General features: G+C 60.3%; 47 protein-coding genes (2 of these 47 cut by a window edge). 23 read left to right on the forward strand and 24 right to left on the reverse strand.

Going from position 1 to position 57,671, the window contains the following annotated elements; genetic code table 11:
* Positions 1–317, forward strand: the 3' portion of a protein-coding gene (locus DBR46_RS19495; RefSeq protein ID WP_124527485.1) for a phospholipase. It extends 841 nt beyond the left edge of the window; the window shows 317 of its 1,158 coding nt (coding positions 842–1,158); its start codon lies off the left edge, out of view; it ends in the stop codon at positions 315–317.
* A gap of 156 nt (positions 318–473) precedes the next feature.
* Here DBR46_RS19495 and DBR46_RS19500 read toward each other — a convergent pair whose 3' ends face one another.
* From DBR46_RS19500 to rplM, 8 genes are all read right to left on the reverse strand, one after another.
* Positions 474–1,223: a FadR/GntR family transcriptional regulator gene (locus DBR46_RS19500; RefSeq protein WP_017734515.1), complete on the reverse strand. Its 750-nt coding sequence runs from the start codon at positions 1,221–1,223 to the stop codon at positions 474–476.
* 158 nt (positions 1,224–1,381) lie between these two features.
* A complete protein-coding gene (locus DBR46_RS19505) occupies positions 1,382–1,798 on the reverse strand; it encodes a ClpXP protease specificity-enhancing factor (protein ID WP_124527486.1) in 417 nt (138 codons plus the stop codon).
* 17 nt (positions 1,799–1,815) lie between these two features.
* Positions 1,816–2,433, reverse strand: a complete 618-nt coding sequence (locus tag DBR46_RS19510) for a glutathione S-transferase N-terminal domain-containing protein (protein ID WP_084376331.1) — start codon at positions 2,431–2,433, stop codon at positions 1,816–1,818.
* A gap of 149 nt (positions 2,434–2,582) precedes the next feature.
* Positions 2,583–3,365: a cytochrome c1 gene (locus DBR46_RS19515; protein ID WP_017734512.1), complete on the reverse strand. Its 783-nt coding sequence runs from the start codon at positions 3,363–3,365 to the stop codon at positions 2,583–2,585.
* Positions 3,365–4,576, reverse strand: a complete 1,212-nt coding sequence (locus DBR46_RS19520; protein WP_017734511.1) for a cytochrome bc complex cytochrome b subunit — start codon at positions 4,574–4,576, stop codon at positions 3,365–3,367. The genes DBR46_RS19515 and DBR46_RS19520 overlap by 1 nt, the downstream gene beginning before the upstream one ends.
* Positions 4,576–5,169: a ubiquinol-cytochrome c reductase iron-sulfur subunit gene (gene petA, locus DBR46_RS19525; RefSeq protein WP_124527487.1), complete on the reverse strand. Its 594-nt coding sequence runs from the start codon at positions 5,167–5,169 to the stop codon at positions 4,576–4,578. Before petA ends, DBR46_RS19520 begins: the two co-directional genes overlap by 1 nt.
* A gap of 266 nt (positions 5,170–5,435) precedes the next feature.
* Positions 5,436–5,828, reverse strand: a complete 393-nt coding sequence (rpsI, locus tag DBR46_RS19530; protein ID WP_003216038.1) for a 30S ribosomal protein S9 — start codon at positions 5,826–5,828, stop codon at positions 5,436–5,438.
* 14 nt (positions 5,829–5,842) lie between these two features.
* The gene (rplM, locus tag DBR46_RS19535; RefSeq protein ID WP_003171742.1) at positions 5,843–6,271 is read right to left on the reverse strand and encodes a 50S ribosomal protein L13; all 429 of its coding nucleotides are present in this window, start codon (positions 6,269–6,271) and stop codon (positions 5,843–5,845) included.
* Between the two features lie 248 nt (positions 6,272–6,519).
* Between rplM and DBR46_RS19540 the strand changes: the two genes are divergently transcribed.
* Entirely contained in the window at positions 6,520–7,560 is a 1,041-nt protein-coding gene (locus DBR46_RS19540) for an NADP(H)-dependent aldo-keto reductase (RefSeq protein ID WP_017734509.1), read from the forward strand.
* Between the two features lie 114 nt (positions 7,561–7,674).
* Here DBR46_RS19540 and DBR46_RS19545 read toward each other — a convergent pair whose 3' ends face one another.
* The gene (locus DBR46_RS19545) at positions 7,675–8,811 is read right to left on the reverse strand and encodes an acyl-CoA dehydrogenase family protein (RefSeq protein ID WP_124527488.1); all 1,137 of its coding nucleotides are present in this window, start codon (positions 8,809–8,811) and stop codon (positions 7,675–7,677) included.
* Between the two features lie 220 nt (positions 8,812–9,031).
* Between DBR46_RS19545 and DBR46_RS19550 the strand changes: the two genes are divergently transcribed.
* A complete protein-coding gene (locus DBR46_RS19550) occupies positions 9,032–9,952 on the forward strand; it encodes a GlxA family transcriptional regulator (protein WP_177325302.1) in 921 nt (306 codons plus the stop codon).
* A gap of 141 nt (positions 9,953–10,093) precedes the next feature.
* Here DBR46_RS19550 and zapE read toward each other — a convergent pair whose 3' ends face one another.
* From zapE to DBR46_RS19565, 3 genes are all read right to left on the reverse strand, one after another.
* Positions 10,094–11,188: a cell division protein ZapE gene (zapE, locus tag DBR46_RS19555; RefSeq protein ID WP_026136490.1), complete on the reverse strand. Its 1,095-nt coding sequence runs from the start codon at positions 11,186–11,188 to the stop codon at positions 10,094–10,096.
* A 79-nt stretch (positions 11,189–11,267) separates the two neighbouring features.
* Positions 11,268–12,623 (reverse strand): tryptophan--tRNA ligase, encoded by a 1,356-nt coding sequence (locus tag DBR46_RS19560; protein WP_124527489.1) that lies wholly within the window; start codon positions 12,621–12,623, stop codon positions 11,268–11,270.
* A gap of 24 nt (positions 12,624–12,647) precedes the next feature.
* Positions 12,648–13,277, reverse strand: coding sequence for an alpha/beta hydrolase (locus DBR46_RS19565; protein WP_124527490.1), 630 nt, complete (start codon positions 13,275–13,277; stop codon positions 12,648–12,650).
* Between the two features lie 147 nt (positions 13,278–13,424).
* Here DBR46_RS19565 and DBR46_RS19570 point away from each other — a divergent pair, with 147 nt between their 5' ends.
* Positions 13,425–13,862 (forward strand): YhcB family protein, encoded by a 438-nt coding sequence (locus tag DBR46_RS19570; protein WP_003171734.1) that lies wholly within the window; start codon positions 13,425–13,427, stop codon positions 13,860–13,862.
* Positions 13,863–14,051: 189 nt separating this feature from the next.
* Here DBR46_RS19570 and DBR46_RS19575 read toward each other — a convergent pair whose 3' ends face one another.
* Positions 14,052–15,776: an ABC transporter ATP-binding protein/permease gene (locus DBR46_RS19575; RefSeq protein WP_124527491.1), complete on the reverse strand. Its 1,725-nt coding sequence runs from the start codon at positions 15,774–15,776 to the stop codon at positions 14,052–14,054.
* A 183-nt stretch (positions 15,777–15,959) separates the two neighbouring features.
* Between DBR46_RS19575 and DBR46_RS19580 the strand changes: the two genes are divergently transcribed.
* Positions 15,960–18,647 (forward strand): DUF6543 domain-containing protein, encoded by a 2,688-nt coding sequence (locus DBR46_RS19580; protein WP_124527492.1) that lies wholly within the window; start codon positions 15,960–15,962, stop codon positions 18,645–18,647.
* 59 nt (positions 18,648–18,706) lie between these two features.
* On the opposite strand, the gene DBR46_RS19585 is transcribed toward DBR46_RS19580, so the two are convergent.
* Together DBR46_RS19585 and DBR46_RS19590 are read right to left on the reverse strand one after the other, a co-directional pair.
* Complete coding sequence (locus DBR46_RS19585) at positions 18,707–19,267, reverse strand: response regulator transcription factor (protein ID WP_003171731.1); 561 nt, start codon at positions 19,265–19,267, stop codon at positions 18,707–18,709.
* Positions 19,260–20,522, reverse strand: coding sequence for an ATP-binding protein (locus DBR46_RS19590; protein WP_124527493.1), 1,263 nt, complete (start codon positions 20,520–20,522; stop codon positions 19,260–19,262). The genes DBR46_RS19585 and DBR46_RS19590 overlap by 8 nt, the downstream gene beginning before the upstream one ends.
* 205 nt (positions 20,523–20,727) lie before the next feature.
* Here DBR46_RS19590 and DBR46_RS19595 point away from each other — a divergent pair, with 205 nt between their 5' ends.
* The 11 genes from DBR46_RS19595 (at position 20,728) to DBR46_RS19645 (ending at position 37,693) form a co-directional block, all read left to right on the forward strand.
* Positions 20,728–21,438, forward strand: a complete 711-nt coding sequence (locus DBR46_RS19595; protein ID WP_124527494.1) for an SIMPL domain-containing protein — start codon at positions 20,728–20,730, stop codon at positions 21,436–21,438.
* A 181-nt stretch (positions 21,439–21,619) separates the two neighbouring features.
* Positions 21,620–24,955 (forward strand): DUF6543 domain-containing protein, encoded by a 3,336-nt coding sequence (locus DBR46_RS19600; protein ID WP_124527495.1) that lies wholly within the window; start codon positions 21,620–21,622, stop codon positions 24,953–24,955.
* Between the two features lie 117 nt (positions 24,956–25,072).
* Entirely contained in the window at positions 25,073–26,674 is a 1,602-nt protein-coding gene (locus DBR46_RS19605) for an ABC transporter substrate-binding protein (RefSeq protein WP_124527496.1), read from the forward strand.
* A gap of 258 nt (positions 26,675–26,932) precedes the next feature.
* On the forward strand, positions 26,933–28,561 hold the full coding sequence (locus tag DBR46_RS19610) for an ABC transporter substrate-binding protein (RefSeq protein ID WP_124527497.1): 1,629 nt from the start codon (positions 26,933–26,935) through the stop codon (positions 28,559–28,561).
* A gap of 303 nt (positions 28,562–28,864) precedes the next feature.
* The gene (locus DBR46_RS19615) at positions 28,865–30,469 is read left to right on the forward strand and encodes an ABC transporter substrate-binding protein (protein WP_124527498.1); all 1,605 of its coding nucleotides are present in this window, start codon (positions 28,865–28,867) and stop codon (positions 30,467–30,469) included.
* Between the two features lie 170 nt (positions 30,470–30,639).
* Complete coding sequence (locus tag DBR46_RS19620) at positions 30,640–32,055, forward strand: OprD family outer membrane porin (RefSeq protein WP_124527499.1); 1,416 nt, start codon at positions 30,640–30,642, stop codon at positions 32,053–32,055.
* 80 nt (positions 32,056–32,135) lie between these two features.
* Positions 32,136–33,734, forward strand: a complete 1,599-nt coding sequence (locus tag DBR46_RS19625; RefSeq protein ID WP_124527500.1) for an ABC transporter substrate-binding protein — start codon at positions 32,136–32,138, stop codon at positions 33,732–33,734.
* A gap of 76 nt (positions 33,735–33,810) precedes the next feature.
* The gene (locus DBR46_RS19630; RefSeq protein WP_003171721.1) at positions 33,811–34,821 is read left to right on the forward strand and encodes an ABC transporter permease subunit; all 1,011 of its coding nucleotides are present in this window, start codon (positions 33,811–33,813) and stop codon (positions 34,819–34,821) included.
* A gap of 10 nt (positions 34,822–34,831) precedes the next feature.
* Complete coding sequence (locus tag DBR46_RS19635; protein ID WP_026137147.1) at positions 34,832–35,743, forward strand: ABC transporter permease subunit; 912 nt, start codon at positions 34,832–34,834, stop codon at positions 35,741–35,743.
* Positions 35,744–35,753: 10 nt separating this feature from the next.
* A complete protein-coding gene (locus tag DBR46_RS19640) occupies positions 35,754–36,722 on the forward strand; it encodes an ABC transporter ATP-binding protein (RefSeq protein ID WP_017739469.1) in 969 nt (322 codons plus the stop codon).
* Entirely contained in the window at positions 36,722–37,693 is a 972-nt protein-coding gene (locus tag DBR46_RS19645) for a peptide ABC transporter ATP-binding protein (protein WP_017138288.1), read from the forward strand. The genes DBR46_RS19640 and DBR46_RS19645 overlap by 1 nt, the downstream gene beginning before the upstream one ends.
* A 113-nt stretch (positions 37,694–37,806) precedes the next feature.
* On the opposite strand, the gene DBR46_RS19650 is transcribed toward DBR46_RS19645, so the two are convergent.
* The 3 genes from DBR46_RS19650 to DBR46_RS19665 form a co-directional block, all read right to left on the reverse strand.
* On the reverse strand, positions 37,807–38,052 hold the full coding sequence (locus DBR46_RS19650) for a hypothetical protein (protein ID WP_124527501.1): 246 nt from the start codon (positions 38,050–38,052) through the stop codon (positions 37,807–37,809).
* 97 nt (positions 38,053–38,149) lie between these two features.
* The gene (locus DBR46_RS19655; RefSeq protein ID WP_124527544.1) at positions 38,150–38,395 is read right to left on the reverse strand and encodes a hypothetical protein; all 246 of its coding nucleotides are present in this window, start codon (positions 38,393–38,395) and stop codon (positions 38,150–38,152) included.
* A 256-nt stretch (positions 38,396–38,651) separates the two neighbouring features.
* The gene (locus DBR46_RS19665; protein ID WP_124527502.1) at positions 38,652–40,235 is read right to left on the reverse strand and encodes a peptide chain release factor 3; all 1,584 of its coding nucleotides are present in this window, start codon (positions 40,233–40,235) and stop codon (positions 38,652–38,654) included.
* 332 nt (positions 40,236–40,567) lie between these two features.
* Between DBR46_RS19665 and DBR46_RS19670 the strand changes: the two genes are divergently transcribed.
* The 5 genes from DBR46_RS19670 to DBR46_RS19690 all read left to right on the forward strand — a co-directional run bounded on the left by DBR46_RS19670 (position 40,568) and on the right by DBR46_RS19690 (position 45,674).
* On the forward strand, positions 40,568–41,284 hold the full coding sequence (locus DBR46_RS19670) for an ABC transporter permease (RefSeq protein WP_124527503.1): 717 nt from the start codon (positions 40,568–40,570) through the stop codon (positions 41,282–41,284).
* Between the two features lie 20 nt (positions 41,285–41,304).
* Entirely contained in the window at positions 41,305–42,201 is an 897-nt protein-coding gene (locus DBR46_RS19675; protein ID WP_124527504.1) for a glycine betaine ABC transporter substrate-binding protein, read from the forward strand.
* 11 nt (positions 42,202–42,212) lie between these two features.
* Positions 42,213–42,866, forward strand: coding sequence for an ABC transporter permease (locus DBR46_RS19680; protein WP_124527505.1), 654 nt, complete (start codon positions 42,213–42,215; stop codon positions 42,864–42,866).
* Positions 42,863–44,020 (forward strand): betaine/proline/choline family ABC transporter ATP-binding protein, encoded by a 1,158-nt coding sequence (locus tag DBR46_RS19685; protein WP_124527506.1) that lies wholly within the window; start codon positions 42,863–42,865, stop codon positions 44,018–44,020. Before DBR46_RS19680 ends, DBR46_RS19685 begins: the two co-directional genes overlap by 4 nt.
* Positions 44,021–44,510: 490 nt before the next feature.
* Positions 44,511–45,674, forward strand: a complete 1,164-nt coding sequence (locus DBR46_RS19690) for a type III PLP-dependent enzyme (RefSeq protein WP_010213203.1) — start codon at positions 44,511–44,513, stop codon at positions 45,672–45,674.
* Positions 45,675–45,796: 122 nt separating this feature from the next.
* Here DBR46_RS19690 and DBR46_RS19695 read toward each other — a convergent pair whose 3' ends face one another.
* Both DBR46_RS19695 and DBR46_RS19700 read right to left on the reverse strand, forming a co-directional pair.
* Positions 45,797–46,549, reverse strand: a complete 753-nt coding sequence (locus DBR46_RS19695; protein ID WP_124527507.1) for a tetratricopeptide repeat protein — start codon at positions 46,547–46,549, stop codon at positions 45,797–45,799.
* 1 nt (position 46,550) lies between these two features.
* On the reverse strand, positions 46,551–47,231 hold the full coding sequence (locus DBR46_RS19700) for a Fe2+-dependent dioxygenase (RefSeq protein WP_017737742.1): 681 nt from the start codon (positions 47,229–47,231) through the stop codon (positions 46,551–46,553).
* Between the two features lie 205 nt (positions 47,232–47,436).
* Between DBR46_RS19700 and DBR46_RS19705 the strand changes: the two genes are divergently transcribed.
* Both DBR46_RS19705 and DBR46_RS19710 read left to right on the forward strand, forming a co-directional pair.
* Complete coding sequence (locus tag DBR46_RS19705; RefSeq protein ID WP_124527508.1) at positions 47,437–49,737, forward strand: TonB-dependent siderophore receptor; 2,301 nt, start codon at positions 47,437–47,439, stop codon at positions 49,735–49,737.
* A gap of 134 nt (positions 49,738–49,871) precedes the next feature.
* Positions 49,872–52,397 (forward strand): sulfite reductase flavoprotein subunit alpha, encoded by a 2,526-nt coding sequence (locus DBR46_RS19710; RefSeq protein ID WP_124527509.1) that lies wholly within the window; start codon positions 49,872–49,874, stop codon positions 52,395–52,397.
* 135 nt (positions 52,398–52,532) lie between these two features.
* Here the strand turns inward: DBR46_RS19710 and DBR46_RS19715 are convergent, their stop codons facing one another.
* From DBR46_RS19715 to ptsP, 4 genes are all read right to left on the reverse strand, one after another.
* A complete protein-coding gene (locus tag DBR46_RS19715) occupies positions 52,533–54,074 on the reverse strand; it encodes an alkaline phosphatase (protein WP_124527510.1) in 1,542 nt (513 codons plus the stop codon).
* 188 nt (positions 54,075–54,262) lie between these two features.
* Positions 54,263–55,975: a PTS fructose-like transporter subunit IIB gene (locus tag DBR46_RS19720; protein ID WP_124527511.1), complete on the reverse strand. Its 1,713-nt coding sequence runs from the start codon at positions 55,973–55,975 to the stop codon at positions 54,263–54,265.
* An 11-nt stretch (positions 55,976–55,986) separates the two neighbouring features.
* The gene (gene pfkB, locus DBR46_RS19725; RefSeq protein ID WP_124527512.1) at positions 55,987–56,907 is read right to left on the reverse strand and encodes a 1-phosphofructokinase; all 921 of its coding nucleotides are present in this window, start codon (positions 56,905–56,907) and stop codon (positions 55,987–55,989) included.
* A protein-coding gene (gene ptsP / locus DBR46_RS19730; RefSeq protein ID WP_124527513.1) for a phosphoenolpyruvate--protein phosphotransferase crosses the window boundary here: on the reverse strand, positions 56,908–57,671 show its 3' portion. Its footprint extends 2,095 nt past the window's final position; only the last 764 of its 2,859 coding nucleotides appear in the window; its start codon lies off the right edge, out of view; its stop codon occupies positions 56,908–56,910.

The raw sequence follows: 57,671 nt of genomic DNA on the forward strand, positions 1-57,671 counted from the left end.
TCGATGCCATTGATGCGGATAATCGGGTACAGGTCAAACGTGCGGTGCAGGCTTCGGCGGATGAAATCTTCGACACCTTTATCAGCGGCGTGGCGCCCTCCCCGGCCAACTTCAAGGCACCGCTGCATGTGCCGGACTTGAACGCCGCGCAAAACCCGGCGAACAACTTTTCGCCGCTGTTCAAGATGGACGGAGACAAGGTGCTGCGGCGCAAGGAAGTGAATGACTTGAACGACAAGCGCTGGACGGATGATTGGTGGGGGTGGAGTACGTATCTGTTGCTCAAGGACTACAAGCCGAATCAGCCAGCTGCTTAAACGCAGATCAAATGTGGGAGCTGGCTTGCCTGCGATGGCGGCGGGTCAGCTCAATAGTTGCTGGCTGATACACCGCCATCGCAGGCAAGCCAGCTCCCACAGTTGACCGTATTCCACCCAGCTTGAATTGGGGCTCACACACTCAATTACTGAACCTCAGTTGCGCTGCGATTCTGCTTCTTCATGGGCATGGCGCAGCCGCTCACGGCTATTCGTCAGGTGCAGGCGCATGGCCGCTCGCGCCGCATCCGAATCCTTACGGGCAATCGCCTCGTAAATCTCTTCGTGCTCACGGCTCAAACGCCCCATGTAGTGCTGCTGGTCATCATGGGCCAGGCGCGCGGAATTCAAGCGCGTACGCGGAATGATGCTGGTGCCCAGGTGGGTCATGATGTCGGTGAAGTAGCGGTTGCCAGTGGACAGGGCAATTTCCAGGTGGAAGGCAAAGTCGGACGCCACCGCATCGCCGGCATGCGCTGCGCTTTCATTCAGGGCGTCGAGGGCGGCGCGCATGGTCGCCAGTTGTTCGTCGGTGCGGCGCAATGCAGCCAAGCCAGCGGACTCGACTTCCAGGCTGATCCGCAACTCCAGGATTGCCAGCACATCACGCAGGGTCACCACCGTGGCCGGGTCGATACGGAAGCCGCTCGGGCTTGGCGTATCCAGCACAAAGGTGCCGATGCCGTGACGGGTCTCCACCTGCCCCGCCGCCTGCAAGCGCGAGATGGCCTCACGTACGACGGTGCGGCTAACCCCGTGGGCTTCCATGATCGCCGACTCGGTGGGCAGCTTGTCACCGCGCTTGAGTTCGCCGTCGCGGATTTGCTCGGACAACACCGTGACCAATTCCTGGGCAAGGCTGCGGCGCTTGCGGGGAAGACGAGGGGCGGTGTTGGTGTTTTCCATGATGAATCATCTTTCTCGGCGAACTTGAGCAGGCATCATAGCCCATGGCGGTTGTACGATCACCGTCCGTACACGACTTTCATCCATATCCTGGGCGCAAAAAAATGCCCCGGCACAAGCCGAGGCATTTTTCAGGCGTGCCCGAGGGCGACCGCCGTTTACTTCACCACTTTCAGGCTCGGCCGGCCGCTTGGACGCGGTGGCTCGGCATCCGGTGGCAGATCACCGTCGTCATCGCCTTCGATCGATTCATCGCCGTCGAACGGCGACTCCAGATCAAACACCATGCCTTGGCCGTTCTCCCGGGCGTAGATCCCGAGAATGGCGCCAATCGGCACGAACAGCGTATGCGGCACACCGCCGAAACGCCCTTCGAAGCTCACCGCTTCGTTGTCCATGTGCAGGTGGCGCACGGCACTGGGCGATACGTTCAGCACAATCTGCCCGTCACTGGCAAAACCCTGCGGTACCTGAACCGCAGGAAATTCGGAATTGACCAGCATGTGCGGGGTGCAATCGTTGTCCACAATCCACTCATAGAGCGCGCGGACCAGGTAAGGTCGACTGGAGTTCATCAGCGGCTCCTTAAGCCTTAGCGCATATCGCGTTCGACACCAGACAGACTCGCCTGGAAAGCCTCACGCGCAAACTGGCGCTCCATGTAATCAAGCAGCGGCTTGGCTGGCCGCGGCAGTTCAATACCGAGAATCGGCAAGCGCCAGAGTATCGGTAATAGGCAGCAATCCACCAAGCTTTGTTCCTCGCTGAGGAAAAAAGGTTTATCGGCGAACAGCGGCGAAACGCCAGTCAGGCTCTCGCGCAATTCCTTGCGCGCCTGCACCCGAGCGGCTTCTTTGGAACGCGAATCCAGAATCACATCCACCAGCCCGCACCAGTCACGCTGGATCCGATGGATCAGCAGGCGGCTGTTGGCACGTGCCACCGGGTACACCGGCAGCAAAGGTGGATGCGGGTAACGCTCATCCAGGTATTCCATCACCACGGTCGACTCCCACAACGCCAGGTCACGATCGACCAGGGTGGGCAAGCTGCCGTAGGGGTTCACTTCGATCAGTTTCGGCGGCTGACGGCCCGCCTCCACACTGATGATCTCGGCGCTGACACCCTTCTCTGCGAGCACGATACGTACTCGGTGGGAATAGTGGTCGGCGGGGTCGGAGTAACAGGCCAACCGATTGGTCACGCCCATGGCGGTCCTCCTCGCTTGTTGAAATTATCGAAAGCTCAAAAACGAGCGCGCCCAGGGAGCATCTCTGTAACAACCGGTTCAAACAGGCTGCTACGTATTCAGAGATGCCGCTGGGCGCGCAAGATTAACAGCAATTGCTTACGGTTGGATCAATGCACATCCTTCCAGTATTCACGTTTGAGCAGATAGGCGAATACGAAGAAGAAAGCCAGGTACAGCAAGACGTAGGTACCGATGCGCTGGTGCTGCAGTTTGACCGGGTTGGCCGAGTAGGCCAGGAAGGTCACGAGATTTTTTACTTTCTCGTCGAACTGCTCTTCGTTCAGCGCGCCGGTCTTGGGCACGATGGTCAGTTGATCGCACGCTTCGTGAGTCAAAGGCGTACCGGTCAACGGGTCATATTGCTTCTTGCCGTCTTCGACGACCTGAACCTGCTTGCATCCTACCACTTGGCGACCCTGCAGGCCGACCAGAACGTTAGGCATGCCGACGTTCGGGAAGACCTTGTTGTTCACGCCATAAGGGCGCGCCGGGTCTTCGTAGAAGGATTTCAGGTAACCGTACAGCCAGTCGGTACCACGTACGCGTGCTACCAGGGTCAGGTCGGGCGGTGCAGCACCGAACCAGGCCTTGGCGTCGGCAGGCTTCATGCCGATGTTCATGTGGTCGCCGATCTTGGCGCCGGTGAACACCAGTTTCTCCAGCATCACTTCGTGTGGGATACCGAGGTCATCGGCAACCCGCTCATAACGCTGGAACTTGGCGCTGTGACAGCCCATGCAGTAGTTGGCGAAGGTCCGCGCGCCGTCTTGCAGGGCGGCTTTATCCGACACGTCGATATCGACTTTTTCCAGCTCCGGGCCGCCGTGCTCGGCAGCGAAGGACAGCAGCGGCAGGGCCGCAAGCATCAATGCAACGAATAATTTTTTCATCAGCCAGTCACCCTTTCCGGTACCGGTTTGGTCTTCTCAAGCCGGGTGTAGAACGGCATCAGAATGAAGTAGGCGAAATACAGGAAGGTGCACACCTGCGACAGCAACGTACGCTCAGGGGTTGGCGCCAATACGCCCAACACGCCCAGGATCACGAAGGCAATGCAGAACACCCACAGCCAGATCTTGCTCAGCCAGCCCTTGTAGCGCATGGACTTGACCGGGCTACGGTCGAGCCAAGGCAACACGAACAGCACCGCGATGGCCGCGCCCATGGCGATCACGCCCATGAGCTTGTCGGGGATCGCGCGCAAGATCGCGTAGAACGGCGTGAAGTACCAGACCGGGGCAATGTGCTCAGGTGTCTTGAAGGCGTTGGCCTGTTCGAAGTTAGGTTTCTCCAGGAAATAACCACCCATCTCCGGGAAAAAGAACACGATCGAGCAGAACACGAAGAGGAACACGACCACGCCGACAATGTCCTTGACGGTGTAGTACGGGTGGAACGGAATGCCATCCAGCGGGATGCCGTTCTCGTCCTTGTGCTTCTTGATGTCCACGCCATCCGGGTTGTTGGAACCGACTTCGTGCAGCGCCAGGATGTGTAGTACCACCAGGCCGAGGATCACGATGGGCAAGGCCACCACGTGCAAGGCAAAGAAGCGGTTCAAGGTGATGCCGGAGATCAGGTAGTCACCACGGATCCACTGGGTCAGGTCGTTGCCGATCACTGGGATAGCACCGAACAGCGAGATGATCACCTGGGCGCCCCAGTACGACATCTGGCCCCACGGCAGCAGGTAACCCATGAACGCCTCAGCCATCAGCGCCAGGTAGATCAGCATGCCGAACACCCACACCAGCTCACGAGGCTTCTGGTACGAGCCGTAGAGCAGGCCACGGAACATGTGCATGTAGACGACGATAAAGAACGCCGAGGCGCCGGTGGAGTGCAGCAGGCGCAGGATCGAACCGTACTCGACGTCACGCATGATGTATTCGACGGAGGCGAACGCTTCTTCTGCCGACGGCGTGTAGCTCATCGTCAGCCAGACGCCAGTGACGATCTGGTTGACCAAGACCAGCAGTGCCAGCGAGCCGAAGAAGTAGAAGAAGTTGAAGTTTTTTGGTGCGTAATATTTGCTGAGATGGTCTTCCCACATTTTTGTCGCGGGGAAGCGCGCATCCACCCAATCCATGAACTTGCTCATCACGCGTTCTCCTTATCGAGGCCAATGACAATGAGGTCGTCAGTTTCGTAGGTATGCGGAGGCACGGGCAGGTTCAGGGGAGCAGGTTGGGACTTGTAGACGCGACCAGCGAGGTCGTAGTGCGAACCGTGGCAAGGGCAGAAATAACCACCGACCCAATCCTTGCCCAGATCGACCGGAGCAACTTCCGGGCGGAAGGTAGGCGAGCAACCCAGGTGAGTACAAAGACCGACCAGCAGCAGAATTTCTGGCTTGATCGAACGCGCTTCGTTTTTGGCGTAGGCGGGTTGGTCGGACTTCTCGGATGTCGGGTCAGACAACTGGCCCTCGATCTTCTTGAGATTCCCCAGGATTTCCTCGGTACGACGAACAATGAAGACCGGCTGGCCGCGCCACTCAGCAATCATCTGCTGGCCTGGCTCGATCTTGCTGATATTCACCTTCACCGGTGCACCTGCGGCTTTCGCCTTGGCACTGGGAAACCATGACCCCACGAACGGGACCGCAGCCCCCACCGCTCCTGCAGCACCCACCACGGATGTGGCTGCTACCAAGAAGCGACGCCGGCCTGCATTCACGCCGTCATTGCTCATTCAGTCCTCTCCCATCAGCTTTTTGGCCTGTTAAATCAGGCGTCTACTAAGTGTTGAATCTTTACTTATAAAAATTTTGCCGAATGGTAATGAAAAGCCCCACGGTTGACAAGGTAATTGCCCAGGGCTCAGCCTCCAGGCCTTGTAGTATAGGGGGTCTACGGATGTGGCAAGTTGTCACGCACAAATTTGTGCATAAATCGCAGGCAATAAAAAACGCCCAGCTCCGTGAGGAGGCTGGGCGTTTTTGTGGAACGTAAAGCGAATTAACGCTTCGAGTACTGCGGACGCTTACGCGCTTTACGCAGACCGACTTTCTTACGTTCAACTTCACGGGCATCGCGAGTCACGAAGCCAGCTTTGCGCAGAGCGCCACGCAGGGTTTCGTCGTACTGCATCAGAGCGCGAGTGATACCGTGGCGGATTGCGCCAGCTTGACCACTTACACCGCCACCGATAACGGTGACGTAGATGTCGAACTTCTCAACGGTCTCGGTCAGTTCCAGCGGCTGACGAACTACCATGCGGGCAGTTTCGCGACCGAAGAAGTTTTCCAGAGTGCGGTTGTTGATCGAGATGTTACCAGTGCCCGGACGCAGGAAAACGCGTGCGGTTGCGGTTTTGCGACGGCCAGTGCCGTAATTTTGAGTCGCCGACATAATGAACTATTCCGTTAAAACTTCAGTTCTTGGGGCTGCTGAGCAGCATGAGGGTGTACAGCGCCCGCATAGACTTTCAGCTTGCGAAACATATCGCGACCCAGTGGGCCCTTAGGCAGCATACCTTTGACCGCGATTTCGATCGGGGCTTCAGGCTTCTTGGAGATCAGGCCTTCGAAGTTCGAAGACTTGATACCGCCTGGGAAACCGGAGTGACGGTAGTACATTTTGTCTTGCGCTTTGTTGCCGGTAACACGTACCTGCTCAGCGTTGATGATCACGATGTAGTCACCGGTGTCAACGTGAGGGGTGTACTCAGGCTTGTGCTTGCCACGCAGACGGCTGGCGACTTCAGTGGCCAGACGACCCAGGGTCTGACCAGCGGCGTCGACGACAAACCAGTCGCGCTGAACTGTTTCCGGTTTTGCAGTAAAAGTTGTCATTCTTTAATAGCCTCAGGGGCCGCCCTGTAAATTAGACGGCGGATCTTACTGAATAGTGCGTACTTTGACAAGTCAAAGGCAGCCGGATACAGACGCTATCGGGGGCTCGGGTCGGCGCGTCCGTTCAACGGCAAGATTCTTCGGCAGGCGGCGCATCACTTCCACTGCAGAAAGAGGTGGGCAATTATGCAGATTGCGAAAAAAAATTCAACCTGCTTTTATGATTGTTTTCCCTGAAGGAGTACCCGATGGATTATCGACAGCTGGGCCGTACGGATCTGAACGTGAGCGCGATAGCCTTGGGCACCATGACCTGGGGCGAGCAGAACAGCGAGGCAGAGGCCTTCGCACAGATTGAGCGGGCCAAAGCCGCGGGGATCAACTTCCTCGACACGGCGGAAATGTACCCGGTGCCGCCCAAGGCCGACACCTATGCCACCACCGAACGTTACATCGGTAATTACTTCAAAAGCCGTGGCGATCGCGCCGACTGGGTCCTCGCCAGCAAGATCGCCGGCCCCGGCAACACCATCGACTACATCCGCGACGGCCACCTGCGTCACAACCGCAAACACATCGGCCAAGCCCTGGATGCCAGCCTCAAGCGCCTGCAAACCGACTGGATCGACCTCTACCAACTGCACTGGCCGGAGCGCAGCACCAACTTCTTCGGCCAACTGAGCTACAAGCACAAGGACGAAGACAACCTCACCCCGCTGGAGGAAACCCTCGAAGCCCTGGACGAACAGGTGAAGGCCGGCAAGATCCGCCACATCGGCCTGTCCAACGAAACCCCTTGGGGCACCATGAAGTTCCTCGCCCTGGCCGAAGCCCGTGGCTGGCCCCGCGCAGTGTCGATCCAGAACCCCTACAACCTGCTCAACCGCAGCTTCGAAGTGGGCCTGGCGGAAATCGCGATTCGCGAACAATGCGGCCTGCTGGCCTACTCGCCCCTGGCGTTTGGCATGCTCAGTGGCAAGTACGAAGGCGGCGCACGCCCGGCCAAGGCGCGCCTGACGGAGTACAGCCGCTTCAGCCGCTACTTCAACCCGCAGTCGGAAGCGGCGTGCAGCCGTTATGTGGCGCTGGCGCGCGAGCATGGTCTGGACCCGGCGCAGATGGCGTTGGCGTTTGTGACGCAGCAGCCGTTTGTGACCAGCAATATCATTGGGGCGACGTCACTGGAGCAGCTGGATAGCAACATTGCCAGTGCCGACCTGAAACTGTCGAAAGAGGTGTTGGAGGGGATTGAGGCGATTCAGAAGGATCATCCGAACCCTGCGCCTTGATTGATCTGTAAACCGCTATCGCAGGCAAGCCAGCTCCCACATTTTGATTGGTGAACACCGTCAAATGTGGGAGCTGGCTTGCCTGCGATGAGGCCCTCAAACACACCACATCACTCAGAGCGCCCGCGCAATGATCTCCTTCATGATCTCATTGGTCCCCGCATAAATCCGCTGCACCCGCGCATCCGCCCAGGCCCGCGCAATCGGGTATTCCCACATGAAGCCGTAGCCGCCGTGCAACTGAACGCACTCATCGAGCACCTTGCATTGCAGGTCCGTGGCCCAATACTTGGCCATCGCAGCGGTAGGCACATCCAGCTTGCCTTCCAGGTGCAAGGCCATGCACTTGTCCACAAACACGCGACCGATCTGAATCTCGGTGGCCATCTCCGCCAGCTTGAACCGAGTGTTCTGGAAATCCGCAATCGCCTTGCCAAACGCCTTGCGCTCGCGGGTGTAGTCCAGGGTCCATTCCAGCGCTGCTTCGGCAGATGACACGGCACCGATGGCCACGGTCAAACGCTCCTGCGGCAGCTCCTGCATCAAGTACGCAAAGCCCGCGCCGGCCTGGCCCAACAGGTTTTCCTTGGGTACGCGCACGTCCTGGAAGAACAGCTCGGAGGTGTCCTGCGCCTTCATGCCGACCTTCTCCAGGCGCTTGCCCTTGGCGAAGCCCGGCGTGTCGGCTTCCACCAGGAACAGGCTGGTGCCCTTGGCGCCGGCCTTGGGGTCGGTCTTGGCGACGACGATCACCAGCTCGGCCAGATAACCGTTGGTGATGAAGGTCTTGGAGCCGTTGATCACGTACTCATCACCGTCCAGCACGGCGGTGGTCTTGACCCCTTGCAGGTCGGAACCGGCGCCCGGTTCGGTCATCGCAATGGCCGTGACCATCTCGCCGGAGATCAACTTGGGCAGGTACTTGTGCTTCAGCGCCTCGCTGCCGTAATGCAGGATGTACGGCGCAACGATGTCCGAATGCAGGGAAAAGCCGATGCCGGTCAAGCCCAGGCGGCTGACCTCTTCGATCACCACCGCACTGTAGAGAAAGTCCGCGCCGAGGCCGCCGTATGCCTCCGGCAGATGGGAACACAACATCCCCGCCTCCCCCGCCTTGCTCCACAAGTCGCGATCGATATAGCCCTGTTTCTCCCATTGCCCATGGAACGGCGCGGCGTGTTTTTCGAGGAAGGTGCGCACGCTCTCGCGAAAGAGTTCGTGTTCCGGGCTGTACAAGGTTCTGGGGATCATGGCTCACCTGCGGGGATTGTCGGACAAAAACAAGCCCACAGAGACTATGCCGCGAAGGCATCACAGGACACTGGACACATGCGACAAAAAATAAGACGATCCAGCCGTCTGGTGACCACTTTCCCCTATAAGAATAAATGAAATTATGTCTAACCAAATCTCCACGCCCTTGCGGCGCGTCAGCATTTTGGCCATTGATCGGGTATTCGCTTCCACCCTCATGCAAGCCAAGGATTTCTTCCACCTCGCGAGCCTGCGTTACGGCAAGCAACAAGGCCTGGGCCTGACCCCGGCGTTCGAAACGCGCCTGGTCAGCCCCGACGGGCAATCAGTGCGTAGCTTCAGCGATGTGATCATGCCGGTGGACGGCGGCCTGGAAGACGCCGATATCATCGTGCTACCGGCCTTCTGGGACGACTTCGACGCCCTCTGCACCCGCTACCCACAAGTACTGCCGTGGCTGCGCGCACAACACGCACGCGGCGCCGTGCTCTGCGGCGAAGCCACCGGGGTGTTCTGGCTGGCCGAAGCCGGCTTGCTCGATGGCAAGGAGGCGACCACCTACTGGCGCTTCTTCAACGCCTTCAGCGAACGCTTCCCGAGGGTCCAGCTCAACCAGGACAAGCACCTCACCGACGCCGACAACCTGTATTGCGCCGGCGGCACCACCTCGGCGTGCGACCTCTACATCTACCTGATCGAACGCTTCTGCGGCGCCAACATCGCCCAGGCCGTGGCCCGCGATATCCTCTACGAAGTGCAGCGCAGCTACGCGCCGGGACGCATCGGTTTTGGTGGGCAGAAGCTGCACCAGGACGTGATCATCCTGCAGATCCAGCATTGGCTCGAAGAACACTTCGCCGACAAATTCCGCTTCGAAGACGTCGCCCGCGAACATGGCATGAGCATCCGCAATTTCATGCGGCGCTTCCAGACGGCGACCGGTGACAAGCCGCTGCATTACCTGCAACGCCTGCGTATCGAGACAGCCAAGGGCCTGCTTTCGGGCAGCCGCAAGAGCATCAAGACCATCAGTTATGAGGTGGGGTATGACGATGCGAGTTTCTTTGCACGGTTGTTCAGGCAGCATACCGAGCTGTCGCCGAACCAGTATCGGCAGCAGTTCCAGCAGGCCGCCTGACCCGAGGCAAACACAAACCTAATGTGGGAGCTGGCTTGCCTGCGATAGCGGTGTACCAGCCAACAGATAAGTTGGCTGACAGACCGCTATCGCAGGCAAGCCAGCTCCCACATTTTGATCTCCATTGTGATGGAGATTGGTTTACGGCTTGTGGCCGCGTGCGAGGAACTCGTGGGACTGCATCTCCAGCAAGCGACTCAAGGTCCGCTGGAATTCGAAGGTCAATCGACCACCGGTATACAAATCCTTCAGCTCAACTTCCGCCGAGATGATCAGTTTCACGTTGCGGTCGTAGAACTCATCGACCATGTTGATAAACCGTCGCGCGATGTCGTCGGTGGTCACGCTCATCTGCTCCACACCGCTCAAGATCACCGCATGGAAGATCTTGCCCAGTTCGATGTAGTCGTTCTGGCTGCGCGGGCCGTCGCACAGGGCGCGGAAGTCGAACCATGCCACGTCATCGCACGTACGCAGCGCGATGATTTCGCGGTTCTCGATCATCAACTTGTCGTTTTCCACCGCCTGGGTGCATTCCGGCGTCAGGGCGCGGAAGCTCTTGCGCAGGCTTTCGTGCGCCGCTTCGTTCAGCGGGAAGTGGAACAGCTCCGCTTGCTCCAGGTGACGCAGGCGGTAGTCGACGCCGCTGTCGACGTTGACGATCTCGGTGTTCTGCTTGATCAGCGCGATGGCCGGCAGGAAGCGCGCGCGTTGCAGGCCGTCCTTGTACAGGCCGTCCGGCACGATGTTCGAGGTGGCGACCAGGGTCACACCGTTCTTGAACAGCTCTTCCATCAAGGTGCCGAGGATCATGGCGTCGGTGATGTCGGAGACGAAGAATTCATCAAAGCAGATCACCCGCGCTTCGTCGGAGAAGCGCTTGGCGATGATGGTCAGCGGGTTTTTCTCGCCCGGCAGGGTCTTCATCTCTTCGTGCACGCGCTTCATGAAGCGGTGGAAGTGGGTGCGGACCTTTTCCTTGAACGGCAGCGCTTCAAAGAAGGTGTCTACCAGGTAAGTCTTGCCGCGGCCGACGCCGCCCCAGAAATACAGGCCTTTGACCGGCGTGTGGTCTTTCTTGCCAAACAGCTTGCTGAACATTCCCGGCTTGCTTTGCGAGGCCGCGACGAGGTCGTCGTACAGGCGCTGCAAGTGACGCACCGCCGTTTCCTGGGCAGCGTCATGGAAGAATTCAGGGCGTTTCAGATCAGCTTGATATCGTTCTAGGGGCGTCATAATTTCGTTAGCAAGGCAACAAAAACGGGCCGTCACTGTAACGACGGCCCTGATTAATGGCAATCAACCCTTGGTCGGGTCAATCTTCGATTGGCGTCAACGCGATGCGCAGGGCGGCGATGGCGGCGTCGCGGGAGGCGGCGTCGGCGAACTCGGCGCTGTCGGCCACGGCATTGCCTTCCAGCCAGACGCTGAAGCTCAGGGCTTCAGTGCGCACGTCCAGCGCGTCACCGTTTTGCAACTGCTTGGTCACCGCACCGGCGGCCTTGCCGTCAGCAAAGTTGCGCGACAGCAGCAGTTGCTCGCCATCAGCGGCCAGCAGGCGGAAGCGGAAGCTGCCGTCGTCTTCGCGGAAGCTCACAAAACGTGCGGCTTTCGCGGCTTTCTTCTTGGCGGCAACCGGCGCAGCGGCTTGCTCGACGAACGAGCGCAGGCCAACCGCCTCGCGCAGCTCGGCGAGGAACGGTGCAGCCACGGCGCGGGCTTTCTTGGCGCCGATCAGCAGCAGGTCTTCCATGTCCGACGGGCGCGACATCAGTTGATGGTAACGCTCGCGGGCTTCGCCGAGTTGGCCGTCCAGCAGCTGGAACAGACGGCTCTTCGCCTCGCCCCAGCCCAGGCCTTGCAGCAGTTCGGCGCGGAACTCTGCTTCCTGGGCCTTGCTGGCGAATGCCTGGAACAAGGTGAACAGGTGGGAGTTGTCCGGATCTTTTGCTTCGCCAGGGGCGCGCGAATCCGTGACGATGCGCGAGATCGCGTCCTTCATGTCCTTGGCGCTGGTGAACAACGGGATAGTGTTGTCGTAGCTCTTGGACATCTTGCGGCCATCCAGGCCCGGCAAGGTGGCGACGCTTTCTTCGATCAGCGCCTCGGGCATGGTGAAGAACTCTTTACCGTTGCCGAACAGATGGTTGAAGCGCTGGCCGATGTCGCGGGCCATTTCCACGTGCTGGATCTGGTCGCGACCTACTGGAACCTTGTGCGCATTGAACATCAGGATGTCCGCCGCCATCAGCACCGGGTAGCTGTACAGGCCCATGGTGATGCCCGCATCCGGGTCTTCGCCGGCTTCCACGTTCTTGTCCACCGAGGCCTTGTACGCGTGGGCGCGGTTGAGCAGGCCCTTGGCGGCAACGCAGGTGAGCAGCCAGGTCAGCTCGGGGATTTCCGGGATGTCCGACTGGCGGTAGAAGGTCACTCGGTTCACATCCAGCCCACCGGCCAGCCAGGTCGCGGCGATTTCCATGCGCGAGCGCTGGATGCGCTGCGGGTCATCGCACTTGATCAGGGCGTGGTAGTCGGCCAGGAAGTAGAAGGAGTCGGCATTGGCGTCCTGGCTGGCGAGGATCGCCGGGCGGATCGCACCGGCGTAGTTGCCCAGGTGCGGCGTGCCGGTGGTGGTGATGCCGGTGAGGATACGGGTACGAGTCGTCATGGGTAATCGCTTATCAGACTGCTATCAATTCGAGAGGCGCGGCAGCACCAGATCCTTGAGATCGGTGAGCTTGCCATGAAAAAAGTGCCCGCATTCTGCCACTTTCAGCAGCTCATGGGGGCGATTCAGGGCGGCGGACCAGTCGTAGACGGTCTGCGGGTCGACCACTTCGTCGGTTTCTGGCTGGATCAACGTCAACGGGCAGCCCAACGGCAGCAGGTCGGTGTCGCGCAGGCGCATCACCGCCGCGGCGACCATGAACAGGTGCGCGAGCTTCTCACCCTTGGCTTCCAGGCGGCCGCCGAGGCTGGCGGCCACGTAGCCACCAAAGGAGAAACCGAGCAGGGTCGTCGGCAGGTCGGGGTGTTTTTCCCGCAGCCAGGTGGCGGCCGCTTCGGCATCGTCCACTTCACCGGTGCTCATGTCGTGGGTGCCGGCACTCGCGCCGACGCCACGGTAATTGAAACGCAACGTAATCAAACCGGCATCGCGGGCGGTGCGTTGCAGGGTCGAGACGACTTTATTGAGCATGGTGCCACCCTGCACCGGGTTGGGGTGGCAGATCAGCGCCAGGCCCCGTGGTTCGGGGTGATCCAGGTACAGCGCTTCCAATTGGCCGACCGGGCCATCGATCAAAACGGGGGTTTCACGCATGAGCAAGAGATGAACTCCGTGACCTCTCAAAGGGTCAACTCGTCTAGCTAAAAGTCTGTGCTTGGCATCATTGCGAGCTTAATCGCGGTATACAGCGCAGGTTTGAGCCGTTAACGTAAAGCAAAGCCGTTTATAGAGGAAGGACTCGTGGAACACTCGCTCTTAGTTTGGTTGTTGCCGACTCTTGCCCTGGTTGCCGGTGTCGCCATTGGATTCCTGGTTGCTCGCCTGCTGCCGAATGCCGCGCCTAACCGCACGCAGCGTCAGTTGGATGACATTCAGGAACGTTTTGACAGTTATCAGAACGAGGTTGTTACCCACTTCAACAGCACCGCGACCCTGGTCAAGAAGCTCACCCAGAGCTACCAGGAAGTACAGGACCACCTCGCCGATGGCGCCAACCGCCTGGCCCTCGACGACATCACCCGTCAGCGTTTGCTGGCCGCGCTGCATTCCGATGCACCGCAAACACCACGTGAGCGCCTGACCCCACCCCGGGAAAACCAGGAGCCGCCACGGGACTACGCGCCAAAAACGCCGAACGCCCCAGGCATGCTGGATGAGCATTACGGTTTGAAGAAGTAAGTTTTCTTCAAGCACTAAAAAGCCCGGCTGATCGATGATCAGCCGGGCTTTTTGTTGGGTGCTCTCCATCTGGCACCCCGGTCAACTGTGGGAGCTGGCTTGCCTGCGATGCTAGCGCCTCGGTCTGTCAGTTAAACCGCAGCGATGCCATCGCAGGCAAGCCAGCTCCCACAATGATTGAGTACAACCTTAAGCGGGTTGTTGCTCCTCGAGACGCCCACCCTCGATCCGCACATGCCGCCCATGGAAGCGCTTGAGGCTGCTGCGATGCCCCACGCTGACGATGCTCAGCCCCGGCAACTCATCGATCAACGCCTGGTACAACGTCGCCTCATCCTCTTCGTCCATGGCCGACGTCGCTTCGTCCATGTACAGCCATTGCGGCGCGAACAACAACGCACGGGCAAACGCCAGGCGCTGCTGCTCACCCGGCGAAAGCATGCGCTGCCAGTGGTTGGCTTCGTCCAGACGCTCAACCAGGTGCGGCAAGCGGCAAGTCGCCAGCACCTGTGCATAACGTTCTGCTGGGTAGGCGCTGTCGTCTTGTGGATAACTCAACACCGCCTTCAACGTACCGATCGGCAGGTAAGGCTTCTGCGGCAAGAACAAATAACGCGCAGCCGGCAAGCGAATGCTGCCGTGCCCGGCAGGCCACAGGTGGCCCATCGCACGCAGCAGTGTACTTTTGCCGCTGCCGGAACGCCCACTGAGCATCACCCGCTGGCCGGGCTCCACTGTCATGTCCGCATCGGTGAGCAAGTGGCGGCCATCGGCCAGGTCCATGCCCAAGCCCTGCACCACCAGGCGCTCGCCTTGCGGGCGCACGTCGATCGCTGGCGGGCGCTGCTCGTTGTCAGTCATGGCCTGCTGAAAGCTCAGCAGACGATCACTGGTGGCACGCCACGACGCCAGGTCCGAATACGCGCTGATAAACCAGCTGAAGTTCTCCTGCACGTTGCCGAACGCCGAGTTGATTTGCATCAGCTCGCCCAGTTCGATCTTGCCGGAAAAGTAGCGCGGTGCGGCGACGATAAACGGGAAGATAATGGCGATCTGGCTGTAGCCGGCAGTGAAAAACGTCAGGCGCTTGGACACTTTCATGATGTCCCAGAAGTTGTGCCAGACCTTGCTGAAACGTGCGCTCAAGCGCTGCTTTTCATTCGGCTCGCCGTTGTACAGCGCGATGCTCTCGGCGTTCTCACGCACCCGCACCATGGAAAAACGCAAGTCCGCTTCGAAACGTTGTTGTTGGTTGCTCAGGCCGATCAAGCGACGGCCGATCAGGTGGGTCAGCCAACTGCCCACGGCGGCGTACAGCAGCGCGCACCAGAACATGTAGCCGGGGATGGTGAGGCCAAACACTTCGATACTGCCCGACACGCCCCACAGGATGATCGAGAACGACACCAGGCTGACCACGTTGCGCAACAACCCCAGGCCCAGGCTCAAGGTGCTGGAGGTGAAGTTGTTGAGGTCTTCGGAAATCCGCTGGTCCGGGTTATCGGTGTAACCGCCCTGCTCCAGCTGGTAGTAGTTTTTGTCGGCGAGCCAGCGTGCGAAGTGCTTCTCGGTGAGCCAGGCACGCCAGCGGATGGTCAACATCTGGGTCAGGTACAGGCGGTACACGGCCCCCAGGATCGCCACGGCGGCAATCGCGCCGAAATAGCCGATCAACTGCCAGAACGCGGCCGTGTCCTTGTGTTCAAGGGCGTTGTAGAAATCCTTGTACCAGCGGTTGATCCACACCGAGATCGCTACGCTGAACAGCGACAGAGCAATCACCGCCGCCAGCAGCAACCAGGCTTTGCCTTTCTCTTCACTGCGCCAATACGGCGTGATCATCGCCCAGGTTCGGCGCAGGAATTGCCCACGCACCGCGTCATTCACGGCGCCGTACTCAGCGTTCTGGTTCATCGTTCGGCTCGGCGCAATAGTGTGAGTTGAGCATAACGGATGGTTTAAGTGCATCGGTTAATTCAGACCGCTCATTCAGCCGATGTTCAGTGTTTATTTGACACATCTCGACGGGAAACCCGCATTTGAAAAAAACCCACTCACTCCCGGCACTTTAAAACGCCTGCCGAGAGAGAAAGCCACATGATCGCATCCACACCGCCTCAGTTTGTACGCCTGCCATCCCTGCCCTTGCAGCCCGGCGCACCTGCCGCCCAGGAACAAAGCATTGACGATGCCAAACAAGCGCCCGCCTCGCCGGGCCGGGACACCGAAGTCTATGAAACAGTCGACGCCTCCCACTGCAGCCCAAGCGTTGAGCGCCTTATAAAAAACGCCAGCCAAGCCATGCTGACGCCGGCCCAGGAGACCTCGAAAATAATTGCCAACGCCCTGCGCCAGAAATTCAACCTTCATGTGGACCCCGACCGCACCTACATCGTAACCACCAACTATGACGCCACCCAACCGACGCCGTCGAACGGCAAGATCCTCAACCAGGTCAGCCTCACCGAAGCCGCGCTGAAGAATCTCCGTTCGATGAACACGAACGATGAGTCGTCTACCTCAATAGCGAAACAGCACCCCTGGCTATCCTTGTTAATAACTGGCGCTCGGATCCTTCCCGTCGGACAAATCGCCCAAACAGCCCACGAGTTGCTGAACCCGTCGTACGAATACGTCGTTCGAGGCACCGGCAACACCCGGGACTCGGCGCCGGACCTTTCGTCAAAGGTCTCGATCACCCCACAACAGTTCCGGGACCTTGTCTGGGACACCGAGTTGGTGGCCCCCTACAAAACCTACCTGGACGGGTTCTGGGCAAGCCATCAACAGCCCTATGAATTGCTCACCCGAATAGCGCTGATACAGGCCGCCCATACGCAGCAAAAGGAGGGTAGCCTGAGTGAAGAGGAGACCCGGCTGGTCCTGCGCGCATCGGGCCTTCGACCTGACAAGCCGTGGCTTGAGACCAGTGTGAACAACCTGCAAGCTCCGTATGCCAAGGATCCCGGTGTGGACGTTGGCCTGCTGTCGATCAATGGCGACGAATCCTCCGACCTTCTGTACATCGTCGACAAAACGGTCCGCCTTGATCCCGACGGCAAAGCGATTAAAACCACCCTGCTGCATATTCCGGGCAACTCGTCACCGATCCACCGATTCGACAGCCCCGAAGCCATGAAAAGCTGGCTGGCGGAACAGGCAGCCGACCCGATCAAACGGGCAGCATTGCTGACCCACTTCAGCAAAAACGACCAAGACGACAAGATGCTGTCTGATGGCGTGAAACAGTCCCTCGAAGGACTGGGGGATTGGATCGAAGCACAAAAACCCAATGCACTGGGCTTCACCGGCCTCAGTGACTGGGACCCACAGCGCTATATCACCCTGGAGCCCTTGAAGGGCGACCCCTTCAAGGCCATGACCCAGCGCCATAAAGAGCGCGCCTACGCCGACGCCGATCACGACATCACCACCGATGGCGATGTGATCAAGAACGCCGCAATGAAACTGGCAGAGGCCGCAACCGCCACGGCCCTGCTGCTGACACCCTTGGCGTTTGTCATGCCGGAAGTCGGCCTGGCGCTGGATGTGATCTACGCAGGAGCGGGCATTACCCAGGTCGGGGTCGGTATCGATGACCTTGCCCACGGCAAATCCCGCGGCACCGAACGGATCGTATTTGGCGTACTCAATGCGTTGCCCGGCATCGCTGGAGGCGTATCCAGGATAAGCAAAGGGACAGAGTTGATTGAGTCGGCGGCGGTGCAGAATGCTATCGAGGAAGCCCCCGTGCCACCTGCCGAGGACGTGGCACCACCGCCCCCCGCCGAAACCGCCAATCGCCTGCGCGCCGAAGAATCCAGCAACATCGGCGAGCATGCCGTCGACGGTGGAGAGGAACTCATAGAGCACGCAACGAAAAACGCCCACAACATCTATCGCGTCACCGACGCTGAAGGTCTGGACCGATGGTTCATTCGCCATACCGATCGCTCCGCCATAGAACGGGTTTATGAAATCAAACACAATTTCAAACCGAGCGATCAGTACGTCGAGATTATCGACCCGACCTCCAGAAAACCGGTCATGACCGTGCATCTAGACAAGCGGGGCAATTGGATCCGCCTGGACAAGGGGGCCGGCATCACTTTCCCGTGGAGCGCCGGTAGACCTTCCCCCAAAGCTCAGCTCGCCCAAGACATCAGCCAAATCAATAAAGACAAGGACGCGCTCAGCGATGCCGAGCGCAACAAGGTAGTGGACGAGTTGACCCGGTTGATACAGCAATCCAAAGCTGAAGGTTACGAAAGCCTGGACGAGTACACCGAAGCCGGTTCGGACGAAATAAACAAAGTCCTTCGCACCCAGCACGACCCAAACAACTACCCGTCGAATGTGAAGGAATTCCTGTCCGACTTGAGTGAACAAACCAACTACGACGGTAAAGCCTACCGGTACGCCGTCGTGACATCGGAGGGCGCCCAAACGCTTAAAAATGGGGTTGGAAAAGTCTTCAGGGACAGCGGTGTTCAATCGGCGTCCACTCAGGCCTTCAACGCGAAAGGCTGGGAAACCTGGGCAAAAGACGCAATGCCCGGGCAAAACCGGCAACCGGTGATTTACATCTTCGATGAATCGATCACCAAGAAGAACCTGTCCAGCAGTACCCTCCCCGACCACGTGGCGATCAAGCCGGAGGCCTCACTTGAAGTGAGCGCGACCAAGATGAAGGACGGCATTTTGTATGTCTCCTTCAAAGCGCCCGCCAAACTGCCAGATAAACGCTATGACCTGTTCGACGGCCGCGTCGCGTTCCCTTACTGAGTCCCCCGCAGCGCCAAAAAAACAGCCCGGAAGTCCGGGCTGTTTTGATCAGCTATCGTTCAGCGGCGTACCGGGCGTTTCTGCAACTTGCGCTGCAAGGTACGACGATGCATGCCCAGGGCGCGGGCGGTGGCGGAGATATTGCCTTCGTGCTCGGTCAGCACGCGCTGGATGTGTTCCCACTGCAGGCGGTCCACCGACATCGGGTTTTCCGGCACCAGGGTATCGAGGTCGGCGTGCTCGGACAGCAGCGCAGCCAGTACGTCATCCGCATCCGCCGGTTTGCACAGGTAGTTGCAGGCGCCGCGCTTGATCGCCTCGACGGCGGTGGCAATGCTGGAGTAACCGGTGAGGATCACCACGCGCATTTCCGGGTCGAGTTCCAGCAGCTTGGGCAACAGCACCAGGCCCGAGTCGCCGTCCATTTTCAGGTCGAGCGCGGCGTAGTCCGGCAGGTCGGCCTGGGCGATGGTCAGGCCTTCTTCGGCGGAACCGGCGGTGCTCACGCGAAAGCCGCGACGGCTCATGGCGCGTGCCATCACGCGGGTAAAGGTGGCGTCGTCATCTACCAGCAACAGGTGCGGCAGTTCTTCGCCTTCGACTTGGATCTCGTCACTCATCGATATCTCCTCGTGCGACACGGGGCAGGCGCAGCTCGGTGAGCGTGCCACCTTCCTCATGACTATAGAGCTTCACTGAGCCGCCCGCGCGGGTCACGCTGGCCTTGCTCAAAAACAGGCCGAGGCCGAAGCCTTTGCCCTTGGTGGTAAAGAACGGTTTGCCGATCTGCTCGGCAATGGCCAGCGGCACGCCCGCGCCGTGGTCACGAATGCTGATGGTCACGTCTTCCGCATCCCAGTCCAACTGCACGCCCAGGCCTTCGGGGCAGGCGTCGGCGGCGTTGTTCAACAGGTTGAGCAACGCCTGGGTCAGGTCTGGCGGCGGAGCCATGCGCGGGACCGCGCCCTGGCCAAGCAGGTGAAAGCGGTAACTGGCTTCGGGGCGCATCAGGTGCCAGCGGTTCAGGGCTTCGTCGAGCCACTGGGTCACGTCCTGCATCTCGACCGCCAGGCGACGATTGGCTTCAGCGGCGCGCACCAGTTGCTGCAAGGTCTGCTTGCACTGCTTGACCTGTTCCTGCAACACACTGAGGTCTTCCTGCAGGGCTGGGTCGTGGTGGTCCTGGATGATTTCCTTGAGCAGTACGCTCATGGTCGCCAGCGGCGTGCCCAACTCATGGGCGGCGCCGGCTGCCTGGGTGGCGACGGCCAATAGTTGCTGGTCGCGCAGCCCTTCTTCACGACGGATGGCGCGCAGCTCTTCCTGGCGGCGCAGCTCTTCGGCCATGCGCGCGGCGAAAAAGGTGATAACGGCGGCGGACAGGGCGAAGCTCAGCCACATCCCGTAGATCTGCAAGTTTTCCCGGGCGATGGGGAAGGTTTGCAGCGGATAGAACCGCGCCAGCAGCAGGGTGTACAGCGTCAGCGCGATGCCCGACAGCACCACCGAATAGCGCCACGGCAAGGTCACTGCGGCAATGGTCAACGGCACCAGGTAATACGACACAAACGGGTTGGTGGAACCACCGGAGAAATACAGCAACACACTGTGGATAAACAGGTCGCAGGCCAGTTGCAGTGCATATTCCAACTCGGTCACCGGCCAGGTGGTACGCAAGCGGATCGCGGTAAACACACACAGCACGGTGGAGAAGCCCAGGGTCACCCCCAGTTGCAGCCACGGCAGTGGCAGCAGGTCGAACCAATAGGCAAGCCCAACGGAGCCGGCCTGTGCGGCCAGGACCAGCGTGCGAATGAACGTCAGGCGCCAAAGGTTCTGGCGGGTGGCGGAAGTCAGTTTTACGGCGGCGAGCATGAGCTCTCCCGGTGAGCGCTGCAGGCGGATCGGCAGGAGTATAAACGATGCCGGCCGGCTGGCACGGCGTGTGTGGCTCTTTGCCGCAGGCTGGGTAAATGACCGTTCGTCGGCACCTGCACAACTTGTAGCGAATGTGTAAACCCGAAGAACCGGATGCCACCGTCTACAGTCATACCGAACACGACTATCTCAAGGAGCTCTCATGTCCCGTTTCACTCGCAGCGCAGCTGTCATCACCCTCGGCGTAGCCACCCTTGCCAGCCTGCCGGCCGTGGCTGCCGAAGGTCTGAACTACAACCAGATTTCCCTGCGCGCCGAGGCCAGCCAGGAGGTGGCACGCGACAAGATGATCGTGACCCTCTACACCGAGTCCCAGAACAGCGACCCGGCCAAGCTCGCCGCCGAAATCACCACTGCGGTGAACAAAGCACTGGGCCAGGCCCGCGAAGTCAAGGGCGTGACCTTGCGCCAAGGCAGCCGCAACAGCTATCCGATCTACGACAACAAGAACCAGAAGATCACCGGCTGGCGTGAACGCGCCGAGCTGCGCCTGGAAAGCGCGGACTTCCCGGCGCTGTCCAAACTCACCGGCGAATTGCTCAACACCCTGAAAATGGACAGCATGGACTTCGCCATCGCCGACGCCACGCGCAAGGCCAGCGAAGACGCATTGCTCAAGGACGCTGTTGCTGCCTTCAAGGCACGCGCCCAACTGGCCACCGATGCACTGGGCGGCAAGGGCTACAAGATCGTCAACCTGAACTTCAACACCAACGGTTACCCGCAGCCCTACGCCCGTGGCGGCATGATGATGAAAGCGGCTGCGATGGATTCTGCGCCGACCCCGGAAGTGGAAGCTGGCACCAGCCAGGTCAGCATGAGTGCAGACGGGGTGATTGAAGTCCTGCAATAACTGCACGAAAAGGCGGTAACAACGGCGCATCCCTCGCAGGTTTGCGCCTTTTTTTTGGGGCATTGTCATATGCCGCAGCATGTTCGCTGGAATCCTCGACCGGGTTTTCCCGACACAGACAATGCCGCAGCGACAAGGAGTGCTGCGTAGGCATTTTGTCTACCTCACGAGAACCCTGATCATGTCTATCCCTGCGATTTACGCCACGCCCCCCCAACAACATTCCACCCATTTACCCGCGCACTTCCCCGTAACGCCGGTGCCACAGACGGACGCCGGTACAACGGTGTCGCCTCACGAGACCGCTCTGCTCAACGCATACATTGCAGCGGTACAACGTAAAGTGCTGCACAACGATGCCGGTCTGGTGAAGGTGCCCCCCCAAAGCACGCTGGGCCAATGGCTGGCGCTGTATCGGGCCCAAGTGGAGCACCCGGTTGTTCAAGGCTGGATGCGCGATCAGAAGATCGACCCCTCTGCCTTGCTTTCAATCGACCCCTTCAAGGGCACGCTGACCGTCGGGGTCGAGGCACAGACCAAAACCTTTTCTCTCTCGGACACCTCCGGCTGGGGCCAGGTTTCTGGCCCGTTGCTGGCCGCTGCAAAAGTGATCGCGCCCGAAAACAAAGGTGCCTTGCGCGTGCGATTCGGTGACGGCGACACACAGGTCAGCGCCAAAGTGGTGGCGAACTTCCAGGGCATTGCGCTGCCTGCAAGCCGTTCCAAGGCCAGCGACCAAATAAGGCATCTGGAGCAGCAAAAAGCCTTCGACCCGATCCCGACGGACGACCGTGCGCGCCCGGCCAGTAGCCGCTCAGCCGGCGCCCTGGAGGTGCACAAAAAAAATGCAGCCACGTTCTACAGCAGCGCTCCTCAAACGCTGGAGTACAAGCGTCTGGCAGTCGATGTTGCTACTAGCCTGCCTGACACACGGGCAGAAGCAAAGAAGTGGGCGGAGGCACTCATTTTCAAGTTGACCGGCAAACATGTCGACGCGGACACCCTCTATTTCAATCGCTTCGACAACTACAACACACCGCTGAACGGAGCCACCGCATCAGGCGCCGAGCATCTCAACGATGAGCCAAAATCGTCGTTGCGCCTGCCCGATGCGCTGCTGAAAAACTTCTCCGAACATGACGGAATACCAGGCGAATTGGATACTCACGCCGGCCTATACACCGTTGGATACGGCGCAGGTGCAACAGGCGGATACGGCGCCCGTAACGAATTCCCCTTGGCCCCCTCCAAACTCATGCACGAGAGCTGGAAAACCGATTTCCAAGGCCAAATGGACAAAAAGATCGACAAGTTCTGGAGCACGCATACCGAAAACTATGAGGCCGCAGTCAAAGGCGAGTTCACCTACCAGGCCCGCAAGCAATTGAAGGCGGCCGAGGCCAAACCCCCGGCAGAACAAGCGGTGCAGGCGCCCGAACATCGATTTACGCGTGACGACTACCGCTTGGTTATGGGCGCCGTGTCCAACCTGCCACTCGATGAAAACGCGCCGCTAAGCGTTGAGCAGCTCAAGGCCAAGGCTCCGGTCAACGGCGTTGTGAAGGCGTACGCCCTCAACATCCACGGGATTACGTCCAGCGATATTGTGCGATTCAGTGCGCACGACGGTAGCCGGCAAGTCATCTACATACCGGGAGCCGTGCCGGCGTTTCTGAGATTTGACTCTCTCGACCAGTTGAACAAGTGGATCACAGACCAAGCCAATGACCCTAAAAAACGCGAGGCCTTGGCCGCTCATTTTCCGCTGGCCTCTCGGCAAGACCATACGCATAAACCAGGCGTAGGTGAGAGCATTCTTGAGGGGTTGATCCCAGGACTCGCTCTTGTAACTTCGGCTGCTAAATCCAAAGGTCTGGACACCGTACTCAGCGAAATGGCAGACGGTAGCCTGAAGGGGCCGGCCGTCAGTGCCAGCCACTCAAAGATCGAAGGCGATGTGTTTTCCACACTCGCATCTGCCAGCAAAGTGCGTATGAGCAGCGATGCAGACGTCGTGATCAAATCCAACAGCGAGGTGATCCGGGATACTTGGCTGAACGACATTACCGTGGCCGCAGGCTTACTGGCCAAGCTTGCCCCCATCGCGGCACCGGTAGCGGCTGCCGCGGTCATCACAGGATTGACTGAGGTGGCGCTGGGAACAGAAAAGGCCTCGTCCGGTGACACCGAGGCGGAACGCAAGGACGGTGCGTCCAAGGCGTTCGATGGGGTGCTGAACGTGTTGTTCTCGGTCGGCGCCAGCAAAGTCCCCGAAGACCCCTTTGCCATTCCTCCCGAGAAAGAGATACCCGCCGTAGAGCCACGTTCTCAACCAGAAATCCCTGTAAATGAAGAACCCCAGCCTGGACCGTCCACAGGCCCGGCACCTACCAAGCCGCCCGTGCCTGCACCCTTGCCACGCGCCCCATCCCTGCTTCCCATCGCGCAATATGCCGCCCCCGACGGAGAAGAATTGATCAAGAACGCCACCCGGGATGCAATGGGGGTTTATCGAATGACCGACAGCACCGGAGCCTACCGTCAGCTCGTGCGCATTACCGATGAGACAAACACGAGCAGGGTGTTTGAAATACATTTTCAGCACAGATCGGGTAGCGAATTTGCCGGGGTCATTAATCCAAAAAGCGGCAAGGTGATATCGGTGGTAACACCAGGGAACAATGGCGAGTGGGCCCGTGTAGCAGGCGATGGTGGGCTCAAGTGGCCTTGGCAACGCGCGTCTTCGCCAACGCCCTCTAACAGTCTCAACCCTCAGTTTTCAGACTTGTTCGCTGATGTCGATGAGCAGGCCGTCACGCAGGCGAAAAAGTTCGACGAGTACTTGAACGTTGATGAAGCGACCCCCTACTCGGTATCCACACGTGGATTTGAGGACAATGGTGTTCTTAAAAGAAAGCTCAACTTTTCATGGCAGCGCACTGCCGATGAGAAAGTTGAAATTTATGCTTCGGAAAAGGCCGGCCCTACGCAACTCAGCACCAGCACGTATTCACCCAACTTCCTTCTTGACCTTAACCGCAATGACTATACGGTCATCAAGGCAGCAAAAGACGGGGACCTTGTGATACCACTGAATGCTAAAGGCGGCTCTGGCGAAGCGATCAGACAGAACAGGCTCAAACAGTTCGAGGACGCGATTCCCAGCGCAGACCTGCGCGCCCGTATTTCGGAGGTCGCTCATCAAGGGTCGGCCTTCCCTGCCAATGCTGAACTGGTGATGATGTTGAAAGAAGGCTACGGCGCCAAAGTAAGTAACACGTCTTACTTCGTAGACTACGACCCACTCAAAAATGAAACCACAGTCAGAGTTGTCGCCAAGTGGTATATCAATGACCTGACGAGCGTCAACCCCACGGCTATCCCGGACATCGAAGCAACGTCTACCCGAACCTTCACAATCCGCGAGAGCAATGAAATATCGGGTGACTCCTACCTCATCGACGATGTCGCCCCCACTCATCTGGAGGTATCGTTGCCAGCCGACCTTCCCGCGTAATTCAAACACTGTCATTCCAGTGTTTGTCTCTACCTGAGCAACCAAAACGGCGGTAACCTCGGTGACCGCCGTTTTCGTATGGGCAGGCCATATATGCCTGCCACCTCAGGGGACTCCATGGAAAGAATCACCGTCAAACCGCTGTTCCTCGCCATCGGCCTACTGGCTGTTATGCCAATGGCCCACGCCGCCAGCACCCTGGTCTACTGCTCCGAAGCCAGCCCCGCCGGTTTCGACCCCAGCCAATACACCAGCGGTACCGATTTCGACGCCTCGGCCGAAACCGTGTTCAACCGCCTGACCCAGTTCAAGCGCGGCGGCACCGAAGTCGAACCTGGCCTGGCCACAAGCTGGGACGTGTCCAAGGACGGCCTGACGTATACCTTCCACCTGCGGGATGGCGTCAAGTTCCACACCACGGACTTCTTCAGCCCGACCCGCGACTTCAACGCGGAGGATGTGCTGTTCACCTTCAATCGCCTGCTGGATGCGCAAAGCCCGTTTCGCCAGGCCTACCCTTCCGAGTCCCCGTACTTCACCGATATGGGCTTGAACACCACGATCAAGGGCGTCGAAAAACTCGACGACCGCACTGTACGTTTCAACCTCAACAACGTGGACGCTTCGTTTGTACAGAACCTGGCCATGAGCTTCGCCTCGGTGCAGTCCGCCGAATACGCCGCGCAGTTGTTGAAGCAGGGCAAAGCCGAAGAGATCAACCAGAAGCCGGTCGGCACTGGGCCGTTCGTGTTCAAGCGTTACCAGAAAGACTCGCAGATTCGCTATGTGGCCAATAAACAGTATTGGAAGCCCGAGGACGTGAAGCTCGACAACCTGGTGTTTGCCATCACCCCCGATGCCGCCTCGCGCCTGCAAAAACTCAAGGCCGGCGAGTGCCAGGTCAGCGGTTACCCACGCCCATCCGACATCGAGGTGATGAAGCAGGACCCCAACCTGCGCGTGCTGCAACAGGCCGGTTTCAACCTGGGCTTTCTGGCCTATAACGTGGCCCATCCGCCGCTGGACCAACTCAAGGTGCGCCAGGCCCTGGACATGGCCATCGACAAGCCGGCAATCATCAAGGCCGTGTACCAGAGCGCCGGGCAATTGGCGCAGAACGCGTTGCCGCCAGCGCAGTGGTCTTATGACCCGACTATCAAGGACGCGCCCTACGATCCCACCAAGGCCAAGGCGCTACTAAAAGAAGCAGGCGTTGCGCCAGGCACCACCATCAACCTGTGGGCCATGACGGTCCAACGCGCGTCCAACCCGAATGCGCGCATGTCGGCACAAATGATCCAACAGGATTGGGAAAAAGTTGGCATCAAGGCCAACATCGTCAGCTATGAGTGGGGCGAATACATCAAGCGCGCCAAAAATGGCGAACACGACGCGATGATTTATGGCTGGACCGGCGACAACGGCGACCCGGATAACTGGCTCGGCGTGCTCTACAGTTGTGCTGCGGTGAAGGGCAGCAACTACGCCAAATGGTGTAACCCGGACTACGACAAGCTGGTGCAACAGGCCAAGGTCAGCAGTGACCGCGAGCAACGCATCAAGTGGTATCAACAGGCGCAAAAAATCCTTAAGGAACAAGTACCTATAACGCCTATTGCGAACTCGACGGTTTTCCAGCCCCTGCGCAAGGAAGTGCGCGACTTCAAGATCAGCCCGTTCGGGCTCACGCCCTTCTATGGCGTCAGTCTAGATAAGTAACAGTGACGCCCCAACCGAGTGCGCTAGACGCCTCGGTTGGTCTCTTTTGGTGCGCCCGACGCACCGAAAAAACCCTCAAAATGTACTCAATTATGTAGAAACTTTCATAATTGCGACATTCCTGTACGTTCGTACCACTCTTTCAGCCTCCTAACGGTTCTGCATCTTGCAATGGGTATGGCCCCTGCATAAGTATCCGCAGGCCGGCTCACGAGGTCGCCCTCACCACCAAAAATGACAACAAATCATGAGGCCAACATGCTTAAACACGCAGTCATTCCGTTAATTGTTAGCGCTGGCCTTATGGCCGCAGCTCCTTTCGCCCAAGCGGCGACTAACCTGGTGTTCTGCTCCGAAGGGAGCCCGGCCGGTTTCGACCCAGGCCAGTACACCACCGGAACAGACTTCGATGCCTCGGCCGAAACCATGTTCAACCGTCTGACCCAGTTCGAGCGCGGCGGCACCGCTGTGATTCCTGGGCTGGCCACTAGCTGGGATGTATCCGCGGATGGCCTGACGTACACCTTCAAACTGCGCGACGGCGTGAAGTTCCACACCACCCCGTACTTCAAACCGACCCGTACCTTCAATGCCGATGACGTGCTGTTCACGTTCAACCGCATGATCAACAAGGACGATCCGTTCCGCAAAGCCTACCCCACCGAATTCCCGTACTTCACGGATATGGGGATGGACACCAACATCAAGAACATCGAGAAAGTCGATGACCACACCGTCAAGTTCACCCTTGGCACCGTGGACGCGGCTTTCATCCAGAACCTGGCCATGAGCTTCGCTTCGATCCAGTCGGCCGAATACGCTGCCCAGCTGTTGAAAGAAGGCAAGGCCCAGGACATCAACCAGAAGCCAGTCGGCACTGGTCCGTTCGTATTCAAGAGCTACCAGAAAGACTCGAACATTCGCTACACCGGCAACAAGGATTACTGGAAACCTGAGGACGTGAAGATCGACAACCTGATCTTCGCCATCACCACCGACCCGTCGGTGCGTATCCAGAAGCTGAAGAAAAACGAATGCCAGGTGACCCTGTTCCCGCGTCCGGCCGACCTCAAGGCGCTGGGCGACGACAAGGACCTGAAACTGCCGCATCAGGCCGGTTTCAACCTGGGCTACATCGCCTACAACGTGATGCCGGTGCTCAAGGGCCAGACTGACGCCAACCCATTGTCCGACCTGCGTGTACGCCAGGCACTGGACATGTCGGTGAACAAACAACAGATCATCGACTCCGTGTACCAGGGCGCCGGTCAACTGGCGGTCAACGCCATGCCGCCAACCCAATGGTCCTACGACACCACCATCAAGGATGCGAAGTTCGACCAGGCCAAAGCCAAGGAATTGCTCAAGGAAGCCGGCGTCAAGGAAGGCACCAAGATCACCCTGTGGGCCATGCCTGTTCAACGTCCGTACAACCCGAACGCCAAGCTGATGGCCGAGATGCTGCAGAACGACTGGAAACAGATCGGCCTGAACGTCAACATCGTCAGCTACGAGTGGGGCGAGTACATCAAGCGCTCCAAAGGCGGCGAGAACCAGGCCATGATCATTGGCTGGAGCGGCGACAATGGTGACCCGGACAACTGGCTGAACGTACTGTTCGGCTGCGATTCGCTGGCCGGTAACAACTTCTCCAAATGGTGTGACAAGAAATTCGACGACACCGTGAAAGAAGCCAAGGCTACTTCGGATGTCGCCAAACGCACCGAGCTGTACAAGCAGGCGCAACATATCCTCAAAGATGCTGTCCCGATGACACCTATCGCGCACTCGACGGTGTATCAACCCATGCGCAACACCGTGCAGGACTTCAAGATCAGCCCGTTTGGCTTGAACTCCTTCTACGGCGTGAGCGTAAGCGGCAAGTAAGGGTCACTGGCGGCGACGTTTCATAACGTCGCCGTTATTGCATCCGCCCAGGAAGTAGGAAATAGACCACAGCCGAACCCGTTGCCGTCCTACGGCAACAAACTTCGACCTGCGTCTCCGTTACCTACAACAACAGTCAGATTTTGTGCATTTACTGCGCAACCCTCGACCCATAACGTCGTAGGGCCGCAGAAGCTTCAATCTGATAGGGCACTTGCCGTGTGGGGTCAGCGATGCATCCCGGTCCTCAAAGACCGGGTGATTGCTCGCTGACGACAACTACAAACAAGGATCGGGATCGTCATGCGCCATACCACCGTTCTATCCGCACTATTTGCCACCAGCCTGCTGGCTGTGGCCACGATGGGCCAAGCCGCCGACAAGAAGAGCCTGGTGTTCTGCTCCGAAGGCAGCCCCGCTGGTTTTGACACCGCGCAATACACCACCGCCACCGACAACGATGCAGCCGAACCGCTGTACAACCGCCTGGTCGAGTTTGAAAAAGGCGAGACCAACGTAGTGCCTGCTCTGGCAACCAAGTGGGATATTTCGCCAGATGGCCTGACCTACACCTTCCACCTGCGTGAAGGGGTGAAGTTCCACAGCAACAAGGAGTTCAAGCCGACGCGCGATTTCAACGCCGACGACGTGCTGTTCACCTTCAATCGCATGCTTGACCCCGAGCACCCATTCCGCAAGGCCTACCCCACCGAGTTTCCGTACTTCAACGGGATGAGCCTGAACAAGAACATCGCCAAGGTCGCGAAAACCGACCCGCACACCGTGGTGATGACCTTGAACACGGTAGACGCCGCGTTCGTGCAGAACATCGCCATGAGCTTCGCCGCCATCCTGTCGGCCGAGTACGCCGAGCAATTGCTCAAGAGCGGCAAGCCCAGCGACATCAACCAGAAGCCGATCGGCACTGGCCCGTATGTGTTCCAGCGTTACCAGAAAGACTCGCAGATCCGCTACGCACCCAACAAACAGTACTGGGACCCGAGCAAGGTCAAGCTGGACCAGTTGATCTTCGCCATCAACACCGACGCGTCGGTGCGCGTGCAAAAGCTCAAGGCCGGCGAATGCCAAGTGACCCTGCACCCACGCCCTGCCGACGTCGACGCCCTCAAGGCCGACCCGAACCTGCAATTGCTGACCAAGCCGGGCTTCAACCTCGGCTACATCGCCTACAACGTGCGCCACAAGCCCTTCGACCAGCTCGAAGTGCGCCAGGCGCTGGACATGGCGGTGAACAAGCAAAGCATCCTCAACGCGGTGTACCAGGGCGCCGGGCAACTGGCGGTCAACGCCATGCCACCGACGCAGTGGTCCTACGACGACACCATCAAGGACGCCGCCTACAACCCGGAAAAAGCCAAGGAACTGCTCAAGGCTGCCGGCGTGAAAGAAGGCACCGAGATCACCCTGTGGGCGATGCCCGTGCAACGCCCCTACAACCCCAACGCCAAGCTGATGGCAGAAATGCTGCAGAACGATTGGGCCAAGATTGGCCTGAAAGTGAAGATCGTCAGCTACGAGTGGGGCGAATACATCAAGCGCACCAAGAACGGTGAGCACGATGTGAGCTTGATCGGCTGGACCGGCGACAACGGTGACCCGGACAACTGGCTGGGCACCCTCTATAGCTGCGACGCCATCGGCGGGAACAACTACTCCATGTGGTGTGACCCGGCGTACGACAAGCTGATCAAGCAAGCCAAGGTCGTCACCGACCGCGAACAACGGACTGTTCTGTACAAACAGGCGCAGCAACTGCTCAAGCAGCAGGTGCCGATCACGCCGGTCGCCCACTCGACGGTCAACCAGCCGTTAAGCGCCAAAGTCGAAGGTTTCAAAGTGAGCCCCTTCGGCCGCAACGTGTTCTCGGGCGTCAGTATCACCCCATAAGAAAATAACCGGATGGCGCAGAGCGAAATTGGCTCTGCGGCAAACGTGCAGCCTTATTTCGGGAATTCCCCTTGGGCAAACGTTTGCAAAGGCTTGAACGAGTTACAAACCCAATAGCCGGATCACCTAATAAGACCGGCATAAAAAAGAGAACCAAAGGAGCTTCACCCATGAAACTGAGCAGCAAAGCGCTTCTGGCCCTGGCCATCAGCACCATCACGGCAACCGCCTACGCTGAAACCCAAAGCCAGGACTTCGTTCCTACCACCCTGGCCGGCACCAGTGCCCAAAGCGAGGCCAAAGGCTTTATCGACGGTCAAAGCCTGGGCGGCACCACGCGTAACTGGTACTCCAACGAGATGTTCCGTCGCGACACGCGCATCGGCTACTACAAGAACGAAGGCGACGTCAACAAGACCCGCGTTTCCCGCCGTTACAACTGGGACCAGGGCACCATCCTCAACTACACCTCGGGCTTTACCCAAGGCACCGTTGGCGTGAGCACCGAAGTCGCGGCCTACAACGTGATCTCGCTGATCCGTAACCGGGACGACATCGCCGGCGGCTCCAACCGCACCCTGGCCCACTCCTACGGTGACGCCGTAGACCAGTGGAGCAAACTGGGCCTGGCCAACGTCAAGTTCCGCGTGTCCAACACCACCCTGACCGCCGGTCGCCAGAACTTCAGCAGCGGCATCGTCGACACCATCGGCAACCGTGCCCTGCCGTCGAGCTTTGAAGGTGTGAGCTTCAACAGCGAAGAATTCACCAACCTGTCGTTCCAGGGCGGCGTGTTTGACCGCGTTTCGCCACGTACCGAGCAGAGCCTGTCGAAGTTCCGCAGCGAGTACAACAGCAAAGGCGCTGATGGCGTCGAGACCGACAAGGTCTACACCCTGGGTGCCAACTACCAGCCGTTCAAGAGCCTGAAAACCAGCTTCTTCGGCGCCAACGTCAAAGACTTCTGGAACCAGTACTACTTCGGCGCCACCCACGAACTGGGTGACAGCTCGGTGCTGGGCCTGACCACCGGTTTCAACTACTACAAAACCGTCGATGAAGGCAAAAAGCTGATGGGGGATATCGACAACGATACCTTCTCCCTGTCCCTGGGCCTGACTCACCAGGCTCACAGCCTGACCTTCTCCTACCAGCAAGTGAACGGTAACGAGTACTTCGACTACCTGCACGAAACCAACGGTATCTACCTGGCCAACTCCCTGACCTCGGACTTCAACGGCCCGAACGAGAAGTCCTTCCAGGTTGCCTACGGTATCAACATGGCCGAATACGGCGTGCCAGGCCTGAAGTTCAACATCTACTCGGCTCGCGGCTGGGGCATCGACGGTACGCACTACACCGGCAACCGTGGCGTAGAAGGCAAAGGCTATGACGGCGTCCAGTCGCAGGACGGCGAACACCACTACGAGTACGGTATCGGCACGTCCTACGCGGTACAGAGTGGTCCATTGAAGGCCACCACCATCCGCGCGACCTATGTCGCTCACCGCGCAACCAAAGAACAGTCTGACGGCAACCTGAACGAATTCCGTCTGGTTACCACCATCCCGTTCAACATTCTTTAATTAGCGCCAGGTAGACGGCGGGCTCAGGACGAGCCCGCCGTCTACGCTTGTCTGGTCCCATCGATTGCAGAGGGCTCCGAATGAAATTGCTCCCACTACAAGCCGCTATCGCCGCTGCTCTGTTGAGCGTGGCCGTCGGCATTTCGGCCAAACCGCTGGTGGTCTGCACCGAAGCCAGCCCGGAAGGCTTCGATCCGGTCCTGTACACCACGGCCGTCACCGCCGACGCTGCAGCAGAAACCCTGTTCAACCGCCTGGTGGACTTCAAGCCCGGCACCACCGAAGTGGTTCCGGCACTGGCCAAGGCCCTGCCTGAAATCAGCGAAGATGGCCTGACCTACACCTTCCACCTGCGTGATGACATCAAGTTCCACACCACCGACTACTTCAAACCCACGCGCAACCTGAATGCCGACGACGTGCTTTGGAGCTTCCAGCGCCAGCTGGACCCGAACCATCCGTGGCACAAAAAGTCCCTCGTGGGCTACCCGTATTTCGAAAGCATGGGCTTCAAGGAACTGCTCAAGAGCGTAGAGAAAACCGACGATCACACCGTCGTCTTTACCCTGACCCGTCCTGAAGCGCCGTTTTTGGCCGACCTGGGCATGGCATTCTCTTCAATACATTCGAAGGAATACGCCGACCAGTTGCTCAAGTCCGGCAAGACCGATGACCTGAACGCCAAGCCGATCGGCACCGGGCCGTTTGTGTTCACGCGCTACGCCAAGGACGCCCAGGTGCGCTACAAGGCCAACCCGGAATACTTCCGTGGCAAGCCGCCGGCCGATCCGCTGATCCTGGCGATTACCACCGACAACAACGTGCGCCTGCAAAAGCTCAAGGCCAACGAGTGCCAGATCGCGCTGTATCCAAAACCGGATGACGTGGCGAGCATGCAAGCCGACCCGAACCTGAAGGTCGATGGGTTGGCGGCAATGACCACCAGCTACATCGCCATGAACACCACCCACAAGTACATGAGCGACCCACGGGTACGCCACGCCATCAACATCGCGTTCGACAAAGCGGGTTATACCGAAGCACTGTTCGGCAAAGGCAACGCGGTGGTGGGCACCGGCCCGTATCCACCGACCTTGCTGGGCTTCAACGACAAGCTGAAAAACCCGCCACGGGACCTGGACAAAGCCCGCGCCCTGCTCAAGGAAGCCGGCGTACCGGAAGGCACCGAATTTACCTTGTTCACGCGTAACGGCGGCGGGCCGACCAACCCCAACCCAATGTTGGGTGCCCAGCGCATGCAGGCCGACCTGGCGCAGATTGGCCTGAAGATCAATATCAAAGTCATGGAATGGGGCGAAATGCTCAAGCGCGCCAAAGGTGGCGAGCACGACATGGTATCGGCCGGCTGGGTGGGCGATAACGGCGACCCGGATAACTTCCTCACGCCGAACCTGAGTTGCGATGCAGCGAAAAACGGCGAAAACTACGCGCGCTGGTGTAACAAGGAGTTTCAGGACTTGATCGACAAGGCCCGTGCCGCCAAGGAACCCGCAACACGCGCGGCGCTCTATGAACAAGCACAGGACGTTTTCGAAAAAGACCAACCATGGCTTCCCATGGCGTACCCGAAACTGTTCACCGCCATGCGCAAAAACGTAGAGGGCTACACCCTTAGCCCTCTCGGCACCAATAACTTCGCCACCACCCAGGCGAAGTAAATAAGAAAAACGCTCGGCACCGCCCACCTGGGTGGTGCCGGACCTGCCTAACCGGCTGATTGAGGTACACGACAAGATGTTTAGTTTTATTGCCCGCCGACTGGGGTTATTGATCCCCACGTTTTTCGGCATCACGTTGCTCACGTTTGCGTTGATTCGCATGATCCCTGGCGACCCCGTCGAAGTGATGATGGGTGAAAGGCGCGTCGACCCCGAGATGCACGCACAGGCAATGGAACGCCTTGGCCTGAACAAGCCGTTGTATGCGCAATACCTGGACTACGTCGGCAAGCTCGCCCAGGGTGACCTTGGCGAATCCCTGCGTACCCGCACCAGCGTGTGGACCGAGTTCACCGCCCTCTTCCCCGCGACCCTGGAACTGTCCATGGCCGCCCTGTTGTTCGCCGGTATCCTGGGCCTGCTGGCCGGGGTGATCGCGGCCTTGAAGCGAGGATCGCTGTTCGACCACGGGGTGATGGGCATCTCCCTCGCGGGCTATTCGATGCCGATCTTCTGGTGGGGCCTGATCCTGATCATGTTCTTCTCCGTGAGCCTGGGCTGGACCCCGGTGTCCGGGCGTATCGACCTGCTCTACGACATCGAGCCGCGCACCGGCTTCATGCTGATCGACACCCTGCTGGCTGACGAGCCGGACGCCTTCTGGGACGCGCTGCACCATCTGATCCTGCCGGCCATCGTGCTCGGCACCATTCCGCTGGCGGTGATCGCGCGGATGACCCGTTCGTCGATGCTCGAAGTGCTGCGCGAAGACTACATCCGTACCGCCAAGGCCAAGGGCCTGTCGCCAGCGCGCGTGGTATTCGTCCACGGCCTGCGTAACGCGCTGATCCCGGTACTGACCGTGGTCGGCCTGCAAGTCGGCACGCTGCTGGCCGGTGCGGTCCTGACCGAAACCATCTTCTCGTGGCCCGGCATCGGCAAATGGCTGATCGAAGCCATTGGCGCACGGGACTACCCGGTGGTGCAAAACGGCATCCTGTTGATCGCCTGCCTGGTGATCCTGGTGAACTTCGTGGTGGATATCCTCTACGGCTTCGCCAACCCACGCATCCGTCACCAGCGCTGAGATTATGACCATGACCACACCTACTCCCGTGTCAGCAGTCGATCAAAGCCTGCTGTACCCGTCCCCGTACAAAGAATTCTGGCAAGCCTTTTCCAAGAACAAAGGCGCGGTGGCCGGCCTGGCCTTCATGCTGCTGATCGTGTTCTGCGCGCTGTTCGCCCCTTGGGTGGCACCGCACAACCCCAGCGAGCAATACCGCGACTTCCTGCTGACGCCGCCGGCCTGGCTGGAAGGTGGGCAGATCCAGTTCCTGCTGGGCACCGACGAACTGGGCCGTGACCTGCTCTCGCGCCTGATCCAGGGCTCGCGCCTGTCGTTGCTGATCGGTTTGTCATCGGTGGTGATGTCGCTGATTCCGGGCATCCTGCTGGGCCTGTTCGCCGGGTTCTTCCCGCGTTTGCTTGGCCCGACCATCATGCGCCTGATGGACATCATGCTGGCCCTGCCGTCGCTGCTGCTGGCCGTGGCCATTGTCGCGATCCTCGGCCCTGGCCTGATCAACACCGTGATCGCCATCGCCATCGTCTCGCTGCCGTCCTATGTGCGCCTGACCCGCGCCGCCGTGATGGGCGAACTGAACCGTGACTACGTGACCGCCGCCCGCCTCGCTGGCGCCGGCCTGCCGCGCCTGATGTTCATCACCGTGCTGCCCAACTGCATGGCACCGCTGATCGTGCAGGCCACCCTGAGCTTCTCGTCGGCGATCCTCGACGCGGCCGCCCTGGGCTTCCTCGGCCTGGGCGTACAACCGCCAACCCCGGAGTGGGGCACCATGCTGGCTTCGGCCCGTGACTACATCGAACGCGCCTGGTGGGTGGTGAGCTTGCCTGGTTTGACCATTTTGCTCAGCGTGCTGGCAATCAACTTGATGGGTGACGGCCTGCGCGATGCGCTGGACCCGAAACTCAAGAACGCCGCCTGAGGAGATTCCCATGTCATTGTTAGAAATCAAGAATCTCAACGTACGCTTCGGCGACAAGACCGCTGTGCCGGTGGTCGATGGCCTCGACATCAGCGTCGACAAAGGCGAAGTACTGGCGATCGTTGGCGAGTCGGGCTCGGGTAAATCCGTGACCATGATGGCGCTGATGGGCCTGATCGAGCACCCCGGCATCGTCACCGCCGACGCCCTGAACTTCGACGGCAAGGACATGCTCAAGCTGAGCAACCGCCAGCGCCGCCAGATCGTCGGCAAAGACCTGGCGATGGTGTTCCAGGACCCGATGACCGCACTGAACCCCAGCTACACCGTGGGTTTCCAGATTGAAGAAGTGCTGCGCCTGCACCTGAAAATGTCCGGCAAGCAAGCGCGCAAGCGCGCCATCGAACTGTTGGAAAAGGTGGAAATCCCAGGCGCTGCCAGCCGCATGGATGCCTACCCGCACCAACTGTCCGGCGGTATGAGCCAGCGCGTGGCAATCGCCATGGCGATTGCCGGCGAGCCGAAACTGCTGATCGCCGATGAGCCGACCACCGCGTTGGACGTGACCATCCAGGCGCAGATCATGGAACTGCTGCTGGCCCTGCAAAAAGAACAGAACATGGGCCTGGTGCTGATCACTCACGACCTCGCAGTCGTAGCTGAAACCGCCCAGCGTGTGTGCGTGATGTACGCCGGCCAAGCGGTAGAAGTCGGCCAGGTGCCGCAGTTGTTCGACATCCCGGCGCATCCGTACAGCGAAGCGCTGCTCAAGGCGATCCCCGAGCACAGCCTGGGCGCCACGCGCCTGGCCACGTTGCCGGGTATCGTTCCCGGCCGTTATGACCGCCCGCAGGGTTGCCTGCTGTCGCCGCGCTGCCCGTATGTGCAGGAATCCTGCCGCGCCCAACGCCCGGGGCTTGATCCAAAAACCAACAGCCTCGCGCGCTGCTTCTACCCCTTGAACCAGGAGGTGGCGTAATGGCCGTCGTTCTTACCGCCCGCGACCTTACCCGTCACTACGAAGTGTCCCGTGGCCTGTTCAAGGGCCATGCGCTGGTTCGTGCACTCAATGGCGTGTCCTTCGAGCTGGAAGCCGGCAAGACCCTCGCCGTGGTCGGCGAGTCGGGCTGTGGCAAATCCACCCTGGCCCGTGCACTCACGCTGATTGAAGAGCCGTCTTCGGGCTCCTTGAAAATCGCCGGCCAGGAAGTCGCTGGCGCCGACAAGGCCCAGCGCAAGCAATTGCGCAAAGACGTGCAGATGGTGTTCCAGAGCCCGTACGCGTCGTTGAACCCTCGGCAGAAAGTCGGCGATCAACTCGGCGAGCCGTTGTTGATCAACACCAACCTGTCCGCCGCCGAACGTCGCGAGAAAGTGCAGGCGATGATGAAGCAAGTGGGCCTGCGCCCCGAGCATTATCAGCGCTACCCGCACATGTTCTCCGGTGGCCAGCGCCAGCGCATCGCGTTGGCCCGGGCGATGATGCTGCAACCGAAAGTGCTGGTGGCGGATGAACCGACCTCGGCACTCGACGTATCGATCCAGGCCCAGGTGCTCAACCTGTTCATGGATTTGCAGCAGGAATTCAACACGGCTTACGTGTTCATTTCCCACAACCTCGCGGTGGTGCAACACGTCGCCGATGACGTGATGGTCATGTACCTCGGCCGTCCGGTGGAAGTCGGCCCCAAGGAAGACATCTACGCGCGCCCGCTGCACCCGTACACCCAGGCGCTGCTGTCGGCGACCCCGACCATCCACCCGGACCCGAACAAGCCGAAGATCAAGATCGTCGGCGAACTGCCCAACCCGCTGAACCCGCCGCCTGGCTGCGCCTTCCACAAGCGCTGCCCGTATGCGACGGCGCGGTGCAGCAGCGAGGAGCCGCAACTGCGTGCCTTGGATAACCGTCAGGTGGCTTGCCACTACGCGGAGCAGTTTGTGGCGTAATCACGCAACAAAAATGCCCTGGGTGATCAAACCCAGGGCATTACAGGAGTTCTACCGCCCCACTCGTCGGATTGCGCATCAGTCCGGCAAGTGGGGCTTTTTTTCGCCTCGACTCAAGTGTCGCTGTCACCTTCGCTGTCATCGTCTTCCGGTGGGGCTTGCTGGTCATCGTCATCCGCGGAGCCGCCTTGGTCTTTGTCACCGGCTTCTGATTCGCTCTTGGCCAGAAGCAAGCTCTTCGCCGCCACAAACCCAGGCGCCTGGCTTTGCACGGCGCTATTGGCCCATGCGGTGGTGGTGCCCAGCGTTAACAGCACCAACACTTTCAGCAACAGCACTACACGTTGAAAGATAGTCATGGTCGGTTTCCGTCCAGTCAGTGAACTATGCGCCCCGGCGTTCGGCCGGTGCTCACAATCAAGCTAGTTCCGATCCAGGATTTGCGCCACTCGCCCGTCAGGTGTCGCCGTCGTCGTAGGTTTCGCTGTCTTCCCCTTCGTTGTAGGGGTTTTCGGCGTCTTCCTTGGGCGCGGGTTGGGCCTGGGGCTGCCAGCTGCCGGAGTTGACCTCCTGTTGCTTGCGCTTGGTGACGGGGCCGGTGTCTTTCCATTGGGGTGTGCCGGCGCCGCCCAGGGCGGGGGCGGTGGGTAGCGCCAGGCCGGCGAGTAGAACCAGATGGATAACGCGTTGAATACTAAACACAGCGGTCTCCTTTACGGTCGGTGGGTAAAAACTAGACCCGATATACGGTTCTCGCCAATCCCAAGGCTGATGAAGACCAAAATGTGGGAGCGGGCTTGCTCGCGAATGCGGAGTGTCATTCACAGCATCTGCTGGCTGATCCACCGCATTCGCGAGCAAGCCCGCTCCCACACAAGCCCATTCCCACAGTTAGTTTTGTGTTGGCATGAAAAAGGGTGAAGCCATGACAGCTTCACCCTTTTTTACCGCTCAGCCCTTAGTGGTGCTCGCGGGTCGCGCGGAATTTCACATCCGGCCAGCGCTCTTCCATCAACGCCAGGTTCACCCGGGTCGGCGCCAGGTAGGTCAAGTGACCACCGCCGTCCACCGCGAGGTTTTCCACAGCCTTGTTGGAGAACTCTTCCAACTTCTTCTTATCGCTGCAATCGATCCAGCGCGCGGAGTACACGGTGATGGGCTCGTAGGAGCATTCGACCTTGTATTCCTCTTTCAAGCGGCTAGCCACCACATCGAACTGCAGCACCCCCACGGCGCCGAGGATGATGTCGTTGCTGCGCTCGGGGAAGAACACCTGGGTGGCGCCCTCTTCCGCGAGTTGCTGCAGGCCCTGGCGCAGTTGCTTGGATTTCAGCGGGTCACGCAGACGTACGCGGCGGAACAGTTCCGGGGCGAAGTGCGGGATACCGGTGAAGCCCAGCGCTTCGCCTTCGGTGAAGGTGTCGCCGATCTGGATGGTGCCGTGGTTGTGCAGGCCGATGATGTCGCCGGCGTAGGCTTCTTCCAGCTGTTCACGCTCGGAGGAGAAGAACGTCAGGGCGTCGCCGATGCGTACGTCCTTGCCGGTGCGCACGTGGCGCATCTTCATGCCTTTTTCGTATTTGCCGGAGCAGATGCGCATAAAGGCGATGCGGTCGCGGTGTTTCGGGTCCATGTTCGCCTGGATCTTGAACACGAAGCCGGTGAATTTCTCTTCCACAGGCTCGACGGTGCGCTCGTTGGCGACACGGGCCAACGGCTTCGGCGCCCAATCCACAACGGCGTCGAGTACGTGGTCGACACCGAAGTTGCCCAACGCAGTACCAAAGAACACCGGGGTCAGTTGGCCGTCGAGGAATTCCTGCTGGTTGAATTCATGGCAGGCGCCCTGCACCAGTTCCAGCTGCTCGACAAAGCGGTCGTACTCGTCACCCAGGTGGGCGCGGGCTTCGTCCGAATCGAGCTTCTCGATGATCTTGGTTTCGGTGCGTTCGTGACCGTGGCCGGCGGTGTAGACAATGATGTAGTCGTCGGCCAGGTGGTACACGCCCTTGAAGTCGCGGTAGCAACCAATCGGCCAGGTGATCGGCGCGGCCTTGATCTTCAGGACGGCTTCGATTTCATCCAACAGCTCGATCGGGTCGCGGATGTCGCGGTCGAGTTTGTTGATGAAGCTGACGATCGGCGTGTCACGCAGACGGCACACGTCCATCAGGGCGATGGTACGTGGCTCGACGCCTTTACCGCCGTCGAGGACCATCAGCGCCGAGTCCACGGCGGTCAGGGTGCGGTAGGTATCTTCGGAGAAGTCTTCGTGGCCCGGGGTGTCGAGCAGGTTGACCATGTGGTCGCGATACGGGAACTGCATGACCGACGTGGTAATGGAAATACCCCGTTGTTTTTCCATTTCCATCCAGTCGGAGGTGGCATGGCGGTCGGATTTGCGGGATTTCACCGTGCCGGCCACAGCGATTGCCTTGCCCATCAGCAAGAGTTTCTCGGTGATGGTGGTTTTACCGGCATCGGGGTGGGAAATAATGGCGAAAGTGCGGCGTTTCGCGACTTCGGCGGCCTGGTGGGTCATGGGAAATCGCCTGGCAGGTGAGTCAAAAAAGGGCGGCGAGTATAGCGCAAACCCCGGGCGCCGGACCACCGTTCACCCGATTGGGGGTGGCTAAATGCTGCCAAGTATGGAACCTTTTAAAAGGTCGAGACGTCCACTCCCCTGCTACCGCACTCGGAACAGGGGCTGATAAATCAGCAAGTTAGCCTGACGAGGCTGCGCTCATGGCTCGGATTTTTACCGCGTTGCCGGTATAAGCGAGCTGCTTTTCGCGACCACATTCGCCGACAGCCAGGAATGGCATTGCCGCTCGGAAATGTGCTCGCCGACAGAAGAAAAAAAGGAGTCCGCCTGTGGCTATTCGCTATGGCAAAGGGCTGATAGGAGGCGCGGTTGTCGTCGCCCTCCTGGCCCTGCTGATCCACTGGATCGGCATCAACACGATCGAACTGTACCGCGACGATTTGTTGTTTTACCTGCAAGCACACCTGATCCTCGTTCTAGTCTCCATGCTGGCCGCCCTTGTTGTGGGCATCCCCGCCGGTATCCTGCTCAGCCGACCGCACATGGTCGGGCGCGCAGAACGCTTCATGCAGATCTTCAACATCGGCAACACCGTCCCTCCCCTGGCCGTACTGGCCATCGCCCTCGGCGTCCTCGGCATCGGCAGCGGCCCGGCGATCTTCGCGCTGTTCCTCGCCTCCCTCCTGCCCATCGTGCGCAACACCTACGAAGGCTTGAAAAACGTCCAGGGTTCCCTGAAAGAAGCCGCCACCGGCATCGGCATGACGCCGCGCCAGATCCTGCTGCGCGTGGAATTGCCCAACGCCGTGCCGATCATCATCGGCGGCGTGCGCGTGGCCCTGGCGATCAACGTCGGCACCGCACCGCTGGCGTTCCTGATTGGCGCCAACAGCCTGGGCAGCCTGATCTTCCCCGGCATCGCCCTGAACAACCAGCCGCAATTGCTGCTCGGCGCCGCGTGTACCGCGTTGCTGGCCTTGCTGCTCGACGGTCTGGTGACCCTGGCCAGCCGCCTCTGGCTGGAACGCGGGTTGCGCGCGTCTTAAGGCTTGGCAAAGGAATCGACATGAAAAAACTTAGCTTGATATTAGGCTGCGTCCTGCTGTTCGCAGGCATTGCGCAAGCCGCTGAAAAACCCGTGATCCGCATCGGCGCCCGGGTGTTCACCGAACAGACCCTGCTCGCCGAAATCACCTCCCAATACCTGCGCACCAAGGGTTACGACACCCGCGTGACCGGTGGCCTAGGCAGCAACCTGGCGCGCAGTGCCCAGGAAAGCGGGCAACTGGACCTGATCTGGGAATACACCGGCGTGTCGCTGGTGGCCTACAACCATGTGGACGAGAAACTCGACAGCGAACAGTCCTACGCCCGAGTGAAAGAACTCGACGCGAAAAAAGGCCTGGTCTGGCTCTCCCCATCGCGCTTCAGCAACACCTACGCCCTGGCACTGCCGGAAAAAGTGGCCGCCGAGCATCCCGAGATCAACAGCATCAGCGACCTGACCCAAGCCGTGGCAGACGATGCCCAAGCCCATCGCCTGGTGGCCCTGGACACCGAGTTCGCCAACCGCTCCGACGGGCTGGCCGGCATGGTCAAGCTGTACGACATGAACCTGACCCGCAAGAACACCCGGCAGATGGACGCTGGCCTGGTCTACACCGCGCTGCGCAATGGCCAGGTGTTTGCAGGCTTGGTCTACACCACCGACGGTCGCCTCAACGCCTTCAAACTGAAGCTGCTGGCAGACGACAAACACTACTTCCCGGACTACACCGCCGCGCCGGTGGTGCGTCAGGCTTATCTCGACGCCCATCCGGAACTGGCCGCTGACCTCAAGCCATTGGCCGATCTGTTCGACGACGAAACCATGCGCCAGTTGAACGCGCGGGTCGATGTCGATCACGAAAGCCCTTCCGCTGTTGCCGCAGATTTCCTGCGCCAACATCCGATCAATCAATAAGAGGAGAAGACATGGAATTCCTGAACGCCTTTTCCCATCTTGATTGGGCCCAAGTCCTGCACCTGACCTGGCAGCACATCACCCTGGTGGGTATCGCCGTGATCCTCGCGATCTTCATCGGCGTGCCCCTGGGCATCCTGATGACGCGCTTCCCGAGCCTGGCCGGCCCGCTGCAAGCCAGCGCCACGGTGCTGCTGACCGTGCCATCCATCGCCCTGTTCGGCCTGCTGCTGCCGTTCTACTCCAAATTCGGCCAGGGCCTGGGGCCGATGCCGGCGATCACCGCCGTGTTCCTCTACTCCCTGCTGCCGATCATGCGTAACACCTACCTGGCCCTGACCGGCGTGGAACCGGGCATTCGCGAGGCCGCGCGCGGCATCGGCATGACCTTCGGCCAGCGCCTGCGCATGGTCGAGTTGCCCATCGCCGTGCCGGTGATCCTCGCCGGCGTGCGTACCGCCGTGGTGATGAACATCGGCGTGATGACCATCGCCGCCACCATCGGCGCCGGTGGCCTGGGTGTACTTATTCTGGCTTCCATCAGCCGCAGCGACATGTCGATGCTGATCGTTGGCGCCGTGCTGGTCAGTCTCCTGGCCATCTTCGCCGACCTGCTCTTGCAATGGCTGCAACGCTCGCTGACTCCAAAAGGATTGCTCAAATGATCGAACTTCAAAACCTGTCCAAGACCTTCCAAAGCAACGGCAAGACTGTCACCGCCGTGAACGATGTAAGCCTGACCGTCAACGAAGGCGAAATTTGCGTATTCCTCGGCCCCTCGGGCTGCGGCAAGAGCACCACGCTGAAAATGATCAACCGCCTGATCAAGCCGACCTCGGGCAAGATTTTGATCAATGGCGAAGACACCACCGACCTCGACGCCGTGACCCTGCGCCGCAACATCGGTTATGTGATCCAGCAGATCGGCCTGTTCCCCAACATGACCATCGAGGAAAACATCGTGGTGGTGCCGAAACTGCTCGGCTGGGACAAGCAGAAGTGCCACGACCGCGCCCGCGAGTTGATGAGCATGATCAAGCTGGAACCCAAGCAGTACCTGCATCGCTACCCGCGTGAGTTGTCGGGCGGGCAGCAACAGCGGATCGGCGTGATCCGCGCACTGGCAGCCGATGCGCCGCTGCTGTTGATGGACGAGCCGTTCGGCGCGGTCGACCCGATCAACCGCGAGATGATCCAGAACGAGTTCTTCGAGATGCAGCGCGCGCTGAACAAGACGGTGATCATGGTCAGCCACGACATCGACGAAGCCATCAAGCTGGGTGACAAGATCGCGATCTTCCGCGCCGGCAAGCTGCTGCAGATCGACCACCCGGACACGCTGCTGGCGCACCCGGCCGACGAGTTCGTCAGCAACTTCGTGGGCCAGGACAGCACCCTCAAGCGCCTGCTGCTGGTGAAGGCCGAGGACGCGGCGGACAACGCGCCATCCGTCAGCCCGGAAACCCCGGTAGCCGACGCGCTGGAACTGATGGACGAACATGACCGCCGCTATGTGGTGGTGACCTGCGCCGAGAACAAGGCGCTGGGCTATGTACGACGTCGCGACCTGCACCGTCAGACCGGTACCTGCGGCCAGTACCTGCGCGAGTTCAACGCCACGGCGGCGTATGACGAGCATTTGCGCATCCTGTTGTCGCGCATGTACGAGTTCAACCGCTCGTGGTTGCCGGTGATGGATGCGGAGCGGGTGTTCCTTGGGGAAGTGACCCAGGAGTCGATTGCCGAGTACTTGAGTTCCGGCAAGTCCCGGGGGGGCAAGACCAGCATCGTTTCGCCTGCCGAAACTGCGTTGGCTTGATCTGACACCCTGCGGTTAAAACTGTGGGAGCGGGCTTGTGTGGGAGCGGGCTTGCTCGCGAAGGCGGTGTATCAGTCAAACATCTATCGACTGACACGCCGCCTTCGCGAGCAAGCCCGCTCCCACATTGGATCTCCATTGTGTCTGAAACACCTCAATTTGCCCCATCCGGGGAACATCATTCCGTCACACCTGTCGGTTACATAAGTAGCTGCACGGGTCCTCGCGACGAACGCGTGCAAAAACGCGACATTTTTAGTTGATCTCAAGCCCCTCACGCCCTAAAGTTCGCGCCGAACGTCCATGCTGGAAACGATCCATCCGGCTCAAGTACTGACGACGAGACAGCAAGGCCAAGGGAAGCGGTTATTCCCATGGCCTTTTTGCTTTCGGCGACATGCCTTGGGAAGTAGGCGAACCAAAGTGGGGATACGGAGGACGTTCATTTGCACCCATTGATCAATCTAGTTTGCCCTTAGGAGTTCCCAGCATGTCGATCAACGTCGAAGACTATTTCGCGCGCGCCACTTTTGACAAAATGAAGGCGTTCGCCGACAAGCAAGAAACCCCATTCGTGGTCATCGACACCGCGATGATCAGCCAGGCCTACGACGACCTGCGCGCCGGTTTCGAATTCGCCAAGGTGTACTACGCCGTCAAGGCCAACCCGGCTGTCGAGATTATCGACCTGCTCAAAGAGAAAGGTTCGAGCTTCGACATCGCCTCGATCTACGAGCTGGACAAGGTCATGGACCGCGGCGTCAGCGCCGACCGTATCAGCTACGGCAACACCATCAAGAAATCCAAGGACATCCGCTACTTCTACGAGAAGGGCGTGCGTCTGTTCTCCACCGACTCCGAAGCCGACCTGCGCAACATCGCCAAGGCCGCCCCGGGTTCGAAAGTGTATGTGCGTATCCTCACCGAAGGCTCGACCACGGCTGACTGGCCTTTGTCGCGCAAGTTTGGCTGCCAGACCGACATGGCCATGGACCTGCTGATCCTCGCCCGCGACCTGGGCCTGGTGCCGTACGGCATCTCGTTCCACGTCGGCTCGCAACAGCGCGACATCAGCGTGTGGGACGCGGCCATCGCCAAGGTCAAAGTGATCTTCGAACGCCTGAAAGAAGAAGACGGCATCCACCTGAAGCTGATCAACATGGGCGGCGGCTTCCCGGCCAACTACATCACCCGCACCAACAGCCTGGAAACCTACGCTGAAGAAATCATCCGCTTCCTCAAGGAAGACTTCGGCGACGACCTGCCGGAAATCATCCTGGAGCCGGGCCGTTCGCTGATCGCCAACGCCGGTATCCTGGTCAGCGAAGTGGTATTGGTTGCACGTAAATCCCGTACCGCCGTCGAGCGTTGGGTGTACACGGATGTGGGCAAATTCTCCGGCCTGATCGAAACCATGGACGAAGCCATCAAGTTCCCGATCTGGACCGAGAAGAAAGGCGAGATGGAAGAAGTGGTCATCGCCGGTCCTACCTGCGACAGCGCCGATATCATGTACGAAAACTACAAGTACGGCCTGCCGCTGAACCTGGCGATTGGTGATCGTTTGTACTGGTTGTCGACGGGTGCGTACACCACCAGCTACAGCGCGGTTGAGTTCAATGGCTTTCCGCCACTGAAATCCTTCTACGTCTGACCCTGTAGAAACCGGCTCCCTGTGGCGAGGGAGCTTGCTCCCGCTGGGCTGCGCAGCGGCCCCACGATTTTGGGAGCGCTTCGCACTCCAGCGGGAGCAAGCTCCCTCGCCACAGTCGGTGTTTACAGGTTCAGTTGTGTGGCGCGCGCCTCGTATGCATCGGCCATCGCGCGAATCTGCGGATCATTCGCCGCGGCCAGTGCCTTCTGCGCCGTGCGCAAAAACTTCAAATTCCCCCCCGCCAACGCCTTGCGCAACCACTCCAACGCCGCATCGACCTGGCCTCTGTCCGCCAGCACCGCCGCATAACTGAACTGCCCGCGAAAATCCCCGCCTTCGGCCGAACGACGATACCAATCCACAGCTGTGTCCAGATCCTGCGCACAGAACCGCCCGTCTTCCAGATAACGCCCCAGCAGGTTCATCGACTTGGCATGGCCTTGCTCGGCTGCCCGGCGATATAAAGTCAGCGCTTGCGATTGGTCTTCAGCAACACCACGCCCGGTAGCCAGCAGATTGGCGTAGTTGTACTGCGCCCAATCCAACCCAGCCTCGGCCGCCAAGCGATACGCCTTCGCCGCAGCAACCTCATCGGCGCTACAGCCCCAACCATGCTCCAAACACCGCCCGGCCATATTGCGCGCCATCAAGTGCCCGCCCTGGGCCGCGATCTGGAACCAGCGCAACGCCAGCGCTTCATCCCGCGCAATACCACGGCCTTCCAGGAGGATTTGCCCGAGCAGCGCCTGGGCATCCACCACGCCCTCCTTCGCCGCCATCAGGATCGCCTGGGCGGCGCGCACCGGGGAGTCGTCGAGCATGGCTTGCAGTTGCTCGACGTTGAGCACTTCTTCGCGGCGCAGCAGGAAGCCCATGTCAGACCTCGACCCAGCGGCGCAACAGGTTGTGGTACGTGCCGGTGAGCTGGATCAGTGCCGGATGGTCGGGCACATCGGCGGTCAGTTGCTGGATCGCGCCGTCCATTTCGAACAGCAGGGTGCGCTGACTGTCTTCGCGCACCAGGCTTTGGGTCCAGAAGAACGAGGCGTAGCGCGCGCCACGGGTCACGGCGTTGACCTTGTGCAGGCTGGAGCCGGGGTACAGCACCATGTCGCCAGCCGGCAACTTGACCCGTTGCAAGCCAAAGGTGTCCTGGATCTCCAGTTCGCCGCCGTCGTATTCCTCCGGGTCGCTGAAGAACAAGGTGGACGACAAGTCCGTGCGCACCCGCTCAATGCTGCCCCGGGCCTGGCGCACGGCGTTGTCGATATGGAAGTCGAAACTGCCGCCACTGGTGTAGCAGTTGAACAGCGGCGGGAAGACCTTGTGCGGTAACGCCGCTGACATAAATAGCGGGTTTTTCCACAGCCGCTCCAGCATCGCCGCGCCGATTTCCTTGGCCAACGGGTGGCCTTCGGGCAGTTGCAGGTTGTGCTTGGCTTTGGCGGACTGGTGCCCGGCGGTGATTTTGCCGTCGGCCCAATCGGTGCTTTCCAGGGCTTGGCGGATGCGCTGCACTTCCTCACGAGAGAACAGGCCGGGAATGTGCAGCAACATGGGCGATACCTGAATGCAGAGAGACGCCAATGGTATTGATTCTTATCAAGCCTGTAAAACGCCGTGGACGGATGACATCGTAAAAACCGTAAGCAAAAAGTGTAAAGAATGTAAATTCAATGCAATTAGCAATGTATCGCAATTGATAGAAAGTCGTGTTCGCCCTATATTCCGCCGCCTCACATCCTTGGGGAAAGGACACGTCATGTCGCGCACTTCAATAAAAACACCTGCCAGTTCACCACGTCTGTTGGCTTCGGCCATCGGCGTCGCCCTGACCGCCGGCTCTGCTGCCCACCTGGCGCAAGCGGCTGACGACACTGAACAAAAAGGCGAGCGCAACAGCATCTCCCTGGGCGCCACCAGCATCACCGGCCAGGAACAGGACCAGACGTCCTACCAGGTCGAAAAGGCCTCCTCGCAGAAGTACACCGCGCCGCTGGTAGATACCCCGCGTTCGGTCACCGTGGTGCCGCAACAAGTCCTCAAGGACACCGCCGCCACCTCGCTGCAAGATGCCTTGCGCACCGTGCCGGGGATCACCTTCGGCGCCGGCGAAGGCGGCAACCCACAGGGCGACCGTCCGTTCATCCGTGGTTTTGACGCCCAGGGCGACACCTACCTCGATGGCGTACGCGACACCGGCGGCCAGAGCCGCGAGATCTTCGACATCGAATCCATCGAAGTCAGCAAAGGCCCGAACTCGTCCTTCGGCGGTCGCGGCTCGGCCGGTGGCAGCCTCAACCTGGTGAGCAAGACCCCACAAGCGCGGGACTTCACCAACGGCGGCTTCACCTACGGTTCCGACCAGACCCGCCGCTACACACTCGACGTGAACCGCCAGTTCCTCGACGACAGCGCCGCGTTCCGCCTCAACCTGATGAGCCACGAACAGAACGTCGCCGGCCGCGACGCGGTGAATTACGACCGTTGGGGCGTGGCCCCGTCGCTGACCTTTGGCCTGGGCACCCCGACCCGCGTCAACCTCAGCTACTACCACATGGAAAGCAACGACCTGCCGGATTCGGGCATTCCGTACGGCTACGGTTCGGCCACGACCACCACCCACGTCCACGACAAACCCACCGACGGCGGCGACAGCAGCAACTTCTACGGCCTCAAGGATCGCGACTTCCGCAAGACCCGCGCCGACATCAGCACGATCTCCGTCGAGCACGACCTGAACGACAGCATGACGCTGAAAAACACCCTGCGTCATGGCAGCACCGGCCAGGACTACGTCCTCACCCAGCCGGACGACAGCAAAGGCAACGTCAACAAGTACGGCACCGTGTGGCGCCGCGCCAACGCCCGCGTCTCCACTACGACCACCACCACCAACCAGACCGATCTGTTTGGCAGTTTCCAGGCGCTGGGCTTCAAGCACAGCTACTCCACCGGCCTGGAATTCACCGGTGAAGAAACCCGCGTCAGCGGCTACACCATCACGCCAAATGCCAACCCAACACCCAACGGCTGCTTGCCGGGCATGGTCGGCAACAGCGGCGGCAGCTGCACCTCCCTGGGCAACCCGAACCCGGACGACGCCTGGACCGGCAGCGTCGCACGCAACTACATGGGCACCAACACCAAGGCCACCAGCCGCGCCGCCTATGTGTTCGACACCATCGAGCTGGACCCGAAATGGCTGCTGAACGTGGGTGTCCGCTACGACACCTTCGACACCGAAGCCAACACCAATGCCACCACCGGCCGCAGCAAGGTCAAGGACGACAGCCAATTCTTCAACTGGCAGGCCGGCCTGGTCTGGAAGCCGCTGGAAAACGGCAGCATCTACACTTCCTACGCCACCTCGGCGTCGCCAGCGGGCGGCCTGGTGGGTGAAGGTGTGGATAGCAACGCTATCCCGACCGGCATCAACACCAGCGACCTGAAACCGGAAGAAACCGTCAACTACGAGCTGGGCACCAAGTGGGACCTGTTCCACAACCGCCTGTCGCTGTCGGCTGCGGTGTTCCGTACCGAGAAGAAAAACACCCGCATCCTGGTGGATTCCAACACCTACGAAACCGCCGGTGAGTCCCGCGTCGACGGCCTGGAATTGTCCGCCAGCGGCAAGATCACCGAGCAATGGCAGGTGTTTGCCGGCTACAGCTACCTGAAAAGCGAACTGGTTGATCCAGGCAGAAACGGCACCCGCCTGGGCGTCGTCACGACCGGTTCGAACAAAGGCAACCAGATGCCGAACACCCCGGAAAACTCGTTCAGCCTGTGGACCACCTACAACGTGACGCCGAAGCTGACCATCGGTGGCGGCGCGTTCTATGTCGACCAGGTTTACGGCGACGCGGCCAACACCGTGTACGTACCGTCCTACACCCGCTACGACGCCATGGCCAGCTACAAGCTGACCAAGAACGTCGACCTGCAATTGAACGTGCAGAACCTGACCGACAAGACCTACTACGACAAAGCCTACGCCTCGCACTTCGCCAACCAGGCGGCGGGTCGCACGGCGCTGCTGTCCACCAGCTTCCACTTCTAAAAGCGGGCAGCAAACGGCAAAAGCCCCACGCATCGAATGCGTGGGGCTTTTGCGTGTAAAACAGAATATTTCTCGATAACCCACGGCATAATGCGCGCCGTGCATTTACATCCAGATAGACGAGGCGGTCAGACGTGTTGAAGAAAACCCTGTTCCAGTTGCACTGGTTCTTCGGCATTACGGCCGGGCTGGTGCTGGCCTTGATGGGGATCACCGGGGCAGCGGTTTCGTTTCAGGATGAAATCCTGCGGGCGCTCAACCCCACCGTACTGACGGTGGAAAAACGCGACGCCGGCGTGCTGCCGCCCGCCGAACTGGTGCGCAAACTGGAGGCCACCGAAGGCCAGACCGTGGCCATGCTCTTCGTCGACAGCGACAGCGGCAACGCCGCCCGCGTGTTCTTCACCCCGCCACCCGGCGAGCGCCGTGGCCAGTTGCGCTATTTCGATCCTTACACCGGCGATTACATGGGCGACGTGGTCGGCCAGGACGTGTTCGGCTTCCTCCTGCAATTCCACCGCTTCCTCGTGATGGGCGACACCGGGCGCAACATCACCGGCGCGTGCACGCTGATCCTGGTGTTCTTCTGCCTGTCGGGCCTGTACCTGCGCTGGCCGCGCCAGGTCGCCAGCTGGCGCGTGTGGCTGACCCTGGACTGGCGCAAGAAAGGTCGCAGCTTCAACTGGGATTTGCACTCGGTGTTCGGCACCTGGTGCCTGCTGGCCTATCTGCTGGCGGCGCTGACCGGGCTGTATTGGTCCTACGACTGGTACAACCAGGGCGTGACCAAACTGCTCTCCGACGCGCCGCAAAACGAGCGCATGCGCAAGCGCGGCCCACCTCCGCAAGGCCCGGCGCCCGTGGCCAACTATGACGCGATGTGGAGCAGCATCTACAGCAGCGCAGGCCCTGGCTTGAGCAGCTACAACATCCGCATGCCCGCCGTCGCCGGGCAACCGGCCACGGTCTACTACCTGCTGAAAGACTCGCCCCACGACCGCGCGCTGAACCAGCTTAACCTCGACACCGCCACCGGCGAGGTCAAATCCCACGACCGTTACGCCAGCAAGACCCTCGGTTCCCAGTTGCTGACCAGCGTCTACGCGCTGCACACCGGCAGCTACTTCGGCCTGGCGGGGCGCATCATCCTCACCGTCAGTTCGTTGCTGATGCCGTTGTTTTTCATCACCGGCTGGCTGCTGTACCTCGACCGTCGCCGCAAAAAACGCCAAGTGCGCGACGCGCGCAAAGGCCTTGGCGCCAACAACAGTGATGCCCCGGCGTGGCTGATCGGCTTCGCCAGCCAGAGCGGTTTCGCCGAACAACTGGCCTGGCAAACCGCCGGACAATTGCAGGCCGCCGGCCTGCCGGTGAAGGTGCAGCCCCTGGGCAGCGTCAGCCAGGATGACCTGCGCCAGTCCGAAAACGCCTTGTTCGTGGTCAGCACCTTCGGTGACGGCGAAGCGCCCGACAGCGCCCGTGGTTTTGAACGCAGCGTGCTGGGCCAGGACCTGTCCCTCAAAGGCTTGAACTACTCGGTATTGGCCCTGGGTGACCGGCAGTACGAACACTTCTGCGGTTTCGCCCGGCGCCTGCATTTCTGGTTGACCAACCAGGGCGGCAACCCGCTGTTCGCCCCCGTGGAAGTGGACAGCGGCGACACCACTGCCCTGCTGCACTGGCAACAACAGCTTGGGCAACTGACCGGTCACGCCCCCGCTGCAGCATGGCCGACCGCGCAGTACGAAAACTGGACGCTGGCCCAGCGCACCCTGCTCAACCGCGACAGCAGCGGCTCCGACGTCTACCTGCTGGGCCTGACCCCGGCGTCACCACAGACCTGGCAAGCCGGCGACCTGGTGGAAATCATCCCGCGCAATTGCCCCTGGGCCATCGAACACTTCCTCGAAGGCCTCGGGCTGGCCGGCAGTGACGGCGTGTTGATCGACGACCTGGCGCACACCCTCGATCAGGCCCTGGCCACCCGCCAGCTGCCAACGCATCGCGCCCATCTGGTGGGCCTGCACGCCCAGGCACTGGTGAATGCGCTGGTGCCCCTGGGCATGCGTGAATACTCCATCGCCTCGATTGCCAGCGACGGCGTGCTGGAGCTGATCGTGCGCCAGGAACGCCACCCCGACGGCAGCCTGGGCCTGGGTTCCGGTTGGCTCACCGAACACGCCGCCCTTGGCTCAGCCATCAGCCTGCGCCTGCGCCGCAACAGTGGCTTCCACCTGCCGGACGCACCGGTGCCGATGATCCTGCTGGGCAACGGCACCGGCCTGGCGGGCCTGCGCAGCTTGCTCAAGGCACGCATTGCCGATGGCCAGCAGCGCAACTGGCTGCTGTTCGGCGAACGCAATATCGCCCACGACTTCCTCTGCCGGGACGAGCTGCAAGGCTGGCTGGCCAGCGGCGACCTGGCGTTGTTGGACCTGGCGTTTTCCCGCGACCAAGAGGAAAAAATCTACGTGCAGGACCGCCTGCGTGAATCGGCGGACGTGCTGCGCAAGTGGCTGGCCGAAGGTGCGGCGATTTATGTGTGCGGCAGTTTGCAGGGAATGGCGGCTGGGGTGGATCAGGCGTTGGTGGATATTCTGGGCAATGAAGCGGTAGAGCGGTTGATCGAACAGGGCCGCTACCGTCGGGATGTCTACTGATCCCTCAAAGCCACCGAGGATCAAAATGTGGGAGCGGGCTTGCTCGCGAATGCGGTGTGTCATTCACAGCATGTGCTGGCTGATCCACCGCATTCGCGAGCAAACCCGCTCCCACAGTTTTAATTGCATTCCAAGTCAGACAGGTTGGAGTTTTTGCTGGAACACCGACACACCATCCAAATCCCGCAGAACCACCGTCAACTCCGCCGTCTGCCCATCAATCTGCACCTCACCAAAAAACTGAAACCCGGCAAACGGCGAAGTGTTCTGCGCCGGCGGCGCCTTCTCGAACACCACCTCAGGCCCAAAGGTCTTATCCAACGGATTCGGCCCAAAACTCCCCGCATTCAAAGGCCCCGCGACAAACTCCCAAAACGGCTCGAAATCCTGGAACGCCGCGCGATCCGGGTGGTAGTGATGCGCCGCGCAGTAATGCACGTCGGCGGTCAGCCACACATGGTTGCGCACCTTCTGCGCCCGTAAAAAACCCAGCAGTTCGGCAATCTCCAGCTCACGCCCTTGGGGCGCGCCTGGGTCATTGTTGGCAATCGCCTCCCAACGCGGCACACCTGGGCTCACCTCGCCATCCGGCACGCCAAGGCCGATGGGCATATCGGCGGCAATGACTTTCCACTGCGCCTGCGAGCCCTTGAGCTCACGCTTTAGCCAATCCAATTGCGCACGGCCGAGGAAGGGCTTTTCGCCGCCCAGGTTGTCATCGTTGGGCCCGCGATAGCTGCGCATATCCAGCACAAAGACATCCAGCAGCGGCCCGTAGCTGAGCTTGCGATAGATCCGCCCGCCACCGTCGGCGGCCTGGCGGCGCATCGGTGAATATTCCAGCCAGGCCTGGCGCGCGCGGCCGACCAGGGTGTTGATGTCCTTGGTCTGGTAACGCTCATCGAGCTGCTTGCTCGGCGACCAGTTGTTGACCACTTCGTGATCGTCCCACTGCCAGATCTGCGGCACTTCGGCATTGAAGCGGCGCACGTTTTCATCCAGCAGGTTGTAGCGGTAGTTGCCGCGATATTCGTCGAGGGTTTCCGCGACTTTGCTCTTGGCTTCGGTGGTGATATTGCGCCAGATGCGCCCGCCTTCGGTGACCAGTTGCGCGGGCACCGGGCCGTCGGCGTAGATGGTGTCGCCGCTGTGGATAAAAAAGTCCGGCAGGCGCAGGCGCATGGCTTCGTAGATGCGCATGCCGCCGATGTCCGGGTTGATGCCGAAGCCCTGGCCGACGGTGTCGCCGCTCCACACAAAACGGATGTCGCGGCGCTGTTGCGGCACGCTGCGCAGGTGGCCGAACCAGGGCTCGCTGGCAACGCCGGTCTGGGCGTCTTCGAAGTGCACGCGGTAGAAGATCGCCTGGTCGGCGGGCAAGCCGGTGAGTTCGACGCGGGCGGTAAAATCGCTGCGGTTGTCGGCCAGGGGCGAGATGAATTTGCGCGGGTTGCTGAACGTGCTGCGGGTGTCCCACTCCACCACCATGCGGGCGGGGCGGTCGCTGCGGCTCCAGATCATCGCGCGGTCGCCAAGCAAGTCGCCGGACTGCACGCCATCGGTGAGTTGTGGCCGGTCCTTGACCGAAGCAATCACCGCCGGCGCCAGGCCCGGCAGCAACAACCCGGCGCCGACGGCTTGCATCACACGGCGACGGCCGAGATCGAAGTGGCTCATGCAAGGTGCCCTCTTGAAGATCAAAAGGACAACTTAAACACGGGCAGATGACACTAATCTTGCGACCAATAAAGATCTAATGTGGGAGCTGGCTTGCCTGCGATTGCGGTGTATCAGTAACAGATGTACAAGCTGACCCACCGCCATCGCAGGCAAGCCAGCTCCCACAGTTTTAACTGCATTCCAGGTCAGGCCTTGGCGGGTGCGACCGACAGTTCGACCACTTCTGGGCGTTTGATCACTGCGTACACCAACCCTGTCAGCAAGCTACCCGCGACAATCGCCAGCAAATACGGCAACGCATGGTTCATCGCATTCGGGATGACCAACACAAACAACCCGCCGTGAGGCGCCGCCAGCACGCAGCCAAAATACATCGACAACGCCCCCGTCAACGCCCCCCCGGCAATACTCGCCGGGATCACCCGCAGCGGGTCCTTGGCGGCAAACGGGATCGCACCTTCGGAGATAAAGCACATCCCCAGGATCATCGCCGCCTTGCCCGCCTCGCGTTCGGTCTGGGCAAACTTGCGCCGTGCCAGGAACGTCGCGATGCCCATGCCAATCGGCGGCACCATGCCAGCGGCCATGACTGCGGCCATCGGCGCGCCGCTGTGGGCTGCCAGCAGGCCGACCGAGAACGCATACGCCGCCTTGTTGATCGGCCCGCCGAGATCGACGCACATCATGCCGCCAAGCAGGATGCCGAGCAGCACGGCGTTGGTGGTACCCATGGTGCTGAGGAAGTCGGTCAAGCCCGCCAGCATGCGCGCCACTGGCGGGCCCACCAGGTAGATCATCGCCAGGCCGGTGATCAGACTCGCCAGCAACGGGATGATCAGGATCGGCTTGAGCGCCTCCAGGCTCTGGGGCAATTTCACCGCACGGGTGATCAGCTTGACGCAGTACCCGGCGAGGAAACCGGCGAAGATCCCGCCGATAAAACCCGCATCCAACGTACCGGCCAGCAGGCCACCGATCATGCCGGGCGCGATGCCAGGACGGTCGGCAATCGAGTAGGCGATATAACCCGCCAGCAGCGGCACCATCAACATAAAGGCGCGGTCGCCGACGGTTTTCAGCGCAGCGGCCAATGTGCCTGGCTGCTCGGACGCGTGAATGCCGAACATGTATGACAAGGCAATCAACAACCCGCCCGCCACCACCATCGGCAGCATGAACGACACACCGGTGAGCAGGTGTTTGTAAACGCCGGTCTTTTCCGACTTGGTCACCGCCGCGCTGGCGCTGCTTTCCACCGCGCCTTCGGCCAGCGCCTTGTTGAGGGTTGCTTCGGCTTGCTTGAGGGCAATACCGGTGCCGCAGCGGTAGATCTTCTTGCCGGCAAAGCGCTCGGTGGCGACTTCGATATCCGCCGCCAACAACACCACATCGGCATCGGCGATGGCTTGCGGGCTCAACGGCGTACGCGCGCCGACCGAGCCCTGGGTCTCCACCTGCAAGTCGTAGCCCAGGCGCTTGGCGGTCTGCTGCAAGGCTTCGGCGGCCATGAAGGTGTGCGCCACGCCGGTCGGGCAAGCGGTGACGGCAACGATACGCGGCGCGCTCTTGGCGGCGCCTTCAGGGGCGACATACACCGCCGCCTCTTCGGCGCCACGGCGCAACACTGCTTCGACATCCGCCAGCGCCTGGGCCGGCGTGCTCTGGAATACGCGCTTGCCGACAAACCGCTGCATGTCCACCGGCGTGCTGCTGACCAGCAATACCCATTCGGCGTCGTCGATGATCCCTTGGGACAACTGGCGTTCCGGGCGCTGCACGTCGACCACTTCGACGCTGGTGCTCCAGCCCTGGCGTTGCGCGGCGGCGTCCAGCAAGCGGGCGCACAGCACACTGGTGACCATGCCGTTCGGGCAGGCAGTAACAATGGCTAACTTCATCACAAACCCTCTTATTGTTCTGTCAGCGTGCGTACATCGACGCCGCTTTCGAGGTGCGCCAACTGCGCGTCATCGCTGATGCCAAAACCGATCTGTGTCACCGCCATCGCGGCAATCGCCGTGGCGCGGCGCAGGGTCTGCTCCGCGGTGTCGCCACTGAGCAAACCGTGGAGCATGCCGGCGAGCAGCGAGTCGCCCGCGCCCACCGTGCTGGCCACCGTGACCTTGGGCGGCGTGGCATGCAGCGCGGCGCCAGGGCGGTACCAGTTCACGCCGGCGGCGCCGTCGGATACCACCACATGTTCCACGCCCAACCGGTGCAATTGGCTGATGGCATCGGGGGCATTGCCCAGGGCTTCGGCCAGCTCTTCAGTGTTGGGTTTGACCAACCACGGGCCCGCCTGCAAACCGGCGCGCAACGCTTCGCCGCTGGTGTCGAGGGCGACTTTCAAGCCGAGGTTTTTCAGCTGCGCCAGCAAGTGCTGAAACCACTGCGGGCTGACGCCGCGCGGCAAGCTGCCCGCAACGACGACCGCATCAAAACCGGGAGCCATCTGCACCAGTTTTTCGAGCAGGGCGCGTTGCGCCTGCTCACTGACTTGCGGCCCCGGCGCGTTGATGTCGGTGACCCGGCCATCCTGTTCGGCGATCTTGATATTGCTGCGGGTTTCGCCAGGCACGCGGATAAACGCGTCGGCAAACCCACGGCGGGCGATCAGCGCGTCAAACGCCTGTGGATTGTCTTCACCCAGGAAGCCACCCACGGTCACTTGATGGCCGAGGTCAGCCAGCACCTGCGCCACATTCACGCCTTTGCCGGCGGCATGGGTGAGCATGGTTTCGCTGCGGTTGACCTCACCCGCCTCCAGGCGCGCCAGGCGAATGGTCAGGTCCAACGCCGGGTTCAGCGTCAGGGTCAGAATCCTTGCCATCTACACGGCCTCCACAAGGGCACGCACTTCGGCGGGCGAGCCCACCGCGAGTGCTTTTTGCGCTAGACCCTGGGCCTCGCTCAGACTGAATTCACGCACCCGCGCCTTCACTTCGGGAATGCTGCGGGCCGACACGCTCAACTCGTCCACCCCCAGGCCGATCAGCACCGGCACGGCCAGCGGGTCTGCCGCCAACTCGCCGCACACACCAACCCATTTGCCATGGGCATGGGCCGCGCGCACGGTGATGTCGATCAGTTGCAACACCGCCGGGTGCAGGCCATCGGCCTGGGCGGACAAGGTTGGATGACCACGATCGATGGCCAGGGTGTATTGGGTCAGGTCGTTGGTGCCGACGCTGAAGAAGTCCACTTCCTTGGCCAGCACCGGGGCGAGCAAGGCCGCCGACGGCACTTCGATCATGATGCCCAGTTGCAGGTCGGCCACCGGGATTTCCAGGCGCAGGCGCTCGGTCATGTCGCGGGCGGCGCGCCATTCATCGACGCTGCCGACCATGGGGAACATGATGCGCAGCGGGCGGCTATCCGCGGAACGTAATAGCGCCCTGAGTTGGGCTTCCATGATCTGCGGACGCTGCAAGGTGAGACGGATGCCGCGCACGCCGAGAAAGGGGTTTTCTTCCTGGGCAATCGGCCAATACGGCAGCGGTTTGTCGCCGCCCACATCGAGGGTGCGCACCACCAACGGACGCCCGCCAAGGCCATCGAGAACGCGACGGTATTCGGCTTCCTGGGTGGCTTCGT

Origin of the sequence: Pseudomonas sp. KBW05, assembly GCF_003852405.1 — a bacterium.
GTDB lineage: Bacteria > Pseudomonadota > Gammaproteobacteria > Pseudomonadales > Pseudomonadaceae > Aquipseudomonas.

Excerpts from the sequence above, each read along its gene's own strand:
- DBR46_RS19500 (WP_017734515.1), bottom strand. The coding sequence starts at position 1,223 with ATGGAAAACACCAACACCGCCCCTCGTCTTCCCCGCAAGCGCCGCAGC.
- DBR46_RS19505 (WP_124527486.1), bottom strand. The coding sequence starts at position 1,798 with ATGAACTCCAGTCGACCTTACCTGGTCCGCGCGCTCTATGAGTGGATT.
- DBR46_RS19510 (WP_084376331.1), bottom strand. The coding sequence starts at position 2,433 with ATGGGCGTGACCAATCGGTTGGCCTGTTACTCCGACCCCGCCGACCAC.
- DBR46_RS19515 (WP_017734512.1), bottom strand. The coding sequence starts at position 3,365 with ATGAAAAAATTATTCGTTGCATTGATGCTTGCGGCCCTGCCGCTGCTG.
- DBR46_RS19520 (WP_017734511.1), bottom strand. The coding sequence starts at position 4,576 with ATGAGCAAGTTCATGGATTGGGTGGATGCGCGCTTCCCCGCGACAAAA.
- petA (WP_124527487.1), bottom strand. The coding sequence starts at position 5,169 with ATGAGCAATGACGGCGTGAATGCAGGCCGGCGTCGCTTCTTGGTAGCA.
- rpsI (WP_003216038.1), bottom strand. The coding sequence starts at position 5,828 with ATGTCGGCGACTCAAAATTACGGCACTGGCCGTCGCAAAACCGCAACC.
- rplM (WP_003171742.1), bottom strand. The coding sequence starts at position 6,271 with ATGACAACTTTTACTGCAAAACCGGAAACAGTTCAGCGCGACTGGTTT.
- DBR46_RS19540 (WP_017734509.1), top strand. The coding sequence starts at position 6,520 with ATGGATTATCGACAGCTGGGCCGTACGGATCTGAACGTGAGCGCGATA.
- DBR46_RS19545 (WP_124527488.1), bottom strand. The coding sequence starts at position 8,811 with ATGATCCCCAGAACCTTGTACAGCCCGGAACACGAACTCTTTCGCGAG.
- DBR46_RS19550 (WP_177325302.1), top strand. The coding sequence starts at position 9,032 with ATGCAAGCCAAGGATTTCTTCCACCTCGCGAGCCTGCGTTACGGCAAG.
- zapE (WP_026136490.1), bottom strand. The coding sequence starts at position 11,188 with ATGACGCCCCTAGAACGATATCAAGCTGATCTGAAACGCCCTGAATTC.
- DBR46_RS19560 (WP_124527489.1), bottom strand. The coding sequence starts at position 12,623 with ATGACGACTCGTACCCGTATCCTCACCGGCATCACCACCACCGGCACG.
- DBR46_RS19565 (WP_124527490.1), bottom strand. The coding sequence starts at position 13,277 with ATGCGTGAAACCCCCGTTTTGATCGATGGCCCGGTCGGCCAATTGGAA.
- DBR46_RS19575 (WP_124527491.1), bottom strand. The coding sequence starts at position 15,776 with ATGAACCAGAACGCTGAGTACGGCGCCGTGAATGACGCGGTGCGTGGG.
- DBR46_RS19580 (WP_124527492.1), top strand. The coding sequence starts at position 15,960 with ATGATCGCATCCACACCGCCTCAGTTTGTACGCCTGCCATCCCTGCCC.
- DBR46_RS19585 (WP_003171731.1), bottom strand. The coding sequence starts at position 19,267 with ATGAGTGACGAGATCCAAGTCGAAGGCGAAGAACTGCCGCACCTGTTG.
- DBR46_RS19590 (WP_124527493.1), bottom strand. The coding sequence starts at position 20,522 with ATGCTCGCCGCCGTAAAACTGACTTCCGCCACCCGCCAGAACCTTTGG.
- DBR46_RS19595 (WP_124527494.1), top strand. The coding sequence starts at position 20,728 with ATGTCCCGTTTCACTCGCAGCGCAGCTGTCATCACCCTCGGCGTAGCC.
- DBR46_RS19600 (WP_124527495.1), top strand. The coding sequence starts at position 21,620 with ATGTCTATCCCTGCGATTTACGCCACGCCCCCCCAACAACATTCCACC.
- DBR46_RS19605 (WP_124527496.1), top strand. The coding sequence starts at position 25,073 with ATGGAAAGAATCACCGTCAAACCGCTGTTCCTCGCCATCGGCCTACTG.
- DBR46_RS19610 (WP_124527497.1), top strand. The coding sequence starts at position 26,933 with ATGCTTAAACACGCAGTCATTCCGTTAATTGTTAGCGCTGGCCTTATG.
- DBR46_RS19615 (WP_124527498.1), top strand. The coding sequence starts at position 28,865 with ATGCGCCATACCACCGTTCTATCCGCACTATTTGCCACCAGCCTGCTG.
- DBR46_RS19620 (WP_124527499.1), top strand. The coding sequence starts at position 30,640 with ATGAAACTGAGCAGCAAAGCGCTTCTGGCCCTGGCCATCAGCACCATC.
- DBR46_RS19625 (WP_124527500.1), top strand. The coding sequence starts at position 32,136 with ATGAAATTGCTCCCACTACAAGCCGCTATCGCCGCTGCTCTGTTGAGC.
- DBR46_RS19630 (WP_003171721.1), top strand. The coding sequence starts at position 33,811 with ATGTTTAGTTTTATTGCCCGCCGACTGGGGTTATTGATCCCCACGTTT.
- DBR46_RS19635 (WP_026137147.1), top strand. The coding sequence starts at position 34,832 with ATGACCACACCTACTCCCGTGTCAGCAGTCGATCAAAGCCTGCTGTAC.
- DBR46_RS19640 (WP_017739469.1), top strand. The coding sequence starts at position 35,754 with ATGTCATTGTTAGAAATCAAGAATCTCAACGTACGCTTCGGCGACAAG.
- DBR46_RS19645 (WP_017138288.1), top strand. The coding sequence starts at position 36,722 with ATGGCCGTCGTTCTTACCGCCCGCGACCTTACCCGTCACTACGAAGTG.
- DBR46_RS19650 (WP_124527501.1), bottom strand. The coding sequence starts at position 38,052 with ATGACTATCTTTCAACGTGTAGTGCTGTTGCTGAAAGTGTTGGTGCTG.
- DBR46_RS19665 (WP_124527502.1), bottom strand. The coding sequence starts at position 40,235 with ATGACCCACCAGGCCGCCGAAGTCGCGAAACGCCGCACTTTCGCCATT.
- DBR46_RS19675 (WP_124527504.1), top strand. The coding sequence starts at position 41,305 with ATGAAAAAACTTAGCTTGATATTAGGCTGCGTCCTGCTGTTCGCAGGC.
- DBR46_RS19680 (WP_124527505.1), top strand. The coding sequence starts at position 42,213 with ATGGAATTCCTGAACGCCTTTTCCCATCTTGATTGGGCCCAAGTCCTG.
- DBR46_RS19685 (WP_124527506.1), top strand. The coding sequence starts at position 42,863 with ATGATCGAACTTCAAAACCTGTCCAAGACCTTCCAAAGCAACGGCAAG.
- DBR46_RS19690 (WP_010213203.1), top strand. The coding sequence starts at position 44,511 with ATGTCGATCAACGTCGAAGACTATTTCGCGCGCGCCACTTTTGACAAA.
- DBR46_RS19695 (WP_124527507.1), bottom strand. The coding sequence starts at position 46,549 with ATGGGCTTCCTGCTGCGCCGCGAAGAAGTGCTCAACGTCGAGCAACTG.
- DBR46_RS19700 (WP_017737742.1), bottom strand. The coding sequence starts at position 47,231 with ATGTTGCTGCACATTCCCGGCCTGTTCTCTCGTGAGGAAGTGCAGCGC.
- DBR46_RS19705 (WP_124527508.1), top strand. The coding sequence starts at position 47,437 with ATGTCGCGCACTTCAATAAAAACACCTGCCAGTTCACCACGTCTGTTG.
- DBR46_RS19715 (WP_124527510.1), bottom strand. The coding sequence starts at position 54,074 with ATGAGCCACTTCGATCTCGGCCGTCGCCGTGTGATGCAAGCCGTCGGC.
- DBR46_RS19720 (WP_124527511.1), bottom strand. The coding sequence starts at position 55,975 with ATGAAGTTAGCCATTGTTACTGCCTGCCCGAACGGCATGGTCACCAGT.
- pfkB (WP_124527512.1), bottom strand. The coding sequence starts at position 56,907 with ATGGCAAGGATTCTGACCCTGACGCTGAACCCGGCGTTGGACCTGACC.